The sequence below is a fragment of the Mariprofundus sp. NF genome (assembly GCF_013387455.1).
Lineage (GTDB): Bacteria > Pseudomonadota > Zetaproteobacteria > Mariprofundales > Mariprofundaceae > Mariprofundus.
Window position 1 is genome coordinate 172,302 of record NZ_VWNC01000003.1, and the last position, 57,671, is coordinate 229,972.

The 57,671-nt window shown below is 51.1% G+C and carries 53 protein-coding genes (2 of these 53 cut by a window edge); 22 read left to right on the plus strand and 31 right to left on the minus strand.

What is annotated here, in order from left to right; all coding sequences use genetic code 11:
* The 9 genes from F3F96_RS06110 to hrcA form a co-directional block, all read right to left on the minus strand.
* Nucleotides 1–488, minus strand: the 5' end (the start) of a protein-coding gene (locus F3F96_RS06110) for an efflux RND transporter periplasmic adaptor subunit (protein ID WP_370465509.1). Its footprint begins 697 nt before the window's first position; the window shows 488 of its 1,185 coding nt (coding positions 1–488); the start codon lies at nt 486–488; its stop codon lies off the left edge, out of view.
* Between the two features lie 168 nt (nt 489–656).
* On the minus strand, nt 657–962 hold the full coding sequence (locus F3F96_RS06115) for a hypothetical protein (protein WP_176962369.1): 306 nt from the start codon (nt 960–962) through the stop codon (nt 657–659).
* A 145-nt stretch (nt 963–1,107) separates the two neighbouring features.
* Nucleotides 1,108–1,653 (minus strand): response regulator transcription factor, encoded by a 546-nt coding sequence (locus tag F3F96_RS06120; RefSeq protein ID WP_176962370.1) that lies wholly within the window; start codon nt 1,651–1,653, stop codon nt 1,108–1,110.
* Nucleotides 1,654–1,655: 2 nt separating this feature from the next.
* Nucleotides 1,656–2,984, minus strand: a complete 1,329-nt coding sequence (locus tag F3F96_RS06125; protein WP_176962371.1) for an ATP-binding protein — start codon at nt 2,982–2,984, stop codon at nt 1,656–1,658.
* Nucleotides 2,985–3,396: 412 nt separating this feature from the next.
* Nucleotides 3,397–4,206 (minus strand): 4-hydroxy-tetrahydrodipicolinate reductase, encoded by an 810-nt coding sequence (dapB, locus tag F3F96_RS06130; protein ID WP_176962372.1) that lies wholly within the window; start codon nt 4,204–4,206, stop codon nt 3,397–3,399.
* Nucleotides 4,206–5,351 carry a molecular chaperone DnaJ gene (gene dnaJ, locus F3F96_RS06135; protein WP_176962373.1) on the minus strand — a complete coding sequence of 382 codons (1,146 nt, stop codon included), beginning with the start codon at nt 5,349–5,351 and terminating at the stop codon, nt 4,206–4,208. Before dnaJ ends, dapB begins: the two co-directional genes overlap by 1 nt.
* 137 nt (nt 5,352–5,488) lie before the next feature.
* The gene (gene dnaK / locus F3F96_RS06140) at nt 5,489–7,405 is read right to left on the minus strand and encodes a molecular chaperone DnaK (protein ID WP_176962374.1); all 1,917 of its coding nucleotides are present in this window, start codon (nt 7,403–7,405) and stop codon (nt 5,489–5,491) included.
* A 184-nt stretch (nt 7,406–7,589) separates the two neighbouring features.
* Nucleotides 7,590–8,141, minus strand: coding sequence for a nucleotide exchange factor GrpE (gene grpE, locus F3F96_RS06145; protein WP_186338912.1), 552 nt, complete (start codon nt 8,139–8,141; stop codon nt 7,590–7,592).
* A 36-nt stretch (nt 8,142–8,177) separates the two neighbouring features.
* Nucleotides 8,178–9,209, minus strand: a complete 1,032-nt coding sequence (gene hrcA / locus F3F96_RS06150) for a heat-inducible transcriptional repressor HrcA (RefSeq protein ID WP_176962375.1) — start codon at nt 9,207–9,209, stop codon at nt 8,178–8,180.
* Nucleotides 9,210–9,311: 102 nt separating this feature from the next.
* Here hrcA and F3F96_RS06155 point away from each other — a divergent pair, with 102 nt between their 5' ends.
* Entirely contained in the window at nt 9,312–9,776 is a 465-nt protein-coding gene (locus F3F96_RS06155; RefSeq protein WP_176962376.1) for a L,D-transpeptidase, read from the plus strand.
* A 273-nt stretch (nt 9,777–10,049) separates the two neighbouring features.
* A complete protein-coding gene (locus tag F3F96_RS06160) occupies nt 10,050–11,015 on the plus strand; it encodes a serine hydrolase (protein ID WP_176962377.1) in 966 nt (321 codons plus the stop codon).
* Here the strand turns inward: F3F96_RS06160 and F3F96_RS06165 are convergent.
* Together F3F96_RS06165 and F3F96_RS06170 are read right to left on the minus strand one after the other, a co-directional pair.
* The gene (locus F3F96_RS06165; RefSeq protein ID WP_176962378.1) at nt 10,909–12,171 is read right to left on the minus strand and encodes a serine hydrolase; all 1,263 of its coding nucleotides are present in this window, start codon (nt 12,169–12,171) and stop codon (nt 10,909–10,911) included. The genes F3F96_RS06160 and F3F96_RS06165 overlap by 107 nt on opposite strands.
* Nucleotides 12,168–15,098 carry a PEP/pyruvate-binding domain-containing protein gene (locus F3F96_RS06170; RefSeq protein ID WP_176962379.1) on the minus strand — a complete coding sequence of 977 codons (2,931 nt, stop codon included), beginning with the start codon at nt 15,096–15,098 and terminating at the stop codon, nt 12,168–12,170. Before F3F96_RS06170 ends, F3F96_RS06165 begins: the two co-directional genes overlap by 4 nt.
* A 244-nt stretch (nt 15,099–15,342) precedes the next feature.
* On the opposite strand from F3F96_RS06170, the gene F3F96_RS06175 reads away from it, so the two are divergent.
* Genes F3F96_RS06175 through F3F96_RS06190 form a run of 4 tightly spaced genes read left to right on the plus strand, consistent with a single transcriptional unit; the run spans nt 15,343 to nt 19,734 of the window.
* Nucleotides 15,343–15,912 (plus strand): hypothetical protein, encoded by a 570-nt coding sequence (locus F3F96_RS06175; protein WP_176962380.1) that lies wholly within the window; start codon nt 15,343–15,345, stop codon nt 15,910–15,912.
* 26 nt (nt 15,913–15,938) lie between these two features.
* Entirely contained in the window at nt 15,939–18,221 is a 2,283-nt protein-coding gene (locus F3F96_RS06180; RefSeq protein ID WP_176962381.1) for an OmpA family protein, read from the plus strand.
* Entirely contained in the window at nt 18,218–18,721 is a 504-nt protein-coding gene (locus tag F3F96_RS06185; protein WP_206675283.1) for a Rab family GTPase, read from the plus strand. Before F3F96_RS06180 ends, F3F96_RS06185 begins: the two co-directional genes overlap by 4 nt.
* The gene (locus F3F96_RS06190; RefSeq protein WP_176962382.1) at nt 18,718–19,734 is read left to right on the plus strand and encodes an adenylate/guanylate cyclase domain-containing protein; all 1,017 of its coding nucleotides are present in this window, start codon (nt 18,718–18,720) and stop codon (nt 19,732–19,734) included. Before F3F96_RS06185 ends, F3F96_RS06190 begins: the two co-directional genes overlap by 4 nt.
* A 51-nt stretch (nt 19,735–19,785) precedes the next feature.
* On the opposite strand, the gene F3F96_RS06195 is transcribed toward F3F96_RS06190, so the two are convergent.
* Genes F3F96_RS06195 through tatA form a run of 4 tightly spaced genes read right to left on the minus strand, consistent with a single transcriptional unit; the run spans nt 19,786 to nt 21,317 of the window.
* On the minus strand, nt 19,786–19,980 hold the full coding sequence (locus F3F96_RS06195) for a hypothetical protein (RefSeq protein WP_176962383.1): 195 nt from the start codon (nt 19,978–19,980) through the stop codon (nt 19,786–19,788).
* Nucleotides 19,973–20,746, minus strand: coding sequence for a twin-arginine translocase subunit TatC (gene tatC / locus F3F96_RS06200; RefSeq protein ID WP_206675284.1), 774 nt, complete (start codon nt 20,744–20,746; stop codon nt 19,973–19,975). The genes F3F96_RS06195 and tatC overlap by 8 nt, the downstream gene beginning before the upstream one ends.
* Nucleotides 20,743–21,096 carry a twin-arginine translocase TatA/TatE family subunit gene (locus tag F3F96_RS06205; protein WP_176962384.1) on the minus strand — a complete coding sequence of 118 codons (354 nt, stop codon included), beginning with the start codon at nt 21,094–21,096 and terminating at the stop codon, nt 20,743–20,745. The genes tatC and F3F96_RS06205 overlap by 4 nt, the downstream gene beginning before the upstream one ends.
* Before the next feature lie 35 nt (nt 21,097–21,131).
* Complete coding sequence (gene tatA / locus F3F96_RS06210; protein WP_176962385.1) at nt 21,132–21,317, minus strand: twin-arginine translocase TatA/TatE family subunit; 186 nt, start codon at nt 21,315–21,317, stop codon at nt 21,132–21,134.
* Between the two features lie 296 nt (nt 21,318–21,613).
* Between tatA and F3F96_RS06215 the strand changes: the two genes are divergently transcribed.
* The 6 genes from F3F96_RS06215 (at nt 21,614) to F3F96_RS06240 (ending at nt 29,661) form a co-directional block, all read left to right on the plus strand.
* Entirely contained in the window at nt 21,614–21,982 is a 369-nt protein-coding gene (locus tag F3F96_RS06215) for a response regulator (RefSeq protein WP_176962386.1), read from the plus strand.
* Entirely contained in the window at nt 21,979–25,023 is a 3,045-nt protein-coding gene (locus F3F96_RS06220; RefSeq protein ID WP_176962387.1) for a response regulator, read from the plus strand. The genes F3F96_RS06215 and F3F96_RS06220 overlap by 4 nt, the downstream gene beginning before the upstream one ends.
* A complete protein-coding gene (locus tag F3F96_RS06225) occupies nt 25,020–25,400 on the plus strand; it encodes a response regulator (RefSeq protein WP_176962388.1) in 381 nt (126 codons plus the stop codon). The genes F3F96_RS06220 and F3F96_RS06225 overlap by 4 nt, the downstream gene beginning before the upstream one ends.
* A 129-nt stretch (nt 25,401–25,529) precedes the next feature.
* Complete coding sequence (locus tag F3F96_RS06230; protein ID WP_176962389.1) at nt 25,530–27,479, plus strand: response regulator; 1,950 nt, start codon at nt 25,530–25,532, stop codon at nt 27,477–27,479.
* A gap of 86 nt (nt 27,480–27,565) precedes the next feature.
* Nucleotides 27,566–29,380 carry a flagellar hook-length control protein FliK gene (locus F3F96_RS06235; RefSeq protein ID WP_176962390.1) on the plus strand — a complete coding sequence of 605 codons (1,815 nt, stop codon included), beginning with the start codon at nt 27,566–27,568 and terminating at the stop codon, nt 29,378–29,380.
* The gene (locus F3F96_RS06240) at nt 29,377–29,661 is read left to right on the plus strand and encodes an EscU/YscU/HrcU family type III secretion system export apparatus switch protein (protein ID WP_176962391.1); all 285 of its coding nucleotides are present in this window, start codon (nt 29,377–29,379) and stop codon (nt 29,659–29,661) included. The genes F3F96_RS06235 and F3F96_RS06240 overlap by 4 nt, the downstream gene beginning before the upstream one ends.
* Nucleotides 29,662–29,669: 8 nt before the next feature.
* Here F3F96_RS06240 and F3F96_RS06245 read toward each other — a convergent pair whose 3' ends face one another.
* The 6 genes from F3F96_RS06245 to F3F96_RS06270 form a co-directional block, all read right to left on the minus strand.
* Nucleotides 29,670–29,888, minus strand: coding sequence for a hypothetical protein (locus F3F96_RS06245; protein WP_176962392.1), 219 nt, complete (start codon nt 29,886–29,888; stop codon nt 29,670–29,672).
* A gap of 11 nt (nt 29,889–29,899) precedes the next feature.
* The gene (locus F3F96_RS06250) at nt 29,900–30,667 is read right to left on the minus strand and encodes a hypothetical protein (RefSeq protein ID WP_176962393.1); all 768 of its coding nucleotides are present in this window, start codon (nt 30,665–30,667) and stop codon (nt 29,900–29,902) included.
* A gap of 1 nt (nt 30,668) precedes the next feature.
* Complete coding sequence (locus F3F96_RS06255) at nt 30,669–31,655, minus strand: tetratricopeptide repeat protein (RefSeq protein ID WP_176962394.1); 987 nt, start codon at nt 31,653–31,655, stop codon at nt 30,669–30,671.
* Nucleotides 31,656–31,878: 223 nt separating this feature from the next.
* Nucleotides 31,879–33,549, minus strand: a complete 1,671-nt coding sequence (gene ettA, locus F3F96_RS06260; protein ID WP_176962395.1) for an energy-dependent translational throttle protein EttA — start codon at nt 33,547–33,549, stop codon at nt 31,879–31,881.
* Between the two features lie 172 nt (nt 33,550–33,721).
* Complete coding sequence (locus F3F96_RS06265; protein WP_241697684.1) at nt 33,722–36,022, minus strand: diguanylate cyclase; 2,301 nt, start codon at nt 36,020–36,022, stop codon at nt 33,722–33,724.
* Between the two features lie 111 nt (nt 36,023–36,133).
* On the minus strand, nt 36,134–37,057 hold the full coding sequence (locus F3F96_RS06270) for an RluA family pseudouridine synthase (protein WP_241697685.1): 924 nt from the start codon (nt 37,055–37,057) through the stop codon (nt 36,134–36,136).
* Nucleotides 37,058–37,520: 463 nt separating this feature from the next.
* Here F3F96_RS06270 and F3F96_RS06275 point away from each other — a divergent pair, with 463 nt between their 5' ends.
* The 5 genes from F3F96_RS06275 to F3F96_RS06295 all read left to right on the plus strand — a co-directional run bounded on the left by F3F96_RS06275 (nt 37,521) and on the right by F3F96_RS06295 (nt 42,701).
* Nucleotides 37,521–39,788 carry a ribonuclease E/G gene (locus F3F96_RS06275; protein WP_370465510.1) on the plus strand — a complete coding sequence of 756 codons (2,268 nt, stop codon included), beginning with the start codon at nt 37,521–37,523 and terminating at the stop codon, nt 39,786–39,788.
* Entirely contained in the window at nt 39,785–40,759 is a 975-nt protein-coding gene (locus F3F96_RS06280; RefSeq protein ID WP_176962397.1) for an RluA family pseudouridine synthase, read from the plus strand. The genes F3F96_RS06275 and F3F96_RS06280 overlap by 4 nt, the downstream gene beginning before the upstream one ends.
* A complete protein-coding gene (gene pgeF, locus F3F96_RS06285) occupies nt 40,752–41,513 on the plus strand; it encodes a peptidoglycan editing factor PgeF (RefSeq protein WP_176962398.1) in 762 nt (253 codons plus the stop codon). The genes F3F96_RS06280 and pgeF overlap by 8 nt, the downstream gene beginning before the upstream one ends.
* A gap of 11 nt (nt 41,514–41,524) precedes the next feature.
* Complete coding sequence (locus tag F3F96_RS06290) at nt 41,525–42,262, plus strand: outer membrane protein assembly factor BamD (RefSeq protein ID WP_176962399.1); 738 nt, start codon at nt 41,525–41,527, stop codon at nt 42,260–42,262.
* Between the two features lie 61 nt (nt 42,263–42,323).
* Entirely contained in the window at nt 42,324–42,701 is a 378-nt protein-coding gene (locus F3F96_RS06295; protein ID WP_176962400.1) for a hypothetical protein, read from the plus strand.
* 21 nt (nt 42,702–42,722) lie between these two features.
* Here F3F96_RS06295 and F3F96_RS06300 read toward each other — a convergent pair whose 3' ends face one another.
* The 5 genes from F3F96_RS06300 to F3F96_RS06320 all read right to left on the minus strand — a co-directional run bounded on the left by F3F96_RS06300 (nt 42,723) and on the right by F3F96_RS06320 (nt 49,180).
* Nucleotides 42,723–45,146, minus strand: a complete 2,424-nt coding sequence (locus F3F96_RS06300) for an acyl-CoA dehydrogenase (RefSeq protein WP_176962401.1) — start codon at nt 45,144–45,146, stop codon at nt 42,723–42,725.
* 121 nt (nt 45,147–45,267) lie between these two features.
* Nucleotides 45,268–46,518, minus strand: a complete 1,251-nt coding sequence (locus tag F3F96_RS06305) for an OmpP1/FadL family transporter (protein WP_176962402.1) — start codon at nt 46,516–46,518, stop codon at nt 45,268–45,270.
* 85 nt (nt 46,519–46,603) lie between these two features.
* Nucleotides 46,604–48,025 (minus strand): NAD(P)/FAD-dependent oxidoreductase, encoded by a 1,422-nt coding sequence (locus F3F96_RS06310; protein WP_176962403.1) that lies wholly within the window; start codon nt 48,023–48,025, stop codon nt 46,604–46,606.
* Nucleotides 48,025–48,729 (minus strand): TVP38/TMEM64 family protein, encoded by a 705-nt coding sequence (locus tag F3F96_RS06315; protein ID WP_176962404.1) that lies wholly within the window; start codon nt 48,727–48,729, stop codon nt 48,025–48,027. The genes F3F96_RS06310 and F3F96_RS06315 overlap by 1 nt, the downstream gene beginning before the upstream one ends.
* A gap of 10 nt (nt 48,730–48,739) precedes the next feature.
* Complete coding sequence (locus F3F96_RS06320; RefSeq protein WP_176962405.1) at nt 48,740–49,180, minus strand: hypothetical protein; 441 nt, start codon at nt 49,178–49,180, stop codon at nt 48,740–48,742.
* A 104-nt stretch (nt 49,181–49,284) separates the two neighbouring features.
* Between F3F96_RS06320 and F3F96_RS06325 the strand changes: the two genes are divergently transcribed.
* The 3 genes from F3F96_RS06325 (at nt 49,285) to F3F96_RS06335 (ending at nt 52,054) form a co-directional block, all read left to right on the plus strand.
* Nucleotides 49,285–50,877 carry a peptide chain release factor 3 gene (locus F3F96_RS06325; RefSeq protein WP_176962406.1) on the plus strand — a complete coding sequence of 531 codons (1,593 nt, stop codon included), beginning with the start codon at nt 49,285–49,287 and terminating at the stop codon, nt 50,875–50,877.
* 197 nt (nt 50,878–51,074) lie between these two features.
* On the plus strand, nt 51,075–51,590 hold the full coding sequence (gene yjgA / locus F3F96_RS06330; protein ID WP_176962407.1) for a ribosome biogenesis factor YjgA: 516 nt from the start codon (nt 51,075–51,077) through the stop codon (nt 51,588–51,590).
* Between the two features lie 74 nt (nt 51,591–51,664).
* Nucleotides 51,665–52,054: a cytochrome c family protein gene (locus F3F96_RS06335; RefSeq protein WP_176962408.1), complete on the plus strand. Its 390-nt coding sequence runs from the start codon at nt 51,665–51,667 to the stop codon at nt 52,052–52,054.
* 7 nt (nt 52,055–52,061) lie between these two features.
* Here the strand turns inward: F3F96_RS06335 and F3F96_RS06340 are convergent, their stop codons facing one another.
* A complete protein-coding gene (locus F3F96_RS06340; protein ID WP_176962409.1) occupies nt 52,062–52,472 on the minus strand; it encodes a hypothetical protein in 411 nt (136 codons plus the stop codon).
* A 96-nt stretch (nt 52,473–52,568) separates the two neighbouring features.
* Here F3F96_RS06340 and F3F96_RS06345 point away from each other — a divergent pair, with 96 nt between their 5' ends.
* Both F3F96_RS06345 and F3F96_RS06350 read left to right on the plus strand, forming a co-directional pair.
* Nucleotides 52,569–53,165 carry an SCO family protein gene (locus F3F96_RS06345; protein WP_176962410.1) on the plus strand — a complete coding sequence of 199 codons (597 nt, stop codon included), beginning with the start codon at nt 52,569–52,571 and terminating at the stop codon, nt 53,163–53,165.
* A 62-nt stretch (nt 53,166–53,227) separates the two neighbouring features.
* The gene (locus F3F96_RS06350; protein ID WP_176962411.1) at nt 53,228–53,620 is read left to right on the plus strand and encodes a GNAT family N-acetyltransferase; all 393 of its coding nucleotides are present in this window, start codon (nt 53,228–53,230) and stop codon (nt 53,618–53,620) included.
* Between the two features lies 1 nt (nt 53,621).
* Here the strand turns inward: F3F96_RS06350 and F3F96_RS06355 are convergent, their stop codons facing one another.
* The 4 genes from F3F96_RS06355 to F3F96_RS06370 all read right to left on the minus strand — a co-directional run.
* On the minus strand, nt 53,622–54,980 hold the full coding sequence (locus tag F3F96_RS06355) for an MFS transporter (protein ID WP_206675285.1): 1,359 nt from the start codon (nt 54,978–54,980) through the stop codon (nt 53,622–53,624).
* 10 nt (nt 54,981–54,990) lie between these two features.
* Nucleotides 54,991–56,031 (minus strand): COX15/CtaA family protein, encoded by a 1,041-nt coding sequence (locus tag F3F96_RS06360; protein ID WP_176962412.1) that lies wholly within the window; start codon nt 56,029–56,031, stop codon nt 54,991–54,993.
* Between the two features lie 3 nt (nt 56,032–56,034).
* Nucleotides 56,035–57,399 carry a cbb3-type cytochrome c oxidase subunit I gene (locus tag F3F96_RS06365; protein ID WP_176962413.1) on the minus strand — a complete coding sequence of 455 codons (1,365 nt, stop codon included), beginning with the start codon at nt 57,397–57,399 and terminating at the stop codon, nt 56,035–56,037.
* A gap of 85 nt (nt 57,400–57,484) precedes the next feature.
* On the minus strand, nt 57,485–57,671 hold the 3' end of the coding sequence (locus tag F3F96_RS06370; RefSeq protein ID WP_176962414.1) for a hypothetical protein. It continues 1,085 nt past the right edge of the window; 187 of the gene's 1,272 nt are visible here — the last part of the coding sequence; its start codon lies off the right edge, out of view — the gene reads right to left on this strand; it ends in the stop codon at nt 57,485–57,487.

Consider the following 57,671-nt stretch of genomic DNA (forward strand, 5'->3'; position numbering starts at 1 on the left):
GCTGTTGCCTTACGTGTCAGAAGTGTTTTAAGTCGTTTCAGCTCACGCTGATGTTCATGCAGCTGCGCCTGACTGGCAATCAACTGTGCCTGTTCCGCTCTCTGATCCATGCGTGCGATCACGTCCCCTTTGTTGACCCGCTGACCATCTGAAAAAGCGATCTCATCAAGCCTGCCTGCAACTCTGGCGGTAATGGTAACCGATTCTTCAGCCTGTGCAGTGCCAAGCGCTTCGACCCTGTGACTCAACATTAGCGTATGCGCCTTTAGCACAACAACAGGGGCTGCGACGCTAGCTGGCAGCTTATTATCCTGATTGTCACACGCAACCAGCAATATACCGGCTAGCAGTATCATTGAGAGGCGATAAAAAGGAGATTGATTAAATCCAAGCATATGCGAACTGTATCTCCATTCATAGTGAACTGAATCGCGGCAAATGGTCGCAACCCGGAGTATGAACAATAGTCTGTTCCGACAATTTGGCATTGGCAAGTCAGCGCTAAAAAGGTGTAGCTATGATCGTCCTCAAAGTTAGCGGACCAACATAGCAAGCGCGAAAACTTCGGGGCTGGTCTACTTTTGTACCACTCCAGCCCCTTAGTTATTGAAGCGCCCATTCATCAGGTTTGAATGTTGAAACTTCCATTTTCCAACTTACAGAATGATTCCGGTCATGAATAAATCAGGCTCATCTGCGTCAAGCAACGCACCTGCTGCCGGTACACACCAGGCCACATCACCATAGAGATGAAAGTGGTCTCTGCCAAAGTTAAGCTTGAGACGAACCAACTCTCCCTGTGGCAAAAAACCATTCACCTTCAAGCCGATACCCGCGCAGGTAATATCGCGCACACCTTCCACTTTGAGGCTTCGCTTGGTTTCCAGAATACAGAGCTTGCCGATTGACAATTCCGGAGCAGCAAGACGCTCTTCTCTGCGTTGTTCCTGTTCTGTTTCCATGATCACCCCCATGACTCATGAAACAATATCTTAAAACCATTATAGACTGAAAACAGGAAACTGATAGATCGAACATAACTTCGGACAGAGGTCTGATTTTATGCGACTCCAGCCCTTCAACCACAAGGATGAAGATAAATTAAACTCAGGACTTTGACGGGCGTTTGGCCAGTTTTCGTTGCAAAGTTCGCCGGTGCATACTGAGTCTTCTGGCGGTTTCGGAAATATTGCCATCGCACTCCATCAGTACCTTCTGGATGTGTTCCCACTCCAGGCGTTTGGTGGACATCGGCTGACCGGAAACCTCAGCAGCGGCATCACCACTGTTTTTCTGCAGTGCGGCAACCACCTCATCAGCATCGGCGGGTTTAGCAAGATAGTGTGTTGCACCAAGCTTGATCGCCTCTACTGCTGTGGCAATGGAGGCGTAACCGGTTAATACAACGATACGGGTATGTTCATCCAGTTGATGCAGCTTCTCGACCAGCACCAGACCGGAATCACCCGGCATGCTCAAATCAACCACGGCATATTCAGGTGCGGCATCACCAATCAGTTCGATGGCATCAGCCACATTATGCGATACCTGCACGGCAAAACCGCGCTTCTCCAGCGCAGAGGAGAGAATGCGACAGAAGAGTTCATCATCATCAACCAGCAGCAGATTCGGCAGATCCCTGTTTGCTTCCATAGCTACTCCGTTTTCAACTTCTGCAGTGGCAGGCGAATATTAACAAGTGCCCCACCCTCTGCGTGATTGCTGATATTCATCTCACCGCCAATACGGCGCACCACCTCACTGGCCAGGTAGAAACCGAGGCCGTGGCCATCCTTCTTGGTGGTAAAAAACGGTTTACCCAGCGCTTCCAGCGCAGCAGGACTTAAACCGTCACCAAAATCGCGAATATCAAGATTCAGTTCAACAGCAGACCACTCTGCATTCAACTCAATGCTATTCGGAGAGGCATCAGCAGCATTATTCAGCACATTGATCACGGCCTGATTCAGGGTTTCATCAACAACAATGGTTGGAGCCGGTTCAAGTCCTTTCAGGGAGATCGCTATTGATGTTGCCGGATGCAGCTCCTGCCAGCGTGCTATGCAGTGGTTCAGGCAGCTCTTCACATCTTCGCTATGGCCACTCTCAGCCTTCATCTGTCCGGCACTGGCACTGATCTGCCCAAGTGTCGCCTTACAGCGATCCACCTGCGAACGCAGAATAACAATGTTTTCCAACAGTTCGGGTTGCTGCCGATACTCCTTTTCCATCTCTTTGGTCAGTACAGCCATCGTCGCCAGCGGTGTACCCAGCTCATGGGCGGCACCGGCAGCAAGTGTGCCGAGAGAGACCATATGCTCATCACGCAGATTTTTCTCACGTGCTTCGGCCAGTTTCTGATCACGCTGGCGCAAAGCTTCAGCCATGGAGACGACGAAAAATAGAATCAGACCCACGGCAAGCAGAAAACTGAACCACATACCCAGCACATGCAGACTGAAATCACCTGCAGGGGCAGCACCATGGCCGGCATGAGCACCGTGATTATGGCCTGTCATCTCCTGCGTCAGCGGCACATTGATCAACATCAATAGCGAGTAGCAACCCAGCGTCACCGCCGCCATGCCCCAGACATAACGCTTGGGCAGTGTTGCCGCCACAATCACCAGCGGCAGTAGAAACAGCGAAACAAACGGATTACTGGAGCCACCGGCAAAATAGAGCAGTGCGGCCAGTGCCAGCACATCCACAACCAGATGTAGGAAAAATTCATTGGCACTGGCCGATGGGCTTTTGCGCAGCCGCAACCAGACGTAAGCGTTAAACAGCGTATAGAGAGCAATCACTGAAAGCATATAGTGAAGAGGCAACACGACAGAGAGCCCGTAAACAGCCAGACCAACAGCCGCCAGCTCACTTGCGATCACTGCAGTTCTGAACACAAACAACCGTTTCAGGTTATAAGTACCCACCATCTCCTCAATGGAGCCTTGAATAAACATCGTTGCCTCTTCGATTCGCATGAGAACTTAAGCTACGGTCTGGCTAGCGATCAAACAAGCCGCGTCTCTGCGCCATTTCTGATCGCGAAAGTTATATGATTTGTAAACCGTCGGAGTGTGACAAATTGTCGCGCAACAAAAGCTCATTGACCATTAGCGGGAAATATCAACTTGTGCCAGCTGTTCAGCGTAACTCAAGGATAAAAAAACCAGCCACGAATACACACTGATTTTCACGAATTACAAGATGCTCATTAATTCACTTTCCTCGCTAATACGAGATGTGAAAAACATCCACCATTAGGTGGATACTTCTATGGCAGAGAGAGTGCCTTGAGGCAATAATGCAAATATTCACTGACTATTATTCGTGTTGATTCGTGTGTATTCGTGGTTGGCTTATCTATTATGTCGCAGCCATTTTTCTCTGCAGTTAATCGCGCAGATTGAGTACATCCTGCATGTCATACCAGCCGGTAGATTGCGATGCCAGCCAGCCAGCTGCACGAACTGCACCTTTGGCGAAGACCATGCGGTCAGCAGCGACATGATTGATCTCAATACGCTCCTCATCGGCAATAAACATCGCCTGATGCTCACCGACAATATTACCACCACGCACTACGGAGAAACCGATCGAACCCGGTTTACGGGCTCCGGTAATGCCTTCACGGGCGTAAACAGCGGTTTCATCCAGATCCACTTCACGACCTGCTGCCAAGGCTCGGCCCATAGCCAGCGCTGTACCGCTCGGCGCATCAACTTTGTGTTTGTGATGCGCCTCAAAAATCTCGGCATCATAATCATTCCCCAGCACAGCTGCTGCGCGCTCAATAAGATTGAGAGCCAGATTAACACCAACCGAATAGTTGGCAGCCATCACCACTGGAGAGGCGGCAAGCGTATGTTTCAATGCAGCCATCTGCTGGGCATCAAAACCGGTAGTTCCGATCACCATACCCATACCCTTACTGGCCGCAAAAGCTGCATGACTTAACGTCGCTACAGGTGCTGTGAAATCAATAATTACATCAGCTTCAGAGCAGGTGGAAATATCATCAACGATTCTCACGCCCAATGTCTCTACACCTGCAAGTTCACCGGCATCACGGCCGACAAACTCAGAACCGGATCGCTCAGTTGCGCCAGCCAGAACTACACCATCAGCCTGACTCACCGCACGCACAAGCATGCGGCCCATACGCCCTGAAGCACCTACAATCACGATCCTCATATCAGCCATTATTTGCCCTCCTGGGAGAGATCTTCCCAGAAATCCTTCACTTTGCCCAGAAATGAGGAGCGTTCAGGATAGACATCATCACCCGCCTCATCGGCAAATTCGCGCAGCAGCTGCTCCTGTCTTGCACTCATCTTCTTCGGCACAGCGATCTGTACACGCACATAAAGGTCACCCTTCTGGCTACCGTTACGCACATCAGGAACACCGTGACTGCGCAGTCGGAATACACGCCCAGCCTCAGTTCCAGCCGGAATCTTGATCTTGATCTTACCATCCAGCGTTGGTGCATCCACTTCAGAACCCAGTGTCGCCTGCGGGAATGTCACCGGCATCGTGCAGTAGAGGTCGGCACCATCGCGTTCAAAGATCTTGTGCGGTTTCAGCGAGATGACAATGTAGAGATCACCGGATGGCGTTCCATATTCACCAGCTTCACCTTCACCGGTAACACGTACCTGCGCACCTTCATAGACACCGGCAGGCACTTTCACCTTCAGCTTCTTATTGATCTTTTTACGCCCTGCTCCACCGCATTCAATACATGGTGAATCAATACGTGAGCCCTTACCATGACAGGTCGGGCATGTACGACGCACAGCAAAGAAACCCTGCTGCATCTGCACCTGACCATGACCGCCACAGGTGTTACATGGCACCGGATTAGAGCCGGGACGAGCGCCACTGCCTTTACAGTTGTTACAGCTCTCATGCCTTGGAATATCCAGTTCCACCTCTTTGCCACTGGCCGCCTCTTCAAGGCTTATAGAGAGGTTATAACGCAGATCAGCACCGCGCGTTGCATGGCCGCCACCACGACCACCGAACATATCGCCGAACACGTCGCCGAACATATCGCCAAAGTCGCGGAAGGCGTGTGAATCCTGCGCCCCACCACGGCCCCAGAAGTCCTGCATCTGCTCATCGACACCGGCATGACCATACTGATCAAAACGCGCACGTTTATTGCTATCGGTTAATACTTCGTAGGCTTCGGTTACTTCACGGAAATTTTCAGCCGCCTTCTCATCATCCGGATTACGATCCGGGTGATATTTCATCGCCAGCTTGCGGTAAGCCCGTTTGATGGTGTTTTCATCGGCATCTTTAGCCACACCCAGCACTTCATAATAGTCGCGTTTAGACACTCTCACTCCCTATAAAAAAAGGTAAGGCGTAAGGGGTAAAGAGAAAGGAGAACAGACTCCTCACACCTAACACCTTACGCCTCACCGTTAACACTTCACGCCTTACGTTTCACGCCTTGCACTTCACGCTTCACGCCTCACTTTTTATCGTTTTCATCCACAACTTCAGCATCAACAATATCAGCATCCTTGGCAGCATCAGATTCCGGTGCAGCTGAATCAGCGCCTTCTGCCTGAGCCTGCTCATTCTGCATATCCTTGTAGATCGCTTCACCCAGCTTCTGCGCCTTCTCAGCCAGATTGGTTTCAGCCGCAGTGATGGTCTCAGCATCGCCACCTTCAATCGCTTTCTTCAGCTCTTCCAGTGCAGCTTCAATCGCTGTGCGAGTCTCTTCATCCACTTTATCACCATGCTCTTTGAGTGACTTCTCGGTTGAATAGACCAGTGCATCAGCACGGTTCTTCGCTTCGATCTGCTCTTTCAGTTTCTTATCTTCATCAGCATTGGCTTCCGCATCTTTCTTCATGCGCTCGATCTCTTCCTCGGAGAGGCCGGAACCGGACTCAATACGAATGGAGGTCTCTTTACCGGTACCTTTATCCTTGGCATGCACATGCATAATACCGTTGGCATCGATGTCGAAGGTTACTTCAACCTGTGGCATGCCACGTGGTGCCGGTGCAATGCCTTCGAGATTAAACAGGCCGAGCTGTTTGTTGGCAGAGAAGAGCTCACGCTCACCCTGCGCCACTTTAATGGTCACAGCCGTCTGGTTATCAGCAGCCGTGGTATAGGTCTGGCTCTTCTTGGACGGGATGGTGGTGTTCTTCTCAATAATCTTATTGAACAGACCACCCTCTACCTCAATACCGAGCGAGAGAGGTGTAACATCCAGCAGCAGTACGTCGGTCACATCACCGGTCAGTACCGCACCCTGAATCGCAGCACCAATAGCCACCACTTCATCCGGGTTCACGCCCTTGTGCGGCTCGCGACCGAAGAACTCCTGCACCTTCTGCTGCACCAGCGGCATACGAGTCATACCACCCACCAGTACCACTTCGTGAACATCACCGGCTTTCACACCGGCATCCTTGAGCGCCTGCTTGCAAGGTTCGATCGACTGATCAACCAGATCACCAACCAGAGATTCAAACTTGGCACGTGAAAGCTTGATCAGCAGATGTTTAGGGCCGGATGCATCAGCCGTAATAAACGGCAGGTTCACTTCGGTCTGATTGCTTGATGAGAGCTCGATCTTCGCTTTCTCCGCAGCCTCTTTCAGACGCTGCAGGGCCAGCTTGTCGCTCATCAGATCAACGCCGTGCTCTTTCTTGAACTCAGCGGCCAGATATTTAATCAGCACCTGATCGAAATCTTCACCACCGAGGAAGGTATCACCATTGGTCGCTTTTACTTCGAATACGCCATCACCGATCTCAAGGATCGAGATATCGAAGGTACCACCACCGAGATCGTATACGGCAATCAGATGATTCTCTTCAGTTTTATCCAGACCATAAGCCAGTGCAGCAGCAGTTGGCTCATTCACAATACGCAGCACGTTCAGGCCGGCAATGGCACCGGCATCCTTGGTGGCCTGACGCTGGGAATCGTTAAAGTAAGCAGGTACGGTAATCACCGCATCTGTCACAGATTCACCGAGATAATCTTCCGCAGTCTTCTTCATCTTCTGCAGTGTGATCGCAGAGATCTCCTGCGGGCTCATCTTCTTACCATCAACTTCCAGCCATGCATCACCGTTATCGGCAGCTACCAGCGGGTAGGAGACCAGATCTTTATGATGTTTCGCCTCTTTCGAGTCGAACTTGCGACCGATCAAACGTTTTACCGCGTAGAATGTTTTATCCGGATTGGTCACCATCTGACGTTTGGCCGATGCACCAACCAGACGCTCATCGTTGGCAAATGCCACAACCGACGGGGTGGTATTATCACCTTCGCTGTTAGCAATTACCTTGGCTTTATCGCCTTCCATGACGGCTACGCACGAGTTGGTGGTACCGAGGTCAATTCCAATTACTTTTGCCATGTTTTCCTGCTCCTGATTATACGTTAAAAACTGTTATTCAAACTCTCTTGAACTGTTTATGGGGGGTGCCATTTCCACTTTCAACCCCTGAAGTTGATTTTTTTTACCACAGAGTACGCGAAGAGCACGAAGAGAAACCCATACTCTCTTATTCTTCGTGAACTTCGTGGCGAATGCCCTCGACTTAAGCAGCCGGACCGCTGGATACGAGCACTTTGGCCGGGCGAATCAATCGCCCGTGCAGGGTGTAACCCGCCACATGCTGAGCAATTACAGTGCCTTCAGGCTCCTCACTCGGCATCTGTGATAGCGCTTCATGGTGATGCGGATCAAACGCTTCACCCACTGCATCAATACGTTTCACTTCAAAACGGCTCATCATCTCGTGCCAGCTATTGAGGGTAAGCTTAACGCCCTCACGGAAGGCCTGCTCGTTACCCTCTTCCACGGCCAGTGCGCGCTCCAGATTATCCATCACATCCAGTAGTGAGGTGGCAAACTTTTCGACACCGAACTTATGCGCATCAGCCACTTCGCGCTGGGTACGTTTACGCAGATTATCCATCTCGGCATAGGTGCGCAGCAGCTTGTCTTTCAGTTCAGCGATCTCAGCCTGTGCGGCTTCCAAAGGATCAACCTCAGGCTCGGTGACTACCTCATCACCATTTTCATCCAGCTGAATATTCTCTTCCAGTTCAATCTCAGCTTCAACGTCCTTTTTCTTCTTTCCAATCAATGTAAGCTCCTTCTATCCAGCTATTTATGAATTCAACTATTTTGTCTGCAGGCCACCGGCAAGCATTCGGCTCACCCACTTGGCTGTACAATCCACTATCGGCACTACCCGTTCGTAATGCATGCGCCTTGGTCCGATCACACCGAGCGTACCAACAAGATTGGCCGGCCCCTCATAACGCGACAACACCACTGAAACCTGTTCCATGTTCACCAGTGCATGCTCGCTACCGATAAACACCTTCACGCCACTCTCTTCACTCTCCACCTGCTCAACCAGATGCAGGAGCTGCTCGCGCTCTTCAATGGCACACATCAGCGAGCGGATCGTGTCTACCACGGCAAACTCAGGCATCTCAAGCAGCTGGCGCTGGCCACTGACAAACATCTCTGTCTGCCCCTCTGTAGGGGCATCGGCCCAGCGTTTCAAGTCCTCAACCAGATGACGGACTTTCAGTCGATCTGTCTCCATCTCCCGCTGCAGTCTTAAGCGTGCCTCTTCAAGATTGCAGCCGGAGAGCAACTCATTGAGTCGCAGTGAAATCTCATGCAGCTGTGTATCACTGATATCCCGGGGGCGTGCTATCAGACGATTCTGTACTTCACCCGAATCGGTCACGATGACCGCCAGCAGCTTCTCGGAGGAGACCGGCACCAGCTCGATTTTACTGATACGATTAAAGCCCTGTTCATGCACCCATACCATGCCGGCAAAATGGGTCAGGCTCGCCAGCTCATCGGTTGCTCTTTTCAAGAGAATGTTTCGCTCAGGCGTGCTCGAAAGATGGCCTGCCACAGAGGCTGCAAGCTGCTGATTCACATCCGGATCAACCGCCATCAGCGAATCGACAAAATAGCGTAGTCCACTATCGGTAGGTACTCGTCCGGCGGATGTGTGTGGAGAGCTGAGCATGCCCTGCCGCTCCAGCTCAGCCATCACATTACGGATCGATGCCGGACTCAGGCTCAGCTCACCCTGTTCCGAGAGCGTGCGCGATCCGACAGGAGTGCCTGTATTCAGGTAGGCCCGTACCACTTCGCCGAGTATATGTTCGTGTCGATCTTTCATGCGTATGGGATATCGCTCCGTTTGAGGTCAAGCACTCTAGCGAAGAGAGTGCCGGAAACAATGGAACATGTACTCGCGAATCCGACAGGTTACACTGACGCCATGATCATCGTTTCCGTATCCGAGCAGATGTTATACCAGCGTCGCAAAACCGGCGTCTGGTACGCCTACCCTGTCTCCACTGCTAGCAGAGGCACCGGCAACCTCTCGGGTAGTTTCCAGACACCACTGGGCAGGCACCGCATTGCCGAGAAGATCGGACACGGCCTGCCACTGCGCACTGCATTCAGGGCACGCCAACCCTTCTGCATCTACGACCCCGAAACTGATGACCCGAAAAAAGATTGGATTCTTACCCGTATTCTCTGGCTATCGGGATGCGAAACCGGCAAAAACCGGCGTGGCAGAGTGGATACGCATAACCGCTATATCTACATCCACGGCACCCACGAAGAGGAGAAAATCGGTACTCCCGCCTCGCACGGCTGCATCCGTATGTGCTGTGAAGATATGCTGGAGCTGTTTGAGAACAGTTATGCCGGTGAGTCCGTTCGAATCGGCAAATAACTCCACTCTGGCGCTATACATCCCCTCATTATCACAGTGCAAAAACAGAGCTAACTATTTGAAAAGATAGAGCAATAGCACTCCCGTGTCACAATGGCACAGTTTTTGCAAAAGTAAGCCAACTCACATCAACAGTAGTCATCGGCTGCCAGCGTTGCGACCATGAATACCTCAAAGTGTGAAGCAAAAATGAGCAGTAGTAAGGCTTTAGGTTGTCCAAACAGCAACAGTATCGCTACACTGCGCCAAAGATTGGGGTATGGAGGTAGAGAAATGAAAACAAAACTTGCCTTAGCCCTCTCTTGCGCCGCTCTGCTGGCAACATCACAGATGGCCACTGCCGGAGACTCTTTTAACAAACCTCTGCGCCAGCAATCCAACCCCCAGATTCAGCAGCTTCTTGAGCAGAGTATTGCCGATCTCCACCTGACAAGAGCCACCCGCAACAAACAACTCTCTGTTGCTCTGGTTGATATCACCGATCCGAATACGCCTGCCATGGCTCAGATCAATGGCGATGAGATGATGTATGCTGCAAGCCTGCCCAAGATTGCCATTCTGCTGGCTGCATTCGAGAGCATCCGCGAAGGCAAACTCAAACTCACCGATGATATGCGTCAGACTATGACCAGCATGATTCGCCGCTCATCCAACCGGGCTGCAACCAAGATGATCAGGACTGTAGGTATCAACTACATTAATCAGGTTCTGAAATCAGACAAATACCGCCTCTACGATCCCAAACACAATGGTGGCCTCTGGGTCGGTAAAGAGTACGCCTCCGGCGTAGCAAAACATCGCGATCCTCTGCATAACCTATCCCATGGTGCTACCGCCCTGCAGACCGCCCGTTTCTACTACATGCTGGAGTCAGGCAAGCTGGTTTCACCTGAATATTCACGCCAGATGAAAACCATGCTCGGCAATCCCGGCATCAATCACAAGTTTGTTAAAGGTTTGAGCAAGAGCTCTCCTGATGCGCTGATCTTCCGCAAATCAGGCAGCTGGCGTGACTACCATGCCGACAGCGCCCTGATTGAACACAATGGCCGTCGTTATATTGCTGTGGCACTGGCCAATAACCCTAAGGGTGGCGAATGGATGACCCGTCTGATTCAGGCGATGAACGAGATCATTGTTGATCTGCATCCCGGTGTAGTTGCAGGATCAGTTCATGCAGACGCGTCGCAAGCTGCTGGTGTTGCAGGGCCGCGTTCTTCTTCAAAACATTTGATGTAATCGTCACCATATAGTGGAGATCTCTCTCAGGAGTCTCCACTATGGCTACTGAATTCATCACATTCAGTTTGTTACCGGCATATTTTCGACAGACAAAACCCTCTTCCGCTTCACACTTGTAGAATGAGCCTGACTTGAAATAGAGGGCTGAATCACTCAGCACTTCGGCAGAGGCGTAACGGATGCGGCGCTCGGTCATATAGAGTAGTCGTTTAAGCTGCAGGCTGGACCAGCTATCCACCAACTTCCCCTGCTCCATACGCAGCAAAAATCGCATCAGTTCACGTGTCGTACAGACACTGTCAGTGCCGGCCACACGCCTTTTACCTTCACGCGAAAAGAAGCCACCCTGGCGCAAGCGCTCAGGATCAAGGCCATTGCGTTGCACAGCCTGCTGTAGCAACCAGGTCAGGCTCCTGCCCAGATCCCGTCTCGAAGTCTGATTGAAATAGGCCTCTTCTCTCTCCTTGCTGACCGGATAATCGCGTCCGAAACGGTTTAACAGCATAATATGTTTGAGCACCATGCTGGCTGCAGCATTGGAGCTGGCCGAGAGCATCCAGTCCAGATAACTCCAGAAGTTAGCACTATCACCCTCAACAATCGGACGCTTGAGCAGACGCTTCTTCTCCGGCTGCCAGAATGGCACCCTGTGATGATCTGTTCGGATAAATGCATCAGCTGTTATGATGCTGTTACGCAACAACGCCTGCCGGGCCTCGACATCTTCAGGATAGATATCAGCAAGGGTCTGAAACAGAGCCAGTGCCAGCACCAGTTTCCCCAGGCTGCCCGGATTACGTATCCGGTCAGCATGCACCTCAGCGTAGTGTGGCCGCTGCACATCGGTGAGATCAAGCAGACTGACGCTGTAGTGAACAGCATCCTCACCCAATAGTTTGATGATCGACTCACTCAGCCGGGCATCGGGATGAAGCAGCGGGTCATCCCTGAATCCCTGCAGATGCAACCGCACCTGCTTCTGATCCAAAAGTGCACCACCGGGCAGTTTGTTACCCGCCACCGCACCCTGCTGAGCCAGTTGATAACCCTGCAGCCGGCTAATGCCGGTCTGCTCAGCACCATCAAGGGGATAGGCGTTGAGCAATCCCGGTAGTGAGAGTAACAACGGCATCAATAACATAAGCGGTTTCATGGCTGCCACGCCTCCTGCGGTTTCATTCTCAAATCAACACGTCTGTAGGCGAACCTCTCCAGCTCCTTGTCCATGGCAATCAGCAACTGGCTCTGCATGGCACGCCTGCTCTCAACAAAAGGACGCAGCTGGAACAGGGCAAGCTTGCCGTGGGCAAAACCGAACTCGATATCTGCCGCCATTTTTTTACCTGAAATATCCCGTGGCATTGGGAAACGTTTTTCGACATCGGCTGCAAGATGGCGCAACTGTTCGGTTTCATCACTGCTAAGCAGCCTCTCCCGCCCACTGGCCTGCACCCTCTCGATACCACCAGCCTCAATCAGTCGTACCTGAACCGGTGCCGAAGCCTGCGCCAGCAGACGCACCCGGCCTGAACTGCGCTCTACCCTGATCTCTTCAGCAGCCTGCCCCTCTACTGCACCGCCAACACCCTCGCTGACTGCGATGGAGAGCCAGCCCCGATCACCCCGGTCAACATCGGCTGTCACCATCACACCCGACTTCTCCGAAGCAAAACTCTGTAGCAGAAGCACGGCAGGATAGAGGTGCTGTGGCTCAGCCATATGCGCCTGCCGCCAGGCATAGGCGCGTTCACTAAAGGGAGAGGCCCACACCTGCTGCACTGCCGCCACAATCGCATCTATGCCCACCACATTGGCAACAGTCAGGTTCAGTCCGGCACCACTAAAACCGGGAAGATCCTCGACATTGGTATCACTACGCACAAAAACACCGCGGTCGCCTGACTTGCGGAATATGCGTACATAGGCAAAACGCAGCTGTTTTCGGAACTCATGACCGGGATCAGTGCTAACAATCCATCGACGCAGCTTGCTCAGAAAAACGCTGGTCTGCTTCGCCTTGCTCTTTTTATCATCAATCAACTTCAGCCGCGCATATTCTGACTGCATCCATGCAAAGACAGATGGCCCATCATCATACAGTGGTTTGTCGAGGTGGCGTCGGAAAACACCAAATGGGATCACCAGCCCGGGTGGCACAAGTTTTGGATAGTGATGGCGCAACTCGCCGAGATTGGCGGCCTTTGGTCCTGCAATCACACCTGAATCCCTGCCCCTCAGGCTGCCAAGCGAATGCATTCTGCGATCATCCAGATTCAACCTCTCCAGATCAGTTTTAATCAGGGCATGAGCAGTCATCGCCTGGCTGCCAAACAGCTTGTCCCACTTCGGGCTATCCCGCTCAATAGAGACCCTGCCGCGCCGACTCACAGCCAACACAACAGTTTCACCAACATGACCATCGATCGCTGCCAACAGCTTCTCATCGGCAACAAGATTGGGGATCCCCATATTACGTGCCAGCAGCTGCACATGCGAAAGAGAGCTACCTTCTCCACTGGTAATGATGCCTGCCACCGGCGTCAGTTCCTGCGTGGTTGAGGGTAGAATATAGATGCCATCTCTGCGCAGTGGCTCGCCATGGGCAGGAGCCCGCAGCAGAACCCCGCGTTTCAGGCCGGGATTAAGAGCGCGCAAGCGGCTATCAATTTGACGGCCAAAGAGGGTGTGTCTGATACCGGCCAACCGGTCGGCATCAGCCATAAGCTGATCGCTTATACGTGAGAAAGGCAGCAGCGGACTCTCCCGCAACCGATCCGGCACCAGCCGGCCAGTTAGCGGCGTGAGTGCATACCAGCGGTTCACTGCAGCAGAGAAGTGAAACGCCAGTAACTGTTGTGACCACTGCGGCACGCGCGCCAGATAACTGAGCCGATCATAATAGTCGGCTGCAGGGAGAGAGCTCTTCGATAACAACGCATCCAGCTCTCCATGAAAGGCCCGCCACTGTCGCTCAGACAGAAGTCCTGTGCCATAAAGTGCCGCCCCAAGCTGGCGCAACCAGCCTATGCGGGAGGCTCGGCTGGCATCAGGATAGGCCTGCAGCAGACGGTTGCCGCGAACAAAGGTCTCCCTCTCCACGATCAGTGAACCTTGCAGCAGGCGCAGACGATCATATTTGGAGTAGTCGTGATCTCCCTGCAACAGCTGCCGCCAGAACTGCAGTTTGGCTGCCAACTCCGCCACTGTGACGGCATCATCACGACCAGCATCGAGCAGATCTCTTGTCTCTTTTAATTGCTGAACAAGATCAGGATTTGAGGACTCTCTGGCCAGTTGTGCCAACTGTCTCAAACCTGTGCGCGGGGCATAAAAAACATCCAGAAGTTCAGCCAGCTGCGCATAGGAATCCAGCAGCTCCGGCAATCCCGCACGTTCGGCATAGGCTCGAACACGAGTCGCATCCTGATCATCGGGAAGCGAGTGAATTTTGACACGTAGATTCTGAAAACCCGGATCCTGATTGCCGAGATCAGTTGCTGCCTGTCGAATATTCGTGGCCAACCGCTGTGGACCCGGCAGTGGCAGTCTGCGTACCGACTCGCGCAACAGAAGAAAGCGTTCAGGTGTTCGCCATAACGGGTCAGCCAGCAGTGCCAGCAAGATTCTTGTCGCTGCCACCTGCTCATCCTCAATCTGTACAGCACCACGGTGAAAAAAGCGGGAACGGCGAAAAACCCAACCATCATCAACACGAATCAGGAACTGCTCCAACAGAATCTGACTAAGCTCATCAAGCTGCGCATCAGAACCTATAAACTGCGCTGGCGAGGCTGCTGCCAACACATTGGCAATCAGATAACCCCGGTTGCGCATCTCGACAGCGCGACTATTTAATAGACCGTACTGCCTGCCACCACCGCGCTTGCTGCATACATTTTCTCCGGGCGGCAACACCGAACCATCCTTGCAAAACCAGCGGATATGCGTGAATGGGCCGTAATTATCACTCTTGAATGAATCTACCCAGTTGCGGAATTTGCCGCTCTCAGCCTCCCCTGCATGGGCTGAACCGGCACCCATAAGGAGCAGAGAGATCACGACGCATATCCGTAGAGTCATAGAATGAGTATAGATTCAGAGCAGATCTCTTACCACGATGAATATTCCCCTATGGTCCATTCTTTTATAAAACCGGTAAAATCTGCAAATCAAGCAGCCTCACATTGACAGCAGATCTATATCTTTGTTACCTGACTACTCGACAGGGAGATGATGTAAATTCTACCTTATGGCTACAAACAATTGCTTTCTATCATCTTTTTTTCAATAATAGAGGTTCATCGTCAAGGCCTGAGGAGGGGAAATGACTGCACAATCGAAGGAAACCAAGAGCACACAAGAGAGCCCTGAACTCGCTTCAGCCGGCAACGTCGACCAGATCAGAGATATTATTTTCGGATCACAGATGCGTGATTATGAAAGTCGCTTTCAGCGTCTGGAAGAGCGACTGCTAAGTGAACTCGCCACGGTTCGCAAAGAGGTTAACAACAGGGTTGAAGCACTGGAAACCTATATGCGCGGTGAAGTTGATGCACTTAATGAGCGTCTCATCTCCGAGCGCGATGAACGAGAAACCGAGACAAAGAATATTGAGGATGAGATCAAGAACCTATCCAAAGAGCTGCTGCGTAAGATCAGCCAGTTGGATGAGTCGATGGCCAAACATAATCGCGATCTGCGTCAGCAACTGCTGGATCAATCTAAAAACCTGAGCAGTGACATTGATGCAACCAGAGAGCAGCTGAGTGCTGCGCTAACACGCTCCAGTAATGAACTGCGAGAGAGTAAAACCGATCGCGTGGCTCTGGCTGAACTCTTTTCAGAGGTATCCCTGCGCCTGAAAGACGAATTCCCCATTCCTGCGGGTAAATAATCCTGTCCGGGACTGCGTAAGCAGAGATGAAAGAGACAGAAAATATCGAGTCAAATCAGGATGAGAGCAAAGATAGTGATCTGAAGCGCTTAAAAGCACTTCTTCTGGCTGATGAATCCGAACAACTGGCTGAAATTCAGGAGCACCTGCATAACCCTGAGCTGCAAGCAGCTGATGTAGGGCGTGTCCTGCACCGTGCTGTAACCATCAATCAGCAGCATGCACCTGATGCCTTGAGAGATGCTTTGACGCCGACCGTTGAATCAGCGCTCTACAGTTCGGTGCGTAGCAACCCTGATCGACTGGGAGAGGCGCTCTTCCCTGTCATGGCGCCCGCCATAAGAAAATCGATTGTATCGATCATGAACAGCATGGTGCAGTCACTCAATCAGATGCTGGAGCACTCCTTCACCCTTAAAGGGCTGAAGTGGCGACTGGAAGCACTGCAGAGCGGCCGCTCCTTCGCAGAGATTGTCATGCTGCATACGCTGGCCTACCGTGTTGAACAGCTCTTCCTTATTCACAAAGAGAGTGGCCTGCTGCTGCAACATATCAGTTTTGATGAGGCGGCCAACAAGGATGCCGACCTGGTCTCCAGTATGCTGACCGCAATTCAGGATTTTGTGCGCGACTCCTTTCAGGTGGGCGAAAATGACGCCATCGACAAGTTGCGCATCGGCAGCATGGAAGTGTTTATTGAGGCGGGTTCGAAAGCTGTTATCGCCGCAGTAGTGCGAGGTAATGCCCCAGCTGACTTCCCTGATACCCTGCAACAGAGCAGTGAAGCCATTCACAAGAAAATGGCAGAGAGTCTGAATACGTTCGATGGTGATGCAGCCCCATTCAGTGCTGTCCGTCCTGAACTGGATGGATGTCTGCTATCAAAATCAGCCACGACCGGCTCAGGCTCGAACACGAAGGCGATTCTGGCTCTCTCAACGGCAGCAATAGCGTTGATTGGCTGGTTATCCTGGGGAGCATATCAATCGCACCGACAAACAGTTCTTGTCGAAGCTCTGGATGCAGTACCCGGCATGGTTGTCATCCGCTCCGCCGATCATGATGGTGCCCTGCAGATTTCCGGCCTGCGTGATCCACTGGCTGATGCACCGGAGCCTCTGCTGCATGAGCACCAGTTTTCCGATGAAGATGTGCAGATGTTGTGGAGTCCCTATCAATCACTGGAGCCTGCACTGATCATCAAACGGGCCAACCAACTACTGGCACCGACAGATGAAACCGAACTTCTATTAGATGGCAGTGAGCTTGTGATTTCAGGCATTGCCACACAAGCCTGGCTTGAGCGAGCCATTCAGATGATTCCAGCCATGGCTGGCATCACCGGCTTGCGCAGCGATCAACTGATCCTCACTGACTCACCGGACTACCTCCTGCAGCTTGCCCGCAAAAGGCTCGCCCCACCGGCAACGGTTCAGCTGAATATGCAGGGGCACTCACTGCTGGCTAAGGGCAGTGCACACCATGAGTGGATTGTCACTGCTGCATCCGCCGTCAAGAAGATTCCCGGCATCAGCGCTTATGATGACTCTGCAGTGATTGATCTGGACTCTGACAGCTACCTTCTGGCTGAAGCCAGGAGGATTTTGGCACCACCATCATCAGTACGACTGAAGGTAAAACATGCTGAACTATTTGCCAGCGGCAGAGCCACCTCGAAATGGATTAGCAATGCCAAACAACAGGCTCATGCAATCAGTGGCATCAAGGGCTTTGACACCAGCAAACTGAAAACCCTCGCTACAGACCCGAGTGACAGACAGCTTCTACAGCAGGCCAAACGTACCCTTCTGCCACCGGATAGCGTCACCTTAAGTGTAGAGAGGCGCATCCTGAGTGTAACGGGCATCGCCTCTTCAGTCTGGGTCAAACAGGCCATCGAACGCGCCAAGAGTATCAAAGGATTATTGGGTTATGATCAACAAACTTTGGTGGTGGCAGAAACAGCCCTGACAGCACTGAAGAAGAAGCTAAACCGTGTACAACTAAAATTCAGAGCTGGCAGCAGCCAGCTGGAGAGTGGCGAAGAGCAGATGATTTCGCAGCTGGCACGGGCGCTGAAAAAGCAGCGCGCTCTCATGCAGATGGCGCAGGCACATATCGAGATCACAGGCTATTCAGGACTACTGACCAATAGGGCTCATGCTCTGGCGCTGAGCCGTGCAAAACACGTTACAACCCTGCTGACAGCGCAAGGTGTTCCTTCGGCATGGATTCGCACCCACGGACAGAAAGAGCGCTCATCTGAATGGGCGGTAGATCTTGACCTGAAGTGGCAGCCACTGCCTTGAGCCTGACGCTGCAGAAAAAGGTATGCCTGCTGGGCGCTTTTGCGGTGGGTAAAACCAGTCTGGTCAGCCGTTTTGTCAAAGGCATCTTCTCCGAAAAGTATCTCTCCACTATGGGTGTGAAAATCGACAGGAAAAACCTGCAGATCGGTGATGTCACCATCAATATGATGCTGTGGGATATTCATGGTGAAGAGAGCAATAAAAAGGTGCCTGCAGCATACATGCGTGGCACTGCCGCCTATCTGCTTGTAGTCGATGGCACGCGTAAGAGCACCATCGCTGCAGCCTGCGAGTTGCATGAGCGCATACGCACAGAAGCAGGTGATATCCCCTTTGTTGTTCTACTGAATAAATGCGATCTACAGGATGAGTGGCAACTCGCCGAGAGTGATATGGAGGCCATGCAGGAGAAGGGTTGGGAATGTTTTTTGACCAGTGCCTGCTCCGGCCAGAATGTTGATGCCGCATTCAGCAGACTGGCTGAGAAACTGCTGCCATGACATCGCCGGAGATGCCGGATGTTCTCTTCTCTTATTTAGCTGATCTCTATATCAATCACGCTTCGCCGGCATGGATAAAATTGGATTCTGATTGCCGCGCCGTGGCCGATTCGGGCGGCGACTGGCCGCGTTATCTCGCCGAACCCGTACTCAAGCCCGGTAGTGAACTGGAGGAGCGTTTCCTCGTTCTTTGCGGGCAATCCTTTGATCAACCGTTTGTTCTGCCACAAATAGAGCTACAAGATGGGCAGTACACAGATATCCACCATCTGCTTATCGATGGCGTCTCATGGCTACTCTTTCTTGATGTCAGCGAGCAGGTTAATACGCAACAGCTGCAGCAACAGAATGCCAATGAACTCAGTCTGCTTAAAGACCGGCAGAAGCAGACCCTGGATCGTTATATGGGTTCCACCATTGCCGAGTTGAGTGTCGGAGGGAGATTAACATTTAATGCCTCTGGCGAACGCCGCAACATCACAACCATGTTTATCGATCTGCGCAGCTTTACCATTTTCAATGAGGCTTATGATCCCCAGCATGTAATGGATGTACTCAATCAGTACATGACGAAGATGATCCCCCCTATTCTGGATGAGCATGGCCTGATCGATAAGATAACCGGTGATGGTGCAATGACTGTGTTTGGTGTCCAGCATAGAGAGGCGCCTGCTGAGAGTGCGCTTCGGGCTGCTTATAAAATTCAACGTGATGTCGCCGCCTTAAATCGGTCGCGCCGTGAGCAGGGGAAATACGTGATGGAGGTAGGTATTGGCATTGCCAGCGGTGAAGCGGTACTGGGCATTATTGGTGCCCATGATCGACGCGCATTTACAGCTATCGGACCGCATGTGAATCTGGCAGCAAGGCTTGAGAGCGTCGCCAAAGGCGGAGAGATTCTGGTCGACAGCCTCACCTTTAAGGCCACTTCGCATCTGATCAGCAGTCATCAGAAAATGGAGATCGAACTTAAAGGCATTGGCCTCACACCGGTTTACAACCTGCAATTTTGATAGCCCAAAACAACTGGACGCTCAGCCATACAGTCAGGTTTTTATAGCAGTTTAGCTATTGCTGTCTGCTGACCTGCTTCTAATCACAAGCATCAGAACGATTGCAGCCGGAACAATCCAGCCGATATGATCGAATTCGAGTAGCCAGTGCCAGATGGATGCAGTATCGACATGACCGTGACCGCTATGGGCCAGTGCCAGTGATGGTGTGATCAGTGCAAACAGAGCGACAGTCAATTTAGACATTTTCAGTTTCCTCTTTTTCTTTCTTCATTTTTGCCAGAAACAGACCAACCTCATAGAGCAGCATCATCGGAACACCGAGCAGTACCTGTGAGATGATATCCGGCGGAGTAAGGATGGCTGCAAAGATGAAAGCCCAGACTACCACATAACGGCGTTTATCGGCCAGTGACTCAGCATCCACAATATTCAGACGCACCAGCAGCATGATGACTATCGGAATCTGGAAACTGACGCCGAAGGCAAACAACAATTTCAGCACCAGCGAGAGATACTCTTTTACCGCAGGCATGGCCTGAATGTTCTCCGTGGAGAAACCGAGGAAAAACTCAAAGATCAGCGGAAATACAATATAAAAGGCAAAAGCACCACCGGCCAGAAGCAGGCCGAGTGAGCCGAAAAAGTAGGAGACAAATGCCTGCCGCTCATGGGCATAGAGGCCCGGCGCAACAAAGGCCCAGAACTGGTAGAGCGTGACCGGAGCAGTGGCAAACAGGCTTAAGACCAGTGCGATCTTCAGGTAGGTGAAAAAGACATCCGGTGCATTCAGGAATACCAGCGGTGTATTCGGTGGCAATGCATCACGCATCGGCATGGAGATGTAATCAAACACCGGCTCGGAGAAGTTCATCAGCAGCATCACACCGATGATGTAAACAACAATGGCTATACTAAAACGACGGCGCAGCTCACCGAGATGGGCGAGAATAGAGGCCGGTTCGCTCTTGCTCTCCTCATCATCCAGCGGCGTCATCTCACCCTTGCTCACTTGGGAGCCTCATCCGCTTTCACTTCAGGCTCTTCAGTCGCCACCTTTTCGGCAGCCTCAGCAGAACCCTTGGCAATGGCAGGATCAATCACCTGGCCACTCTTTTTCATCAGCTCTTCGTTAAAGCTGATGATATCACTCTCTGAGAGTGCATCTTTGATTTCGGTAACGGGAGAACTCAGTGGTGCGGTCTCTGCATCGATCTGACGTTTCACATCCGAGATCCAGCCGCGCCCTTTGCGAACAACACGGCCAACCTGGGAGAAGAGCTCCGGCATGCGCTCAGGCCCCAAAACCAGAAAGGCGATCACACCGACAAGCAGCAGCTCCAGCAGTCCAATATCAGGCATAAGCTTCTATTCCCGGTCTGTTCCCTTGAGGCTGGTTACTTTTTATCGACAGATTCTTCGTCAGTGGGTTCTTTTTTCTTATCGTCATCAGCAATATTGGTGCGGAAACTCTTGATGCCCTTGGCAAGGCCTGCGCCCACCAGCGGCAGCCGCTTGGCGCCAAACAGCACCACGACAATGATCAGAATCAAAATAAGTTCCGTAGTTCCAAGTCCAAACATTGCAATTACCCCTCAAAAAACAGCTTTACAGGCAGCCAAAGCTACCACCAACATCGATTACGGACATTACGCAATTTCACACTATCGGCAAGCAGAGCAAAGCTTGAAGAATCTACCCCGCACCTGCTTGACATGTTGAGAATATGACATTTTTTCCACAATAATCCGGATGAAAAATTCAAACTAACCTTTTTTCGCCAAATTAATGACACGCATGATGGAAATTAAGAGCTTGTCATTGCAAAAACAAGCCGTTAGACGTTGCGTCAAAATTTCTTCTCTCAAAGGGTGAATGGATGATACTGATTGTTGACGATAATGATGCGATTCGAGAGATGCAGGTTGCTGTGCTTGAATCAGCCAATTATTCGGTACGTGAAGCGGCCAATGGCACCCATGCACTGAGCCTTGCTGAAGAGAGCAGACCTCAACTGGTATTGATGGATATCACCATGCCCGGCATGACCGGTTATCAGGTGCTCGACCGTCTGCGCGAGAAATATGGCAATGATCTGCCTGTTGTCATGGTCAGCGCCCTGCCTGAAGATGAAGAGCGAGATATTGCACTGGCCAGAGGGGCAACCGACTACATCAGCAAACCCTTTGATATCCCTTCAGTATTGAACTGTGTAAAACACTTTCTTCCTGACGCAAAAGCTGCATGAGCCCCCACTCCTTTAGACTGGCGATCATCGGTGCAGGTCGCGGCGGCCTGGCGTTGCTCAATGTGCTGCAGGATGACAGCAATATCGAAGTCGTTGCCATCTCAGATGCTCGCCCTGATGCACCGGCCCTGACGCTGGCAACATCACTCGCCATCCCGATCTGCCAAAGCATCGAAAAGATTCCCGATTGCGACATGGTGATCAATGTGACCGGCTCCGCTGAAGTCTCAGAGATGCTGCGTCAGCACTTCTCTTCTGATGTGGAGATCATGGAGGGCAAGGCTGCACACTTCTTCTATGATCAGGTTGGCAAACGTAAAAAAGAGAAGGAGCAGGTGGAGCGCATGCTCACCGAGTTTGAAAAGCTCAATCGTCTTGGCCGGCGGCTTAATACCACCAACAGCCTGACCCAGATGCTTAAGCTGGTATTACGGGAGGCACTTTTAGTCACCAACTCACCTGCCGGAACAATCTCTCTGTATAACAAATCAACCAGGGAGCTATCGCTTCACACCTCATCAGGTTTTAGCGAAGGTTTTGAGAAACAGGAGCCCTGGCTTGTCAGAACAGGCGGCTTGACTGAGCGCATTCTCAACGAGCGCAAACCGTTCGTGGTTCCCAATGTGTCCGAATCCGATGAATTTGCGCTCAACATCATTTTAGCCAATGAGGGTGTCGAGGCGCTGGTGGCGCTGCCATTGGCACTCGGTGACGAGATCGTGGGCATACTCTATGTGAACGATTTCTCGCCGCGCAACTACGATGATAATCAGGTTACCATTCTTGATCTACTGGGAAATCAGGCGTCACATGCGATTCAGAAGGCGCGCCTGTTCCAGAGTATTGAAGATGAAAAACGTGAACTTAAGTCACTGAACGAACATCTGGAAACCCGCATCATGGAGCGCACCGGTGATCTGACTAAAACAAACGAGGAGCTGATTCGTGCTAACCAGGCGAAATCACAGTTTCTCAGCAACATGTCACACGAACTGCGCACCCCGCTCACCAGCATCAACGGCTTCTCGGAGTTTCTGCTCGATGGTTTTGTCGGGGAACTCAATGAGGCACAGTCCAAGTATCTCAAGAATATTAACCTCTCAGGCAAACATCTTCTTGAGTTGATCAACGGCATCCTCGACCTCTCCAAAATCGAGGCTGGAAAAATGAGCCTTAAACTTGAAAAGATCAATGTGACAACACTGCTGGATGAGATCATCCTCGTACTTGAGGGCTACGCGACAAAAGAAAATGTATCTCTGAAACTACAATGTGACAGCAATATCCCCGGCATCTTCCTTGATCGCACCAAGTTCAAGCAGATTCTCTACAATATCTGCTCCAATGCGATCAAGTTCAGCCCTGAAGGAAGTGAAGTATCCATTGTAGTCCACTACGACAAAACCTCCTATATCAGCGGCCAGGAGGAGGAGGAGTACACCACCCTTTATGTCTCCGTAACCGACCAGGGCATTGGTATCTCCCCGGAAGATCAGAAGATTATTTTCAATCCGTTTGAACAGGCCGATGGCTCTCACTCGCGCAATTTTGAAGGAACCGGATTGGGCTTAACACTCACCAAGCAGCTGGTTGAAATGCATGGCGGCGCTATCGATGTTGAGAGCACTCCCGGCAAAGGAAGCTGCTTCACCTTCACGCTACCTGCCCAGACAGAGGCCTCCAGTGCATTTGATATCTCCAAACTCTCTGAAGCCACCGGTGAATATATCGCACAATTTCAGCAGCAACCTCACACTGTTGCTGTCGATGCGCCGTTGATTCTGGTGGTTGATGATGATGCGCACTCTCTGGAGATCAGCACCCTCTATCTCTCCGATGCCGGTTACAGGGTCTGCCACGCTATGAATGGAGAGGACGCACTTGATGTGGCCCGTAGAAAACGCCCCTTCCTGATCCTGCTGGATGTGATGATGCCGGGTAAAGATGGCTGGGAGGTACTGCAGGAGCTGAAGCTCGATGCTGAGACCTCTGCTATTCCGGTGATTATGTGTACGGTCTCCGAAAATGAGGAGCTGGGTGTTGCACTTGGCGCCACCGACTATCTCTCCAAACCGATTGATCGGGAGCAGCTTGCCAACAAACTCAAGACACTGGGCAAAGGGCTACATAGTCGTCATAACTCACTACATATACTGGCCATTGACGATGATCAGAGCACCCGTGAACTCTATGCTGCCACCCTCTCGGCTCAGGGTTATAAGGTACATACAGCTGCCAGTGGTCAGGAGGGCTTAAATCTGGCCGAAAGCATGGCGCCGGATATTATCCTGCTGGATCTGATGATGCCCGGCATGGATGGCTTTGAGGTAGCGGAAAAGCTGAAGATACACCCGCACACACAGGATATCCCGATCATTGTGGTGACAGCCAAAGAGTTAACGGTTGCTGAGCGCATGCGCCTGGTGGGCCATATCGAAGACTGTGTTAGCAAAGAGAGCTTTTCCAAAGAGCATCTGCTGCAGGAGATTCAGCAGTTTGAGACCCTCTACCCGCATCAGGCGGGGCTCAAAGACCCGATCTCCGGCCTGCTTAACCATCGCTATTTCCAGATTCGACTTGGCCAGGAGCTCTCTCGCTCAGCTCGCAATGGTCAGAACCTCGCCTGCGTACTCATTGATCTGGATGGTTTTATCCGCTTCAGCAAACATGCCAGCGAAGCATATGTGCATGCCGCCCTGCGCAAGGTGGGTAATTTTTTCATGAACAACCTCAGAGGCTCGGACATCGCCACCCGTCACCGTGTTGATGAGTTTGCCATGATCCTGACGCAAACCGAACTTGAAGGGGCGCTGCTTGTGGTTAAACGATTGAAAAATCTAATTGAGGCCTACCCGTTTCCCGGTGAAGAGGTGCTGGGAGAGAAAGGCATAACCGCCTGTGCCGCAATTTCCATGTTTCCCGATGATGGTGAAGCCGCTGAAACACAGCTGCAGCATTGCCATGAGATGATTCAGTTGGGCAAATCAGAGGGCGGCAACAAACTATGCTATCGCCAATATGGCAAAGTGGTCATGTTATGATTGAACTAACAGGAAAAAAAATAGCTGTTGTAGATGATACTGACAGCATACTCATGCTTTTCACTGCCCTGCTGGAAGCACACAAGGGCACAGCCATCACATTCAACAGCGGCCGAACATTCCTTCAGCAGGTGCAGGAGATATCACCGGATCTGATTCTTCTCGATATTCAAATGCCGGACCTGGATGGTTATAAGGTGCTTGCGCAGCTCAAAAACCTGCCAGCTACCGCCTCTACCCCTGTCGTAGCACTGACTGCCCATGCCATGAGTGGTGATAAAGAGCATATCCTTGAGCAGGGATTTTCAGGGTATATCGCCAAACCGGTTGATACACGCGCTTTTCCTAATCAGATCGCCTCCTTTCTGGCAGGTTAAAAACAGGCTGCTCGACAGATCCCAAGCCTTCCTGGAATTGCGGGCAACCTCATCTGGCGCTATCTTACCTGTGGGGATTCGATTCAGTTCAAACCTGTGCACATACATAAGCAGACTAGTGAGGAGTGATTGCAGTTAAGCCACAACACGCTTAAAGAGAAGCTGACCACAACTATTATTTTCTGGGGCATCGCCTTCCTGGCTTCGCTTGTGGCACTCTTCTTTCTCTTCTCCGGCACCATTACGGGTTATATCCTTGATGTTGTAGATCAAACTGATCTGCCGGTTGAAACAGCGATTGCAACCACTATGGGCTGGATTGCAGTCTTTCTACTGGTCCTGCTGCTGATTGCCGTAAAGGGTCTGCACTACAGCCTGAAAAAGCAGCTGGTTGAACCGGTAGAAGCGCTGCAGATCGCAGTCGAAAACAGAACCACAACTCAGGATGAGATTGAATCGCTGTTAACCGATCTCCCCTATGAAGCCTCAAGGGTGCTTAAGCTCTATGATCAAGTGAAACACTCCCACGATGACCTTCGCAGTCGCGTTGTTGATATGATGGAGGCACTTCCCGCCTGTTTCTGGTGGTCACTGGATGGCAACAGGTATGAGGGTATCTCATCCAAGTCGATCTCCCTGCTCAAGCGGTCAAGCGATGAGATTATTGATCAACCGCTCTGGTCCTGGCTCAACTCCCGTGCGCAGAGCTCTGGCAACGCTGCGATTCTGATGCAGGCGATCAAACGCAGGGAGGATCGCGTCGATTTTGCCTATCAGGCGGAGATCGATGGCCAGACACGCTGGTTCGGTGAATCGGTGACCCTCTGTTACAACAGAGATGGCACGCTGGATATCATGTACGGTATTATCAATGATATCAGCACCCGTAAAAACAAGCAGCAGGCTGAAGCCGAGCAGCTGGAGCTCTCACAGCGCATGGAGGCCACGGCGACACTGGTCGGCGGCATCGCCCACGAATTCAACAATGCACTGGCGGGCATGAACGGTAATATCTTCCTGATTAAACAGTCGACTAAAGATGCAGCTACCCGGCAGCGCATTGGTCGGGTTGAGGCGCTGATTCAGCACTCTGCCACAATGATTGAGCAGATGCTGGCTTTTGCCCGTAAAAGCTCCATGCGCCCGAAACCAGTGAATATCGTAGAGTTCCTGAAACACTTCCAACTGGCACTGCAACCGAAACTGGCCAGCAACATCCACTTCGATCTGCAGTTGAATAGTCTCGATGCAGCAGCTGAAACTGCAACTGTTCAGGCTGATCCGGCCAAGCTGCAGGAGGCGCTGATGCAGCTGATCAACAATGCCTGTGCAGCCACCGAAGAGATCAGTTTCCCGCAGATTACTATTGATGCAGACAACCTGGATGTTGATGAGAGTTTCCTGCGCAGATATCCACATGTCTCATCAAGCCATCTGGTGCATATTCAGGTTCGCGATAACGGCTCTGGCATTAGCAAGGAGATCCACAGCAAAATATTTGAGCCCTTCTTCACCACACGTGAAATCGGCAAAGGTACCGGCCTTGGGCTACCGATGGTGTATGGATATATGCGCCAGCTTGGTGGCTGCCTTGAAGTGGATAGCCAGCCCGATTGCGGTGCCACCTTCCATATCTATCTGCCCAGAGTGATTGCCGCACCCAAAGCAAACCAACATGCCGACTCCCTGCTCAAAGGTAATGGCGAGACAATCCTGGTCATTGATGATGAACACATCTTTCGCGAATCGACCTGTGAGGTACTGCACCGCATGGGTTACAAAACTTTGGATGCCGATAACGGCAAAAATGGCATTCATATTTTTGAGCAGTACAGGCATGAGATTCAACTGGTGTTCATGGATATCCTGATGCCCGGCATGACCGGCATTGAAGCCTCAAGAAAAATAAGAGCGATCAGCCCGACGATACCTATCATATTCCTGACCGGTTATGACCGCACCCAACCACTGGAAACCGAGGTCTACGAAGAGCACTCTGAACTGATCAATAAACCATTCCGCATCTCGGTTTTGAGTCAGGCGATTCAAAAAGCCCTGAAACAGAGCAGCCAGCATTAAGGATCCCCTTGCTCATCCGATCATATCAGCCACATCTTCGGCCGGTCTCTCTTCAGCTGAGCCGGTTTTTTCCGACATATAGATAGATGCGCACCGATGCACCCCAATGGGCTTCCACACTTCTGCAAAAAAGCGGCAGCCTGCCTCTACAGATTCTCTCCGGTCAAAGCTCCAAACTCACCTCAGGTGAGGTGATGAAGTCACCGGTTCAAAATACAGGTGAAAATAGCAACACCTTCAAGGTGATACTTAAAGGCGAATCATTTATCGTCAAAGGGTTGCCTGCCGCACTGGATGGAAAAGAGGTCGCTTTTGTGGCCAAAAAAGTAGCCACTGCAACGGGCTCACGCACTGAACTAAGCTGGTTGAGTGCGGCCAAAGCAGAGGCTGGAAAAGGCAGCAAAACCACTGCTCAGCAGCCTGAAAAGGGTTTGCTCAATGCCGCTAAAATGGCAACCGGAAAAACCGCGCAAACAGCTATATCTCAGATGGGACACAAAGCTCTGCAGCAGGCACACCTACTCTCTAAAGCACCTGCAACCATCCAGACGGGCAAAGCCTTTTTTGCCCGTGTCGATCATATCGAAAATGGCCGCATGACCCTCACCGTTCAGCCACAGCAGGGAGGCCAGGCAAAAGCCGAGCAGGCCCAGACACAACAGAGCACGATACAACCGGCCAAGGTGCAACTGATCGCCACGCAAATATCCGATGCCAAAGTAGGCCAATCGATCAAAGCCACGTTGACACAAGCCGGCAGTGACAAACCACTACTGACGATCCAACCCCAGCAGCAGGTCGCAGGCAAAACTGTTTCGATAGCGAAACCGCAACAACCTGTCATCTTCAATATGAAACCCGGTGAGCAGACGATGGCCGTGGTTCAAAAACGGCTGGACAGTGGCAATGTGCAGCTGAAAATTCAGGGCCAAATTGTTGAGGCCCCTGCCCCGGCTCATGTCAAAGCCGGTGATGCGCTGGAGATCAGGATGATCAAAGCACCTGGCGAATTTCAGGTGTTGCAGCTGCACAAAAACATCCCGCAAAAAGCGATGACAGTGGTACGGGGAAACCTCGCATCAAGTGCAACACCGGTTGCCCAGAACCTGACCACCATCAAGAACCTTCTGCCTGCCATGCCAGCTAATGAGATGGCCAGCATCAAAGGGTTGCCGCAGCTGCTGAACTGGATGCAAGCCAGTGAGAGCAGTCGCGATTATCCGATTAATGGGGAACGACTTGGGCAACTGATTCGTGACTCCGGGGGACAACTGGAACCAAAACTACAGGCGATGATTGCAAAAGGTGCACAGGCTCAGCCTCTGACTACAGACCTGAAAGCGATTCTGACACAAGTGGCCGGTGATCAAGCTGCCTCAGGCAAGATTCAGAACAGTGAAGTACTGCGCCTGATCACCGAAGCCAGCCAGCAGAGTCTCTCCCGCATTGAGACCGGTCAGGCACTGAATGTACTGGCCAACCTGCAAGGTGAGCCTGTTCGTGTCGAATTCCCGATGCTGGTCGGGCAGCATATGATTAATGTGCAGATGGCTGTGCAGCAGCAGGGCGCGAACTCAGAGCAGCAAGATTCATCCGATGGCTCTGATCAATCCTACTCGGTGCTCTTCGCGCTGGAGTTAAGCGGACTGGGCAATCTTCGTGTCGATGCCAATGTCTCTGATAAAGCTGTGCATGCCCGCATCTACAACGAAGATGCCGGCGTTCGCCATTTCATTCAGGAGAATATTCACCGCCTGGAGGAGCGCCTGCAGAGCCTCGGTTTTAAAGAGGTTTACCTGCTGGCATCGCCAGCCAAACCTGATGCTGAGAAACAGGCCCGCTTTGATGAGCTAACCACCATGCGCCCTGCCTCATTCAGTCTGCTGGATGTGCTGGTATGAAAAAACAGCAGGCCGTCGCTCTCAGGTGGGACCCCTACCTTGATCAGGCGCCGAAGCTGGCAGCCAAAGGCAGCGGATTACTCGCCGATGAAATTATCAGGGTAGCTCAGGAGAATGGTATTCCGATTCGTGAAGATCACGATCTGGTACAGATCTTCTCACTACTGGATATTGGCGAATCGATTCCACCGGAAGTACACACAGCTATTGCTGAAATATTGGCTTTCATCTACTGGAGCAATCAGCAGTACACTGAAATTTTTGATGATCCTAAACGCTGAACAGCGTTTTATTTACCACTCTGCTCGTTGCGAACAGCAAACAGCATATTTGAGATAATCAGACCCGGACAGATGCCGGTCAGCGATGCAAAGATAAAGAACAGCGCCGGGATATAGAGCAGCCAGTGCACCGTAGCAAAACCGGTGAGCCAGATGCCAGCCCAGAGGATGGAGCCGGCAATCAGAAAGAAGAAACGCATCGGTTTGCCGATCAGATACTTTTTCATAGCCCCTCCTGTCATGCCTGAGCTTTTTTAACCCTGCGCAGGGTCGGAACTTCCAGACTGGCCTGATCTGCTATAGCCAGTGCCCGTTCAAGCCTTGCCGGTGCCGAGCGTCCCATACAGCCATGTTCAGGGTCACCATCAAAGGCTTTGAGCATCCCCTCTATCAGAGCCATACGATTGAGCTCCTCGCCTGTCAGATACTCCTGAATATCGAGCACATCTCCGGCCACCGAGCAGGCCAGATCATTGTGGTTCAGCCACAGCTCACGCACGTTGCCTCCAGCCTCAAGACCGGCGATATTGGTGGTCAGGATGTAGAGGTTTTTCAGCACCAGCTCGAACAGCAGCGCCGCCTCATCCTTCACTACGGCAACAGGGATATCGAGAGTGCCCAGCGCCTCTTTGAGCAATCCGGCAAACTGGCCACAAGCAGGTGATGCAATCACCACCTTGGAGTCCATACCCTTCTTCTTCTCAAACCAGACAGAGATCACGGTCGGGTTATTCAGTTCATGCTGCAACCAATCACGCGGCAAAAGCTCATTCTGCAGCAGCACTACCCTGCTGCGCCAAACATCCGGCAGGTTCTGCAGGGTTGCATGCAGATCCTTCTCGGCCACAGCCACAACAACCAGCTCAGGCTCAGCCACATCAGCCGCTACAAGCGCCATATCCATCTCACGCGTCACCGGCACCACCGGATAACCAAGCTTCATAAATCCACGCGCAAATACCGATCCGATCTCACCAATACCAATAACAACTACAGCTTTGTCCATCTCACTCTCTCCAGGCCTGTTTCTGTTGATACGCGTGCAGCCGGGCTTCACTCTCGCTGATCAACGTCGGCTCTACTTTTATCTGCTGCTGCAGGGCAATCACCTTCTCCTGCGCCATGACAGCATCCACAAAACGCCCCATCTCGGCATAGGCGGCGGCAAAGGTATCTAATACCATCGCCCTGTTCAGATCATCCAGCTCTGCCAGATCAATACCTTCGATCACCTTCAGGGCAGCTTTACCATTGCGCACACCACTGCCTTTAGCGGTTGCCAGCAGCCATGCCAGATTATTGCTGGCGAGCCAGTAGCCCTGCTCAGATGCACGGCGATACCACATCTCCGCCTTGCCCAAATCCTGTTCAACACCGATGCCGTGGTTATACATCCGCCCCATCTCATGCTGACCGAGTTCATTGCCCAGTTTGGCTGAGAGCCGATACCATTTAACAGCACTATTCAGATCAACCGGATGCCCGTCAAAACCGGATTGATTAAGGTTACCCAGTGCCCATTGCGACCATGAATCTGCCCGATCAGCACCCTTCTGGTACCAGCTATAAGCGGTGTTTAAGTTTTTCTCCACACCTTCACCCTGCTGGTACATCTGCCCGATAAAATAGGCGGCCATATTATCGGAAGCATCATAAGCAGCCTCTAACCAGCGCAGCGCCAGTTTGGGATCCTGAACTGCAGCCTGGCCGTTGTTATACATCAGACCTGCCAGTCGCATCGCTTCGGGATTATACTGCTCTGCACTTTTGAGAAACCAGACCAGGGCCTGATCACCATCTTTCTCAATGCCTGCACCATGGTAATAGCGTCTGCCCAGTTCAAGCTGTGCTTTGGCATCACCCTGCTCTGCCCGCTCTTTGCTGGCTTGAAATGAAGAGCTGACCAGCAGTGCATCAAAAAAACCGATTTTCACCGCTGCCACGACAGCAAGCGCCATCACAGCCAACACGATAAACAGCGGTTTTCTTCTCATATCAACTCCCTCATTAACATCTTCACCACAAAGGCCTCTCCTGCGCATCCGTGCGCTCACGGCATTTGTACATCCTGTACGACAGCCAAAGAGACAAAGAAAATCGGGGAAAAGCAGACAACCTTCTATTCAGCATTCCCCTACAGCTACTATTTCGCGCTCTTCTTATTGCCAATCCCTGGATTTACTTTGCGTTCCTTTGCGTACTCTGCGGTGCAAGCCTTTACACCAGCTTCTTGTATTTCATACGGTGTGGCTGCGTGGCATCTTCACCAAGGCGCTTCTTCTTATCTGCCTCATACTCTTCGAAGTTACCCTCAAACCACTCCACATGCCCCTCATCTTCAAAGGCGAGCATATGGGTAGCGATACGGTCCAGAAACCAGCGGTCATGTGAGATGACAATCGCACAGCCTGCGAAATCGAGCAGCGCCTCTTCCAGCGCACGCAGCGTTTCAACATCGAGATCATTGGTCGGCTCATCGAGCATCAATACATTGCCACCCTCTTTAAGCATCTTGGCCAGATGCACACGGTTACGCTCACCACCGGAGAGCAGGCCGATCTTCTTCTGCTGATCACCACCCTTAAAGTTAAAACGACCACAATAAGCACGGCTCGGCACCTCTACCTTGCCCAGATACATCGAATCAGTTCCGCCAGAGATCTCTTCCCATACGGTTTTGTCGTCATCCAGTGCATCACGCGACTGATCCACATAAGAGGCTTTAACCGTTTCTCCGACAATCAGTTCACCGGAGTCAGGTTTCTCCTGACCAGTGAGCATGCGAAACAGGGTTGTTTTACCGGCACCATTGGCACCGATAATGCCGACGATTCCACCGCGTGGCAGATCAAAGTTCAGATTCTCAACCAGCAACCGGTCACCGAATCCTTTACTGACATTTTTAGCCTGGAATACGATATCACCCAGACGCTCACCGGATGGAATAAAGATCTGTTTGGTGGCGTTGCGCTCCTGTGTCTCGCGACTGGAGAGATCATCAAAGGCTTTCAGACGCGCTTTGGATTTGGCATGACGCCCTTTGGTGCCGGCACGTACCCACTCCAGCTCCTGTTTCATCGCTTTCTGACGTGATGACTCCTGCTTCTCCTCTACCGCCAGACGTTTCTCTTTCTGCTCCAGCCAGCCTGAGTAGTTACCCTCAAACGGAATGCCGCGACCACGATCAAGCTCGAGAATCCAGCCCGCCACATTATCAAGGAAGTATCGGTCATGGGTTACCGCTACAACGGTACCCGGATAGTCGTGCAGGAATCGCTCCAGCCAGGCCACCGACTCAGCATCGAGATGGTTGGTCGGCTCATCGAGCAGCAGCATATCGGGGTTGGAGAGCAGCAGTTTACACAGGGCAACGCGGCGACGCTCACCACCGGAGAGTTTGGTTACATCCGCATCCCACTCAGGCAGACGCAGCGCATCTGCAGCGACATCAAGTTTACGATCAAGGTTATGGCCGTCACCTGATTCAATAAAGGCCTCAAGTTTGGCCTGCTTGGCAGCAATAGCATCAAAATCAGCATCGGGATCGGCATAAGCCGCATAGACTGCATCAAGCTCGGCCAGTGCATCCTTCATCGGCTGCACCGCCTCCTCAACATTACCACGCACATCTTTAGTCTCATCAAGCTCAGGTTCCTGCGAGAGGTAACCGATACGAATACCCGGAGCCGGACGCGCTTCACCGAGAATCTCGGTATCGAGCCCCGCCATAATCTTCAGCAGTGTCGATTTACCGGAACCGTTAAGACCCAATACGCCGATCTTGGCACCGGGCAGAAAAGAGAGGTAGATGTCTTTAAGAATCTCCTTCTTATTGGCAACAACCTTGCCAACGCCCTGCATGGAATAGATATACTGATAATCAGCCATTATTAAATCTCCGGATAAAAATGTGTCTGCGCAGGATATGACTAAAGCCAAACGATTCAAGCTGGCGTATCAAATTGAGAAAAAATGCAAATACCCAAGGCAGTATAATTGCCTATAGCTCGCAATCGATTTTAATTAATACACTGCCCCCGATTTGCGGAGAAACAGATATTCATTCTACGGATTGAAGTTGATCTCGACCGTTTTCCTTCGAGTTATAAAGCGATTTATCAACATTTCTTAATGTGCTCTGCAAGGATTCCTCTTTAGAAAAAGCCCCTACACCTGCGCTAAGGGTGATCTTTCCAACAATAGGAAACGAATGGTTTCTAACTTTTTGGAGCACTTTATCAGCAAGACTTTTAGCAGCGGTGATACCTGTATTTGGACAAACAATCAGGAACTCCTCCCCTCCCCATCTTCCTACACAATCGGTAATTCTGACGTTTTGTTTAATAACATGGGCCAGTTCGACCAACACCGAATCACCCACCATATGTCCATAGGTATCATTGATGGTTTTAAACAGATCTATATCCATAAGAATAATGGACGATTCAACGCCATAGCGATCCAGACTCGCCTTATTCAGCAGTAACATTTCATCCGTTTTCACTCGATTATAGAGACCTGTCAATTTATCCGTCACAGATAAAGTCTCAAGCTCTGAATTTAACATTCTTAATTTTGAGTAGTGATAAAAGAAGGCAACGGTCAAAACAAACAACACCGCCAAGATCTTCCAAAGAAGACTATAATCAAAAGCTACTTCTTGCTTAATAGATACCCATTTATTGAAGATGGCTTGCAACTCCACCTCACTGATATTACTCACCAAAACCTCAAAAACATCTCGAAGCTGCGGCTGATCACTGCGGGTTCCGATAGCCAGCTTCACGCCTTCATCAAGGCGTGAAGAGACCTTAAGAACACCGGTAAAATCTTTCTGTATTGAATTGGCTATAACCATTAAATTATCGATATATCCAAACAGCTCACCACTTTCAACGCGCCTCAGGCCATCTGAAATCGAATCAACATCAATAATGTTAATGCTATCAAATTTAGCCCTAAGTGTTTCAGCGATCGCATAACCTTTAACAATTCCAAGTTTCTTATCCTTCACTTCATCGATATTACTGATAAAAAATGTATCTGTTTTTGTGGCCATGACGATGGGAAGGTCAATATATGCCGATGTGAAATCCATGAATTTTTCACGCTCGGGTGTCGATGAGGCCAGAGAAAAAATATCACATTCACGTTTTTCTGCTTTGGCGATCGATTCTTGCCAGCTCTGCGTTTCAACCAAACGGACAGGAACAGGAAGATGTTTCTCAAAAGTGGCAAAGACATCCGCAGCAATTCCAATATGCTTTCCGTCGTGGATACTCTCAAATGGCATCCAATCAGGATCAACACACATGGTGATCTCCTTCTTTTCTTGCAGGTATAGCTTCTGCTTGTCCGTGAACTTTACACCAAGGCCAAATTTACGAAGAGCTTCCTCAAACATAAAATCACCCAGCTCCTGATCCTGTTGTAACAATCCACTATACTGGAGTTGATCCACCGCCCGTAAGCTCAAATCTTTATTGGTTGCTCCAATTTCAAAAAAATCCAGAAGCATCATCTCTCTGGTAACTTTGGCTTCAAATTGCAGAGCCTCTAAACTTTTTCGTTTTGAGTATTTATCGAAAATAACTGAAATAGTTTCATCGGGATGGGAAAGGGCATAATTCCAACCTCGGTTGGAAGCATCAATAAATTTCTGCGTTCTATCCGGGTGATTTAATGCTTCAGAGTATGAGGTGAACACATTGACTGCACTCATCACGAAACCATAGTCAGCAGGGTCAATGATGTTGTACTCGATATGTTGCCGATTCAGTTCATAAAGTTGATTTGTCCTGAATACAGTCACTGCATCGACCTTATGCTGAATGAAATCATTCATATCAAAGGTATGATCTTTGAATACCGTGTTTTTTCTATTTACAAAAAAATGATTCAGCATCAAAGCCAATGAGCTATATTTTAATTCATTGCTGGTACCCATGATTGTCTTGCCGATAAGATCATTGGGAGAATCAATCTCTTTGGATGCAACAATAACAAGGGGTGACTGCTGAAAATATGTCGCCAACAGGATAATGGGTTCAAGTTTTCCATTATTGATGACAACACTAGAATTATGAATGCCATAATTGGCTTTTTGTGAAAGCACATTCTCAACCGGATCATCACCTGTCTCGTATTCGCGCAGTTCCACATCAAGACCAACATCACTATAGAACCCTTTTTCTCTGGCCATAATAAAACCGGCATATTCGAACTGATACTTCCACTCAAGCTGTAATGAAACTTTTTCCAGAGGCAGTGCTGACCCAATCATCGGAGAGAAAAAAATAAACATGATCAGTAAGCATGTCGCGCAAACGATATTCTTTTGGATGCGTAGAAAATTCATCATGAAACCGCCGCCCTATTTTCTGTTTACTGAAATCATCATACTTCTATCGGTAGAGGGTTCACTGAATGAAGTCTTACAATGACGAAAGAAGTCTTCTGATAACAGTATAGTTTATTTTTGGATGAGTTGCTTCCAATTCTCCGGCCAGTCAGCTTTGAACTCAAGAGACTTACCTGTAATCGGATGATCAAAACGCAGGCGCCAGGCGTGCAGCATGAGGCCACGGCCGCCGAGGGATTTGTAGGCGGTGAGTTCATCCTTTTCGGCATATTTGCCATCACCAAGAATGGCGTGCCCCTCATTCTGTAGCTGCACACGTAGCTGATGGGTGCGGCCACTATGGGGGTTGAGTGCTACCATAGCGTAGTCCAATCCACCGCGATGAAAGTGCTTCATCACCTGATAATCGGTGACCGACTCTTTGCCCTCTTCTGAATCAATCACCATGCGCTCACCACCGCGCACGATGCCTTTGGCGAGTTTTGAACTCATGCGCCCGGCATGGGCGAAAGGGAAACCGGCAATCAGGGCAAAGTAGGTTTTCTGCATATCGCGTTCGCGAAATGACTCGGTGAGTTTGCGCAGTGCCTCCAGATTCTTGGCCATCAGCAAGACACCGGAGGTGTCACGATCAAGACGGTGGGCAAGCCTGAGATCAACCAGTCCTCGCTGTTCTTTGAGCGCTTCGATCAGCCCTGCATCGTGACCGGAACCGCCGTGCACCACTAAACCTGCCGGTTTGTTCACGACCAGCAGCCACTCATCCTCGAAAAGGATCGGCAACTGCTCCACTTTTCTGAGCAACGATGTCGGTATTTGCGTCTCATCCTGAGGTTCGGGTTCGCGCAGACTGACCGGCAAAAAGATGAGATCACCACAACTTACGCGGGATTCGGGTTTCACCCTTTTTTTGTTTACACGCACATTGCCCTTGCGAATCAATCGCAAAATCAGTGAGCGCTGGCCCGGTCCGAGGTGGCGAATGAGTACCCGATCAAGGCGACTTCCATCTTCATTCTGGTCTATTGTTAACATGCCGTTTTCGTGCATTTTTGTTGCCAAACCGCCTTTGGGCTATAGAGTCGCATCGGTATGCAGCGAGCTCCGTGTTATCCTGCATCACACGATAATCACCAACGCACAGGCAATAGTAGTGATTTGTACTCGGGAATCCCAGCCTCCGACATAAGTAGATGGCAGGGTTACTTTTTTTTCCGGTATTGTTCTGAGCGTATCGATGTCATGTGATCGTTTGCCAACGTTGAGCCTGCATAAATAAAAGAAAGTGTTTGAAAGACTTTAAGCTTACCAACCCGAATTAGCGCGGCTGGAAGCGAACATAGATGTGACTGAATAGTCCATAATTATCAATAACTGTATGGGATTTTTCTATCTTAGGCAGTGTGACTATTCGGCCTTTTGGCAGAGCTGTTCTATGCAACCGGTCTGCCACCGATCTGTAATTCAGAGGTCTCTCAAACGCCAAAAGGATGATGGCGTGACTGCACCAAAAAAACTCATGCTCATCAATGCAAACCACGACGAAGAGAGTCGTGTTGCCATTGTTGAGGACGGCTACCTGCACGAACTGGATATCGAATGTGCCAGCAAAGCCCTGACCAAAAGTAATATCTACAAGGGTAAAATCACCAAAGTCGAGGCGAGCCTGCAGGCTGCCTTTGTCGAATACGGCTCCAATCGACAGGGTTTCCTCTCTCTTAATGAGATTCACCCCGACTACTGGAAAGATGGTGTCGATAAATCGGCCAACCCTCGCAACCTCTCGATTCAGGATATCCTGCAACCGAAACAGGAGATTCTGGTTCAGGTTGTAAAAGAGGAGCGTGGCAATAAAGGCGCCGCACTGACTACCCAGATCTCTCTGGCCGGTCGCTATCTGGTTTTAAGCCCCAACACCACACGTGGCGGTATTTCACGCAAGCTCTCAGATGAAGAGCGTCGCTCGATGAAAGAGATTCTCTCGCAACTGGAAGTGCCGGATAACATGGGACTGATCATCCGCACTGCCGGTAAAGATCAGAACCTTGAAGCGCTACAGCGTGACTACAGCTACCTGCGCCGCCTCTGGGATGAGATTCGCATCAAGAGTGAAACCACCCCATCCCCTGCCCTGATCTACCTTGAGGGTGATCTGGCAACGCGCGCAATTCGTGACCACTTCTCCGATGATGTACAGGAGATCTGGGTTGATAATCATGAGGTCTACACCCACACCAAGGCGTTTGTACACGCTGTGCTACCGGGTAAAGAGAAGCTGGTTAAACTCTATCGCGGCAAAGTACCACTGTTCCGCAACTACAGCATCGAATCGCAATGTGAAGAGATTCATGAGCGTGAAATCCGTCTGCCATCCGGCGGCTCGATTGTACTTGATCCGACCGAAGCGTTGACCTCAATCGATATCAACTCCTCACGTGCCACCAAAGGCAAACATATCGATGATACCGCTCTGGCCATCAATCTGGAGGCGGCTGAAGAGATCGCCCGCCAGCTGCGTATCCGTGATATCGGCGGCCTGATCGTGATCGACTTTATCGATATGGCCAGTCGCAAACATGGCCAACAGGTTGAAGAGCTACTGCGCAAGGCGTGTAAAACCGATAAAGCACGCATCCAGTTTGCCCGCATCTCCCGTTTCGGTCTCCTTGAGATGAGTCGTCAGCGTTTGCATCCATCGGTACGCGAATCCACCACAGAACCCTGCCCTCGCTGTCAGGGTCGCGGTTCTATCCGCACGGTTGAATCGATGGCGCTGCAGATGCTCACACGTATGGAAGATTGGGCAGAGGCAGGTAAGAAACCGACCCTGATCGTGCAGGTACCATCGGATACCGGCGAGTACCTGATGAACAACAAACGCGCCAACATCGCCCGCATCGAAGAGGTCAATGAAGTTCAGATCACCCTGCAGATCAGGCCTGATCTCGATATCCCTCACTACCGCATTGAGCGCCAGTGGAGCGAAAATAATCAGCAGCGTGTTGAAGTGCTTGAAGACACCAGCAAAAAGATCAAACCGCCACGCTCAGGTCGCAAGCTTAAACCTGTGAAACCGGTTGTAGGCATTCCAACGCCTCCGCCGCCTGAACCTGAAGTGAAGAAAGATGGTCCTCTGAAAACGTTGATCAACATGCTCACCGGTGCCAGTCGTAAAGAGAGGCTGCAGAAAGAGGCAGCAGAAGAAGAGCTTCGCCTGAAGAAGGAGGCGGCTGCCAACAGTCGCAAACGCCGTAGCAGTGGCAGTGGCAACAGAAGTCGCCGTCGCCCTGCCGGCAACAGTGCGGCAAAAGCAGCTGAAGATAGCGCTGCAGTTCACAGCGATCAGCCACGCAGTGAAACGCAGAGGCCTAAACGCAAACGTAAGCCCAAGCCTAAGGTGGAGAAATCTGAAACTGCCCAAACTGAAACTGTTCAGGCTGAGGCTGGTGACAATGGTGAAACCTCTGAGGCTAAACCACGCAGGCGCAGACGCCGTCGCCGTCGCCCTTCCGGCAACAGAGATGGCGCTCCAGTGCAGAGCCAGGAGAACAACCAGAATGGTGGTGGTGAGAGTAGTGCAGCACCTGCCACTCAGAATGATGACCAGAAACCGGCCCGAACAAGGAGATCGGCTAAGGTGAAGAGCCCTGACACTGCTGCCCCTCAGGAGAGCCAGCCACAAGCTTCTGCTCCTCAGGAAAGCCAGTCGCAAGCTGCAGTTCAGCAGGAGAAGAAGCCTGAAGCTGCTGCGTCTCAGGGCGAGTGAGCAACACCGGCTCACCCGAACCACTGATTATCACGGTAGAACGTGATCAGGATGGTAAACGTGTCGATGCGATTCTGGCTTCAGGTAGTGAACTGAGCCGGAATCACATCCAGCAACTGCTTAAGGATGGATGCATCATCGATGCATCCGGAACAGCAATCACCCAACCTTCACGACGTGTTCTGGAGGGTGACTGCTTCACCATCAATCTGCCGCCTGTGCAGCCGCTGGAACTGAGTGCGGAAGATATTCCTCTGGATATCCTCTTTGAGGATGAACATCTGCTGGTGATCAATAAAGCGGCGGGCATGGTTGTGCACCCCTCTCACGGCCATGATCATGGTACGCTTGTGCATGCCCTGCTGCACCACTGCTCCGATCTGCCCGGCATCAATGGTAAAGAGCGGCCCGGCATCGTGCACAGACTGGATAAGGATACCTCCGGCAGCCTGCTGGTGGCTAAAACAGAAATCGCGCACCGCCGACTCACCGAGATGTTTGCCGCCCACGATCTGGACCGCCAATACGTAGCATGGTGTCGCGGAACAACGAACTGGCGCGTTAAACGCATTGAGCTGCCACTGGGCAGACATCCTCAGCAGCGCCAGAAGATGGCTGTAGTCCTGGCTGGCCGCGAGGCGATCACCGATGCCACTGTGGAACATCTCTACGGCCCCTTTTCTCAGATGCGTCTGCAGCTGCATACCGGCAGAACCCATCAGATTCGTGTGCATCTTACCCACGAAAAACTACCCATTCTCGGAGATCCTGTTTACGGGCGCAGCTTCAATCCCGGCTCAAATATACCTGAACCGACACGTAGCCTGATCCGTGCACTGACCAGACAGGCACTGCATGCCGAGTTACTCGCTTTCACTCACCCTATCACCGGCGAGCCGATGCATATCACAGCACCACTTCCCGATGATCTTCGTAAACTTGATAAGGCGATGCGCCAGAACTATGGCTGAGCAGCTGCTTCGCTCTGAACTGTTCAATCAGTTTGGTATCACCGCAGTTTTTACACAACGCACGGGTGGTTTCAGTCCACCTCCATTTGGCAGCTTTAATTTCGGCAGCGGCCTTGGCGATGCTGAAGCTAATATTGACAGCAATCTGAACCATCTCGTTAAAATCGCGGGACTCAATAGCCTGCCACATCAGGTGATACAGGTTCATGGTAGTGAGAGTTACCGCTGCAGTGGCCCCGGTCAGATGCACCGGCATGAAGCCGATATCCTGATCAGCCAGCAGCCGGGCACAGCCCTTGCTGTACGCACGGCAGATTGCCTGCCAATTCTCTTAGCAGATCCGCAAAATGGCATCATCGCTGCGGTGCATGCCGGCTGGCGTGGCACTGCTGCGAGAGTGGTTTGCCGTGCTGTGGATGAGATGATCAAACTTGGTGTAACAGCAGAAAATATCATCGCATCACTTGGCCCATGTATAGGCCCATGCTGCTTTAAGATTGGCAGAGATACCGCCGATCTGCTTGCCAGCAGCAGCGCAGGCGCTGAAAGCTGTATCAGTGATGGCATTGAACCAAATGCGGACATTCAGGCCATCAATCGTCTGCAGCTACTGCAGCGCGGTTTAAACGAGCAAAGAATTGAGACTTTTTCTGCCTGCACGGCATGTGATTCTGAGCACTACTACTCCTACCGCAGGGATGGCAAAAGCAGCGGCCGTCATCTGGGCGTTGTCGCGCTGCCATCTACACCGTAAACTCCGCAGCTATGAATATCCGCCTCTTTAGCCATCTATCGATCATCTCTATGCTGCTCATCTTATCAGGCTGTGCCTCCGACGAAGCATATGATAAAGCCGGTGCGGAAAAACAGTACGATGCCGCCAAGCAGAAGATTAACCTGGGGCAGTACAATGCCGCAGCCTTTGATCTTGAAAAGTTCAGTGCAACCTTCCCCTACAGTAGCTATGCAACCAAAGGTGAACTGCTGCGCATCTTCTCCTCCTATCGCGGTGGCGAGTACATTCTCACTGAAACCTTAAGCAACAGCTTTATTGAACGCCATCCCAAACATAAACATGTCGATTATGCCAAGTATATGCTGGCAATGAGCTTTTACATGCAGCGAACCACCAAAGAGCATGATCAGACACACAATAAAAATGCGATTAATAACTTTGATCGACTGATCAAAGAGCACCCGGCCAGCAAATATGCCAAGGATGTAAAACCCCGCATTCAGAAGTTATACAACACGATTGGCGAACATGAACTGGAAGTCGGAAAATACTATTTTGACCGTGATCGTTATGTCGCTGCGGCCAACCGTTTTCAGAAGGTTGTTAAAGAGTACCAGACCACCTCGGCTATTGAAGAGTCACTCTACTACCTTGCCGCCTCCTACGCTGAGATGGGGCTGGCAAAAGATGCCCGCCAGATGGCAACACTGCTCAGACATAACTATCCCAACAGCAGTTGGAGCAGCAAAGCCGAAGATTTCCTCTGAGTTGATCAGAGCGATATAAGTGCTGCGCTTCCTGAAACAGCGACCACTCCAGACTATAGCAGTGATGATGACACTGCTGCTCAGCGCCTGTGGTGGCGACAAACAGGATATTCATCAACTACTCGATGCACGTGATCAAGCGGTCAGCAGCCGCAACATCAGCAGCTACAGTGCCCTGCTGTATCATGATTACAACCACAATGGTCAAACCACCTCGGATCTACTGGCAAGGGTTGAAGCGCTGTTTTTTCAATTTGATGAGATGGAGATGAGTTCCAGCGATCGCACCATCTATTTTATCGATGATAGCCACGCCCAGTGTGAACAGACTTATATACTCAGGGTCAAAGCTGATGATGAATGGAGGGCGATTGGCCAGCGCGAACGCCTTGATCTGACCAAATCAGCAGATGGCTGGAGAATTAGCGGCGGTCTTTAAGGCTCTTCTCTTTCAAACCCGTCACTTCGACCACAAATCACCGGGAAAATCGTCAACCATAATCGCTTTTCTCACAGCCTCTTTTGCAGCCAGTAGCAGATTACCCTCCTCTCTGCTGATCTTCTCAGCCGTCACAACAGTTTCGATCCACTCTGCATAAGCGATATCCGGTGCATAGATAAAACCGGCAGCGCGAAGTTTCTTCTCAATCGGTTCGACTTGTATGGTTAGTTGCATGGCGTGATGCAGGCGGCCTGTCAGGTCATCTTTATCCTCTGAGCTATAGATACCATCAACGAGCCGGTCACGCGCAGCTGAGGGTTCGGTAAGCATGCTGGCCACTTGATGGGTCAGATGATCAGCTGGTGGTTTGCGGTGTGCTCCAAGGGGAAAAGCCCAGGCGCGCATCTTCCATGCCACAGGGCGCAGAGGAAAGTTACGAATGATACCATCCAGGGCCTGCTGCACCTGGTAGAGGGCAAACTGGCATGACCAGTGCACCAGCGGCAGATCTGCTCTGCATCGCCCCTCATCCTCAAATCGTTTGAGCACGGCTGAAGCCAGATAGAGATATGCCATGGCATCAGCAAAGCGGCCTGATATCGACTCCTTGCGTTTCAGAGCACCTCCCAGTGTTAACAGTGCCAGATCTGCCATGGCGGCCATGGCGGCACTGTAGCGAGCTATCTGACGATAGTAGGTGGCAGTTGGCCCTGCTACCGGAGAAGGGGCAAACAGGCCTCCTGAAAGACCATAGAGCACTGCCCTGGCTGCATTGCTAATGGTGTAACCAATATGTGACATCAGAGCACTGTCAAAGCGGATAAGTGCCTCATCCCTGTCTTCTAACGAAGCAGCTTCTATCTCCTGCTGCAGATAAGGGTGACAACGCATCGCCCCCTGCCCGAACACCATCATACTGCGGGTCAGGATATTGGCTCCCTCCACGGTAATGGCGACCGGAATCGACTGATAGGTACGACCAAGATAGTTGGATGGCCCCAAACAGATACCGCGTCCACCATGTACATCCATCGCATCATTGATCACCACACGCATGCTCTCGGTCAGGTAACGTTTGGCGATTGCTGTCAGCACAGCCGGTTTCTCCCCCTGATCAAGGGCTGAGGTGGTTAGTCTCACTGTGGCATCCATCATATAGGTCAGGCCGCCAATACGTGCCAGCGCCTCCTCCACCCCCTCAAAATTGCCGATAGATGTTCTGAACTGCTTACGCAGGCGGGCATAGGCCCCGGTTGTATCACAGGCCATTTTACCGGCTGCGGCACTGAGTGAAGGTAGTGAAATGCCACGGCCAATGGAGAGCCGCTCCACCAGCATACGCCACCCTTTACCGATCATCTTCTCTCCACCAATCACCCAATCCAGAGGAATAAAGACATCCACGCCACTATTCGGGCCATTTAAAAATGCGATATTCAACGGATCATGGCGGGCACCAATCTCGATACCGGGAACATCGGTTGGCACCAGCGCGCAGGTAATGCCCAGATCCTCCTGATCCCCCAACAGATGATCAGGGTCATAGGCATGAAATGCCAGTCCCAGCACTGTAGCAATCGGGCCGAGGGTGATATAACGCTTCTCCCAGTTCAGCCTTAATCCCAATCGCTGCTCTCCTTCAAACTCGATATTGCAGACAATGCCTGTATCGGGAATTGAACCGGCGTCGGAGCCGGCATCCGGGCCTGTCAGTGCGAAACAGGGAACCTCAACACCGGCGGCCAGACGCGGCAGATAGTGATCCTTCTGCGCATCGGTTCCATAGGCCATAAGCAGTTCGGCCGGACCCAGTGAATTGGGCACCATCACCGTAACCGCAGCTGCACCACTGCGGCTGGCGATCTTCTGAATCACACAGGCATGACCATAGGCTGAAAACTCAAGGCCGCCATAGGATTTCGGGATAATCATGGCGAAGAAACCGTTAGCCCGGATATAGCTCCACACCTCAGGAGGCAGGTCTCGCAACTCATGGTTGATCTGCCAGTCATCGAGCATGGCGCAGAGCTCATTCACCGGCCCATCAAGAAATGCCTGCTCCTCACTGCTTAACTCTGCTTTGGGGGTTTTCAGCAGTATATCCCAATCAGGATTACCCTGAAAAAGCTCTGCGTCCCACCAGACGGTTCCCGCCTCCACCGCATCACGTTCGGTCTGTGACATCGGCGGCAATACTTTACGGATATATTCCAGCACCGGGCCGCTGACCCGGTTTTTACGAATCTCATCAAAACCTAACAGGAGAAAAGCCAGCGCGATCAAAATAAAGAATATGATACCGATTGTCATATACATACCTGCTCCGAGGAGCAGAAAATCAGAAATGGTTAACAAGGCAAGCCAGATATGCAGAGATAGTTTCGTGTTCGCCAATAGGAACAGAACTCCGAGAAACAGGGCCAGAATCAGAATCCACAACATGGCAACCTCCTGAGGTTTGGTGAGAGGAATCAAAGCATTTGTCTATAGTATAGCTGTGAATCTTTCATTCACCCAATAAAAAGGGGGCCAACAGGCCCCCTTAGATCATTTATCCGTTAAATTAATAGCGGTAACTAAGTGATGCCATGATGATATGGGCATCTCCTGTATAAATACCATTTTTTACCGTATTAGGTGACCCGGGATAGGAGCCGACAGTTGATGCAGTCTGGTTTCTTGTCTTGATATAAACGTAGGCATAAGCCAGATCAATTGTTGTATCCGGATTCACATCATAACCGTGGCCGATCGAGACGATATGCCGATCATTACCCGGTACAGATGGTGAGAAATCGGCATCCCTGATAGGTGTAGGCGAAAAAACATAACCGATACGGGCTCTCAGGTGAGGAAGATATTTCCACTCTGCACCCGCTCTAAGGTCAACGGTTGCCTTCCAGTTCTGTGGCAGATCAGTCTGCCCGGTAACAGGGCCCCCTAAGACACCCTGGAGCGCGGATAGCTGAGCACGGTAGAGGGCACTGTTATAGCGAATATTGATTGCATCATAGGTTTTCCAGTTCACCCAGTCGGCATCCAGACTAATTGACAACTGATCATTCGGCATGAAAGCAAAACCAACATTTACCTGATCCGGCAATGTTACAGAGGTAGTGGCCGATGAACTGGTTGCACCCGTCAACGCTGCAAAAGCGCCCTGGGCCCGCGCAGTCCCCTTAAGATCCACTTTGATTTTGCTGCGATAGGTGACACCGAAGTTAAAACCATCACCCTTATAGAATATAGAGGCATTTCCACCCCAACCATCACCGCTACCGCTCAAATTCTGGGCTGTGTTGTTTAGATCCACTTGATTCATATAAGCGTAATCCACGCCGACGGCAAAGGAGAGTCGATCAGAAGCCTGAAAAACAACACTCGGATTAACCATCACCATATTGATGCGGGAAAAGGTGTTTTTTCCGGCAAAGGGCGTTGTTGTCGGCCAATCCGTCTCAAGACCAAACGGAGCGTTAATGCTTAAAGCCGCACCAAGTTTTGAACCCTCATCCCAGTATGTGAAATAGGCATGGGGAACGAAAAAGGTTCCATCATTCGCTTTAATGGTTGTAGCACGCTCATATTGGTTGGTTGTAAGGATCACATCGCCACCAACCATAATCGCTCCACCCTTAGTAAACGCCACACCAGCAGGATTATGCCATGCCGCAGAAGCATCATCCGCTACCGCAGTAAAGGCGCTACCCATACCGCTCGAACGGGTTGCCATCTCACCAACCATAAAACCGCCAGCCTGAGCGCTCTGCAATCCACAAAATGTCAGAACTATAAACCAGATAAACCGTTTCATAACACTCCCTCCTCCAAAAAATTAGTGCAACAAAAGTAGCATAGACAGTAATCTCCCTACTTGCAAACGGGTTTTAAGTGAAGCGTCATATTTTTAATAGTAGTCTGACCACCCTTCGGGTCGCAGAGGAGAAGAGTTTTTCGGTGTAAAAGCTGCCGGCGATGCGTTTGTTGGCTTCGGCAAGTGTCGGGTAGGGTGCAATCATTGAGGCCATAGCGCCGATCTTCATTTTTTGAGTGATCGCCAGAATCCATGGCTGGATCAATTCGCCTGCATGCAGGCCAACGATGCTTGCGCCAAGGATTAATCCTTTCGGGGTGGTAATCACCTTGATCAGACCTTCGGTTCGTTTCTCCGCCTGGGCACGGTCATTTTCTGCAAAGCTCCAGCGCAGCACACGCACCTCTTTTTCCGCCTTAAGTGCATCAGCTTCAGAGAGACCAACATGGGCAAGTTCAGGATCAGTGTAGGTGACCCAGGGAACTGCACTGTAGTCTACTTTTGCCGGTAACTTGAAGAGCATGTTACGAATCACAATACCTGCCTGATAGGCTGCCATATGGGTAAACTGGTAGGGTCCTGCCACATCACCAATGGCAAACACCTTCCTGTTACTGGTGCGCAAACGGGCATCAACATCAACACCGTGCGGTGAATATGTTATGCCTGCAGCTTCAAGATTCAGACCGTTCACATTGGCACGTCGTCCTGTGGCAATCAGCAGATGAGAACCGGTAGCGCACTGCGCTCCGGCATCGGTGTTGCAATATGCTGCGATTTTCCCGTCACCGGTTTTCTCCAGCCGGAGGTCCCTGCCTCCCTCATGAAATTCAAGCCCCTCCTGCTGCAGCCTTTGAATAACGATCTTCGTCAGTTCCGGGTCATCTTTCATCAGCAGGCGAGCCATCTCCATCACAGTCACCTTGGCACCGAGTCGCCTGTGTGCCTGAGCCATCTCAATACCGATAGGGCCACCGCCAATAACAATCAGATGTTGTACCGGCTCGCTATTAGAGAAAATATTCTCATTGGTAAAATATGGCACCCGGTCCAAGCCTTCAATCGGCGGCACAAAGGGTGATGAACCGGTAGCCAGCACAAAATATTTCGCCCGGATCAACTGATCACCCGCTATGACGGTATCTCTATCCCTGAAACTTGCAGCGGCACGAATCACGGTTACACCTAAACCCTCAAAGCGCTCCTGAGAATCATTGGGTGCAATCGACGCAATCACCTGATGCACATGCCTGTTCACTGCTGACCAGTCGACCAGCGGTTCTGCGCTCTGGATACCAAACTGCCCCGATTCACGGCATGTGTGTGCGACATGCGCCGCTGCAAGCAGCGCCTTGGAAGGCACGCAGCCTGTATTCAGGCAGTCGCCACCCATCTCGGATTTTTCTATGAGCGCTACCCTGGCTCCCATCTGAGATGCTCCAGCGGCCACACTCAAGCCGCCTGAACCAGCTCCGATAACGCAAATATCAACATGAATTGTCTCCATTACTCTACCTCTCCATCTGCCGGTTTACGTAAACGCTTATAAATCACCGGGATCAGGCTCAATAGCGCCAATCCAAACAGAGCTCCAATAATCTCCGGTGTCATCACCCCCTGCATCGTAATTCCCTCACCACGTTCCAGAACGCTGCCGAGTCCGGAACCTGCCAGTGAAAAGACAAAGGTTGCCGGCATAATGCCGAAAAAGGTGGCAATCAGATAAACCCTGAGCGGCACGCCAAGAAAGGCAGGCACAAGATTGACCAGGAAAAAGGGAAAGATGGGAACCAGTCGCAAAACAAACATATAACTCAACGCATTATCAGCAAAACCTGCCTGCATCTTTTTCACACCATCACCCGCTTTGGAGAGCAGGTAATCGCCGACAGATGTCTTGGCGAGAAGAAACAGCAACACAGCCCCAACCGTTGCTCCTATCACTGTATACAGGCCTCCGGCTATCGCACCGAAGAGAAATCCGCCTGTCACCGTCATCACCAGACCTCCGGGCAGTGAAAAGGCCACAACAGTGATATAGACAACGATATAAGTCAGCGGTGTTACAACAGGATATGCAGATACCCAATGCAACAACTGGGAGCGATGCTCGGCTAAAGCTTCAAAACTGAGGTGACGACCCAGATCAAAGAGGAAAAACAGAACCAGAACAGAGGCCAGCAACAGCAGCGGGATAAGACGTTTAATCATTTTCACTCCATCAATCTACAAACAGCACATAATCAGGTGTTGGGTTCAGAGGGCAAGAGTAGCGATATTCACCCGCTTCAAGTCTCACTCTATAATCCTTTGTATCTCCTGTATGCAAACCGCCCCCGGATACCGAAGGCAGTGTATATCTGGAGAGGCCGACACCACGCAGCCAGAAACCCAAGGCGTAGGGAACATCTTTGTTGCTTACCCGGAATATATAATCACCGGCTTTCAGACGCAGTGCAGTTGCCTTCTGCAGTCGCAACTCGCCGGTTTTCTCATTCACTGCTTCACACGCATCGGCTCTGTCTGCCTTATAGTGCTGCATATCTGCTTCTGCCTCAATGATCTGGCAGGCTGTCTGAGTCAGGGTAACCACCTCGGCTGCCTGCGCATGGGTAACCTGCAACAGCAGGAAAAGGGTAATCGTACTCAATATCTGTTTCATTTTGATCTCCATGCGCCTTGAGTCGTTTCATCTCGGTATTTATTACACAGTCCACAATCATCCTTTGCTTATGTACACTGCGCGCCTTTGCAGGAGAGAAGCACATGAGTTTGCAGTCTGAAATCGAGAAACGTCGCACCTTTGGTATTATTTCGCATCCGGATGCGGGTAAAACCACGCTGACTGAGAAGCTGCTGATGTTCGGTGGTGCGATTCAGATGGCCGGTGCGGTAAAAGCGCGCAAAGCCAGCAGGCACGCCACATCGGACTGGATGAAGATCGAGCAGGAGCGCGGTATCTCGGTCGCCTCATCGGTGATGAAGTTCAATTATAAGATCGATAAACGTGACTTTGAGATTAACCTGCTTGATACACCGGGCCATCAGGACTTCTCCGAAGATACCTATCGCGTTCTCACCGCTGTCGATTCTGCCATGATGGTGATCGATTCTGGTAAAGGTGTAGAGCCACAAACCGAGAAGCTGATGGAGGTGTGCCGCATGCGTAACACCCCTATCGTCACCTTTATCAACAAACTTGACCGCGAAGGACTGGAACCACTTGATCTGCTCACCGACATTGAGGAGAAGCTGCAGATCGAGTGTGCCCCGATGACCTGGCCCATTGGTATGGGTAAATCATTCAAGGGCGTTTACAATCTCTATAAGAAGGAGCTCAACCTCTTCAAAGCTGGCTCTGAAACCGCTGATATCAAGAGAGTTCATATCGAAGACCTGAACGATCCCAAGCTGGATGAACTGCTCGGCCATCAAGCCGATGAGTTGCGCGAAAGCATTGAACTGCTTGAAGGGGCCGCCGACCCGTTTGATCTCGAACACTTCCTTACCGGTAGCCAGTCTCCGGTCTTCTTCGGCTCCGCCGTCAACAACTTCGGCGTTAAAGAGCTGCTGGATGCCTTTTGCGAATTCGCGCCCCACCCTAGTCCTCGTGACGCGATACAACGCACCGTAAACCCTGAAGAGGAGGCCTTCTCCGGCTTCTGTTTCAAGATTCAGGCAAATATGGATCCGGCCCATCGCGACCGCATCGCATTTTTCCGTATCTGCTCCGGCAAGTTCAAAAAAGGCATGAGCGTACGTCATCACCGTATTGGTAAAGATGTGAAGATCCCTAATGCCACCATCTTTATGGCTCAGGATCGCGCCCACGTCGAAGAGGCCTATGCCGGTGACATCATCGGCATCCACAATCACGGCACAATTAAGATCGGCGACACCTTCACCACCAAGGAGGAGCTGAAATTCACCGGCATTCCGAACTTCGCCCCTGAAATGTTCCGTCGCGTGCGATTGATCGACCCGATGAAACGTAAGCAGCTGCATAAAGGGCTGATTCAGCTCTCCGAAGAGGGTGCGGTACAGGTTTTCAAAACCCATCTTGGCGGTGATTACATCCTTGGCGCTGTTGGTGTACTGCAGTTCGATGTAACCGTGGCTCGACTGAATGCGGAATATAAGGTTGATGCTGATTATGTGGGCACCGATTTTCAGATTGCCCGCTGGGTCACCTGCGAAGATGAGAAGAAACTGGCTGAATTCACTCGCCTGTTTGACTCAGCCCTGGCAGAGGATGCCGATGGTTTTCTTGCCTATCTGGCACCAAGCGCCTGGAAGCTCAGCTACACCGAAGAGCAGTGGCCTGATATCACCTTCCACAAAACCCGTGAACATATATAAATAAACTAGACACTGATGAACGCAGATATTCGCAGATAGAACAACTTTGAAAACAGTAGGTATCATTCACTGATCTTTATCTGTGTCCACAAGGTGAATTGCGCTTGCGCAAGAGAGAGTGCCCTGGGGCATCTGCGTAAATCAGTGTCTAAAAAATCGCATAAGACAGCTTGGGGAAGGCTCGCTACACTTGCCGCATGTATGATACAGAGAGTGAAGAATTTCAGGGCGTTGAACGCGTCAACAGAACCCAGCAGAAGCGGGAGATCTCAGAACTGCACGATCTGGCCAGAAGCCTCGCCAGACTTGAGCCAGCAGCACTGGAGAAGATGGACCTGCCTAAAGAGCTGTTCAATGCTCTGATCAGTGTGCAGAAGATGAAACATGGCGCTGAAAAACGGCAGTTCAAGTTTATCGTGAAGTTGCTGCGTCAGAGCCAGGATGACACAGACTCCTTTATTGAGACCATTTCAGAACTGGATGCTAAGAAGGAAGAGCAGGATAAAAACTTCCACCGCACCGAACGCTGGCGTGATCGCCTGATCGCCGATGGGCAGGATGCAGTAACTGAGTTTATGGCTACCTATCCTCAGGCTGATGTCAGCCAGATCAGACAGCTGGTTCGCAATGCCAACAAAGAGCTGTTGCAGAACAAACCCCCGAAATCATCACGCGCCCTGTTCAAACTGCTGCGCGATGTGATCTGCCACTAACCACTTATCCATCTTCATTTTTTTGTGCGGATTGTGGTAGTATAAATCCCACCCCAAGTTCTGAGAGGTTCATCATGAAACGCGTTGTTATTTCGGCACTATCGATTTTTCTTGCAGCAGGTCTGAGCGCCTGTGGTGATGGCGGCAACAGTAATGACATCGTTGGAAAAACCATGCAGAACCTCGCCAATGCATCCCTTCCCGGTGCTGATATCACACGCAGGGAGTGCGGCTCCTGCCACTATCTGGATAAAAACGTACGTAAGGTTGGCCCTTCACTGCAGGGCATCTATGGACAGGCTCCGAAAACCAGAGGTATACCTGTTGAGGTATGGAATGAGGTGTCACTGGATGCATGGATTGAGAGTCCGACAGGCGTACATCCTGAAACTCGCATGAAGATTCCCGGCATCAAAGATGCGGAGAAACGCGCTCAGATCATTGAGTACATGAAAACGCTATAGGGCCTGCTCATAATCCTGTCGCTGCCGAAAGGCCTTCGATCATAATAAACAGCATCATCCTGAATTTAACATAAAGCACCGTAATCAGTACGCCACTGATGGCTGTGATGGCGATGGGGTTCATCTCTGAATCTCTCATCACCAGCCTTGGCATCAGTATCGCACCACCCATCACACCTGAGCCGATTGATTGTAGTATCAACAGGAAAACCTTGATCACCGGCATCGATGGTACTGCATCCAAACTGCCGAAGATCACCAGCGTCAGTGCAATAAAACCAACCCACGGCAGGTAGATAAACAGGTATTCGATAAAGTGAAAACGCACATCTTTGCGATGGCCGAGCATGATAATAGTGATGGCAATGATATTGGCCGGCACCAGATAGAAGATCAGAGAGAGGAGATAATCGTTCATATAGTCATCTTACCTCCTGTATTACCTCTGTGCAGATGGTATGCTTCGTCTTCAGCAGAGGCTACTTCTACACCTTTTCACGGAGAAACCCATCATATGAACAGCAAAATCGGTATGTTCCCAATTATTGTTCTGGTTCTGGCTATCGGCATGATTGGCTTTGGCGTCTATAATCTGAACAAGATGCCGGAAACCAAATACCCGCAGTTCAAAGCTGCATTCACACTGCATAATGCTGAAGGCAGCGTCTCCTTCTCCGATCTGGCCGGCAAAGTCAGTATCATCTTTTTCGGTTATACCCACTGCCCGGATATCTGCCCTGCCACCCTGATTAATTTCGGCAAAGCCCTGAAGATGCTGGATGAAGATGAACAGAAACTGGTGCGTGCTGTGTTTATCTCTCTCGATCATGATCGCGATACGCCCGAAATGGTGAGTAAATACAGCAAATATTTTCATCCCGATATCATAGGCCTGACCGGTAACGAAGCAGAGATCACCGCTGCTGCCAAAGCCTTTATGGTTCCCAAAGAGAAGAACAAACCCAATGCCAAGGGCAACTACACCATGAACCACGGCACCTATCTCTACGTGATGCGCCCGGATGGCAAACTGGGAGAACTGGCCAGCCATCAGGACCCACCGGAGAAGATTGTTGCCTCCCTGCGCGCCTGGATCAAGTGGGCCGAGTAGACAATCAAACATGGCATATAAGAAAAGCTGAAGCGCGAGATGCAGCTCCGCTTCAGCGCTGCATGGAACTGGCATACGCCACTTATCAGGAGCGCATGGGAGGCCAGCGACTGCCTCCTATGGATGTGGATTACGCGAACGAAATAAGCGAATTCCCGGTTTGGATTGCTGAGTCCGACAATAAAGTAGTCGGTGGTCTTATTATGGTATTTGAAAACGAAACCGCATCGATAGCTAATATTGCGGTTCACCCTTCATTTCAGGGCCAGGGTGTTGGCGGCGGACTTATGACGTTTGCTGAAAGGCAGGCGAAAGAGAAGAACTGCTCCAATTTACATCTGGCGACACATGTTCTGTTAACTGAAAACGTCGCTCTCTACCGCCATCTTGGATGGAATGAGATCGAACGGGATGATATGCGAGTCTATATGAAAAAAGAGATCCAGCAGCACTGATTCAGCACATCTCTGCGAGCAACTCTGAAACTTTCTTCTGATCAAACGTCTTTTTATCAACTTTAAGATAAGCCACGCCATCTTCCATGATCACCTTTACTTCGTGAACGCCAGCAAGCTGTTTGATCATCTCGGCAAGCTGTTCTGCGGCTGCTTGATCGCGCACTTCGACGTGAACCATGAAGGATGAGAGATAAGCAGGCACTTTCATACCCAGTGCTAGCAATAGCCAGCCGAGTGCTGCAATGGCACAGGCGTAAAAGACAGCCTGCATGCCGAACTCACCGGAGAGCCAGCCGCCCCCTGCCCCACCGATAAAGGCGCCGAGGAACTGGGAAGTTGAATAGACACCCATGGCGGTACCCTTGCTCTCTACAGGCGCCATACGTGAGATCAGCGAAGGCAGGCTCGCCTCCAGCACATTAAATGCCGTGAAGAAGAGCAGCAGACCGAAACCCACAGCAATCAGTGAACGCTGATCGGTTCCCAGCATCACCTCGGCAACCACCATCAGCAGAATTGAACCAAGAAATACCTGTTTCATCTTCTGCCGCTTCTCAGCAAGCATCACCAGCGGTGCCATGCCGAGCACCGAAATCATCAACACAGGCAGGTAGAACCAGGCGTGTTCATCTGTCGGCAGACCCAGTTTATCCCTGAGCACAAAGGGAAGTGCGGTAAACATCGCCATCATAATACCGTGTTGAATCAAAATACCGACATCCAGCCTGAACAGCTGCGCATCGAAAAATATCTGTTTGAGCTGGGCGGGAACAGTCTCCACCTCACGGTGAAAATTGAGATGTTCGGGTTCCGGAACCAGCAGATAGAGAATAGCGATACCGGCTGCTGCCAACACCGCAGTCATCCAGAAGATACCATCAACACCGATGGCACTGTTGAGTAGCGGGCCAACCATCAATGCCAGTGTGAACGACATGCCGATAGAGACACCCATAATCGCCATCGCTTTGGTGCGCTCCTCCTCCCGGGTCAGATCAGCCATCAGTGCCATCATGGCGGCGGCAATCGCGCCTGAGCCCTGAATAGCACGCCCGATAATCACGCCCCAGATCGAGTCGGACATCGCGGCGACCACACTACCGATGGCAAACAGCAGCAGGCCAAGGGTGATGATCGGCTTGCGGCCGAATCGATCCGATAACATACCGAAAGGGATCTGGAAGATCGCCATGGTCAAGCCGTACACACCGAGTGCCAGACCGATCAGCATCGGGGTTACCCCTCCTAAACCTTCGGCATAGAGCGAGAAGACCGGCAGAATCATGAACAGGCCCAGCATACGCAGGCCATAGATGCCCGCCAGCGAGAAGACGCTGCGCCGCTCGAATGGGTTCAAACGTTAATTCCTATTTTTCAGTGGATTGAAGCATGCGCAGGGTAAACAGCGAGAAGGCAAAGAGCACCATCGCACCACCCTGATGTGCAACGCCAAGATGCAGGTTTACTACCGAGAGAAGCGTGGCAACACCAAGGCAGAACTGGATCACAACCATGCCCAGCATCAGATGCATGCCCATTTTGGCCGCACCAACCAGCTCAAACCTTCTCGAGTAGAGGAACAGACCAATCACCAGCAGCAGTACCGTTTCAGCCAGAAGACGATGATTAAACTGAACCGCTGCAATATTCTCGAACCAGTTCAGGTAATACGGCTGCAACATGCCATAACCCTCTGGAATAAAGTTGCCACCCATCAACGGGAAGGTGTTGTAGGCAAAACCAGCCTTCAGACCCGCTACAAAGCCGCCTGCAGCGATAGTAACGGCAATCAGCAGTGTGACTATGGCTACAGCCTTAAACAGCGGTTTAACGTCATAGAGCGAAGGTTCACGCTTGGGAAAGAGAAGACCCGCCGCTACCCAGAGAATATAGGCAAAGATCGCGAAGGCCGCCATCAGATGGGCAGTCAGTCGATACTGGCTGACATGGGCCTGATCAAAACCACTGCTTACCATGTACCAGCCCAGCACACCCTGCATGCCACCGAGTGCGAACATAATCACCAGCTGCGGACGCAAAGGTTTGCTGATCTTGCCGGCAATCAGGAAATAGAGGAACGGCAGCAGGAAGAAGATACCGATCAGGCGGCCCCATACACGATGGATATACTCAAGCATAAAGATGCCTTTATACCCTTCCAAATCCATATTCGGGTTCAGCTCATAGAATTCAGGAATCTGCTTGTAGTGTTTGAATGACTCCAGCCATGCCGCTTCACTCAAAGGTGGAATCCAGCCCATCAGCGGATCCCATGTCATCATCGAAAGCCCTGAGTGGGTCAAACGTGTTGCTCCGCCAATCACCAGCATAATAAAAATGGCAGCGCAGACGAAAAGTAACCAGTAGGCGATCTGCCTGTCGTATTGAACCTGATCGGTATGACTCATCACTTAGACTCCGTTAACCAGTTTATTGCGACCTTTCAGCATCACAGGCAACACCACAAAGGCAAACAGCAGGCCGGAGAGTACGGCAATCACACCGCCAAGACCAACCAGATCCTGTGGTGTGATCATACTCTGCAAACCGATATCCTGTGTAGTACCAACCACCTTACGTTTCATACCATGACCACCGCCCCAGGCGAGACCGACGATATGCATAATCTGACCCACAGCATAGGTGTAGACCTGAATACGCGCCCACTTCAGATTTGGCGTGGCAAAACCGAATTGCGGCAACCAGTAGTAGGTCATCGCCATAAAGGCCATGGTTACAGCTACAATCGAACCGTGGTAATGGGCTGTGATTAAGGTACTGCTCTCACCGATAAACAGACCAAGTACACCACCCATGGCAAACAGAGTGATCGAAAAGATCAGTGCAGTATAGAGATGACGTGAAGCCTTATCCGCAGCAGGCTGGGTTAGTAGGGCCCAGACCACTGGCAGACCAATCAGCAGTGGCGCAACACCGTTACCATCACGCATCAACCAGACATACCAACCCATAAATTCAGGGCCACCAACATCATAGGCAAGGAAAGGCCATGGCATCATCAATACCGGAGCAACACCAATGGCAAAGGCTGCCATCAGATAGAGCGGTTTGGCTTTCACCTCAAGGCCGGAGGCCTGAGCAATCCAGAGCCATGCAACACAGATCAGTGCGGTATGGGCAAACTGCAGAATATGGCCACCGGCCCAGTAGAGGCTCTCATAGTAGGAGCGACCACTGGCAACAGGTGTATCGATAAAGGTCCAGATCAGTGCGATCATCGCGATCAATGTGGCAAGCGCCGCTGTCAGCGTGCCAAAGCGAATCGCCCCCTCACCACTATTCTCGCGTGACTCCTGACACTTCAGTGCCCACATCGAGCGCAGCACGAGTAGCAACACACCCCCACCAAAGACAATCAACCCTTTGATAAACATGCGATTTTCAAGCATAGGAACATAGTTGTTGGTCAGTGGATTGGCATCACCGGTTAATGGAGAGATCCCAATCACAACGCCACCGAAGACCACCAGAAACAGCGATAGCCAGCCTGTCATCACCTGCCTGCCACCGGTATTGAGCGTCCAGAAGACACCGGCAATGGCAATCAGCCACCACAACACAGTGAAATCAACATGCAGTACCAGAGCGGTGTAGAAGAAATCTTTCCAGGGCATCTCATAGGTGGTCCTGGCCAGTGCCAGCAGCAGTGGATAGATGCCTGATGCCAGTAAAAATCCAACTGCAACATAGAGCCAGCCTACAGCCAGCTTGCTCTGTGGTGATTCGGTAATGGGAAGAGAGAACTTTGTCGTCATGGATAATCCTGTGGTTTTCGTTGGGCCGGCAGTTTAGCACTGCCTCCCATTTGGCGCAGCAGATTTATAGCTAGACGATAACCCTCTAATTCACCTCATCCATATTTGCCGCTACAGCACGCGCAAAATATTTAGCCAGAGCTTCGCTGGGAGATGAGTTTTTGTCTTTTAAACCTTCCAAAGAAATTATCACATCAAATCCGTGTCTATAAAACCTGATTCGAACTTTGTGGGCTCGATCATTTTCCTCTTTCTTGATTATCGCCCGCTTT

Excerpts from the sequence above, each read along its gene's own strand:
- F3F96_RS06115 (WP_176962369.1), bottom strand. The coding sequence starts at position 962 with ATGGAAACAGAACAGGAACAACGCAGAGAAGAGCGTCTTGCTGCTCCG.
- F3F96_RS06120 (WP_176962370.1), bottom strand. The coding sequence starts at position 1,653 with ATGGAAGCAAACAGGGATCTGCCGAATCTGCTGCTGGTTGATGATGAT.
- F3F96_RS06125 (WP_176962371.1), bottom strand. The coding sequence starts at position 2,984 with ATGCGAATCGAAGAGGCAACGATGTTTATTCAAGGCTCCATTGAGGAG.
- dapB (WP_176962372.1), bottom strand. The coding sequence starts at position 4,206 with ATGGCTGATATGAGGATCGTGATTGTAGGTGCTTCAGGGCGTATGGGC.
- dnaK (WP_176962374.1), bottom strand. The coding sequence starts at position 7,405 with ATGGCAAAAGTAATTGGAATTGACCTCGGTACCACCAACTCGTGCGTA.
- hrcA (WP_176962375.1), bottom strand. The coding sequence starts at position 9,209 with ATGAAAGATCGACACGAACATATACTCGGCGAAGTGGTACGGGCCTAC.
- F3F96_RS06155 (WP_176962376.1), top strand. The coding sequence starts at position 9,312 with ATGATCATCGTTTCCGTATCCGAGCAGATGTTATACCAGCGTCGCAAA.
- F3F96_RS06160 (WP_176962377.1), top strand. The coding sequence starts at position 10,050 with ATGAAAACAAAACTTGCCTTAGCCCTCTCTTGCGCCGCTCTGCTGGCA.
- F3F96_RS06165 (WP_176962378.1), bottom strand. The coding sequence starts at position 12,171 with ATGAAACCGCTTATGTTATTGATGCCGTTGTTACTCTCACTACCGGGA.
- F3F96_RS06170 (WP_176962379.1), bottom strand. The coding sequence starts at position 15,098 with ATGACTCTACGGATATGCGTCGTGATCTCTCTGCTCCTTATGGGTGCC.
- F3F96_RS06175 (WP_176962380.1), top strand. The coding sequence starts at position 15,343 with ATGACTGCACAATCGAAGGAAACCAAGAGCACACAAGAGAGCCCTGAA.
- F3F96_RS06180 (WP_176962381.1), top strand. The coding sequence starts at position 15,939 with ATGAAAGAGACAGAAAATATCGAGTCAAATCAGGATGAGAGCAAAGAT.
- F3F96_RS06190 (WP_176962382.1), top strand. The coding sequence starts at position 18,718 with ATGACATCGCCGGAGATGCCGGATGTTCTCTTCTCTTATTTAGCTGAT.
- F3F96_RS06195 (WP_176962383.1), bottom strand. The coding sequence starts at position 19,980 with ATGTCTAAATTGACTGTCGCTCTGTTTGCACTGATCACACCATCACTG.
- F3F96_RS06205 (WP_176962384.1), bottom strand. The coding sequence starts at position 21,096 with ATGCCTGATATTGGACTGCTGGAGCTGCTGCTTGTCGGTGTGATCGCC.
- tatA (WP_176962385.1), bottom strand. The coding sequence starts at position 21,317 with ATGTTTGGACTTGGAACTACGGAACTTATTTTGATTCTGATCATTGTC.
- F3F96_RS06215 (WP_176962386.1), top strand. The coding sequence starts at position 21,614 with ATGATACTGATTGTTGACGATAATGATGCGATTCGAGAGATGCAGGTT.
- F3F96_RS06220 (WP_176962387.1), top strand. The coding sequence starts at position 21,979 with ATGAGCCCCCACTCCTTTAGACTGGCGATCATCGGTGCAGGTCGCGGC.
- F3F96_RS06225 (WP_176962388.1), top strand. The coding sequence starts at position 25,020 with ATGATTGAACTAACAGGAAAAAAAATAGCTGTTGTAGATGATACTGAC.
- F3F96_RS06235 (WP_176962390.1), top strand. The coding sequence starts at position 27,566 with ATGCGCACCGATGCACCCCAATGGGCTTCCACACTTCTGCAAAAAAGC.
- F3F96_RS06240 (WP_176962391.1), top strand. The coding sequence starts at position 29,377 with ATGAAAAAACAGCAGGCCGTCGCTCTCAGGTGGGACCCCTACCTTGAT.
- F3F96_RS06245 (WP_176962392.1), bottom strand. The coding sequence starts at position 29,888 with ATGAAAAAGTATCTGATCGGCAAACCGATGCGTTTCTTCTTTCTGATT.
- F3F96_RS06250 (WP_176962393.1), bottom strand. The coding sequence starts at position 30,667 with ATGGACAAAGCTGTAGTTGTTATTGGTATTGGTGAGATCGGATCGGTA.
- F3F96_RS06255 (WP_176962394.1), bottom strand. The coding sequence starts at position 31,655 with ATGAGAAGAAAACCGCTGTTTATCGTGTTGGCTGTGATGGCGCTTGCT.
- ettA (WP_176962395.1), bottom strand. The coding sequence starts at position 33,549 with ATGGCTGATTATCAGTATATCTATTCCATGCAGGGCGTTGGCAAGGTT.
- F3F96_RS06265 (WP_241697684.1), bottom strand. The coding sequence starts at position 36,022 with ATGATGAATTTTCTACGCATCCAAAAGAATATCGTTTGCGCGACATGC.
- F3F96_RS06270 (WP_241697685.1), bottom strand. The coding sequence starts at position 37,057 with ATGTTAACAATAGACCAGAATGAAGATGGAAGTCGCCTTGATCGGGTA.
- pgeF (WP_176962398.1), top strand. The coding sequence starts at position 40,752 with ATGGCTGAGCAGCTGCTTCGCTCTGAACTGTTCAATCAGTTTGGTATC.
- F3F96_RS06290 (WP_176962399.1), top strand. The coding sequence starts at position 41,525 with ATGAATATCCGCCTCTTTAGCCATCTATCGATCATCTCTATGCTGCTC.
- F3F96_RS06300 (WP_176962401.1), bottom strand. The coding sequence starts at position 45,146 with ATGTTGTGGATTCTGATTCTGGCCCTGTTTCTCGGAGTTCTGTTCCTA.
- F3F96_RS06305 (WP_176962402.1), bottom strand. The coding sequence starts at position 46,518 with ATGAAACGGTTTATCTGGTTTATAGTTCTGACATTTTGTGGATTGCAG.
- F3F96_RS06310 (WP_176962403.1), bottom strand. The coding sequence starts at position 48,025 with ATGGAGACAATTCATGTTGATATTTGCGTTATCGGAGCTGGTTCAGGC.
- F3F96_RS06315 (WP_176962404.1), bottom strand. The coding sequence starts at position 48,729 with ATGATTAAACGTCTTATCCCGCTGCTGTTGCTGGCCTCTGTTCTGGTT.
- F3F96_RS06320 (WP_176962405.1), bottom strand. The coding sequence starts at position 49,180 with ATGAAACAGATATTGAGTACGATTACCCTTTTCCTGCTGTTGCAGGTT.
- F3F96_RS06325 (WP_176962406.1), top strand. The coding sequence starts at position 49,285 with ATGAGTTTGCAGTCTGAAATCGAGAAACGTCGCACCTTTGGTATTATT.
- yjgA (WP_176962407.1), top strand. The coding sequence starts at position 51,075 with ATGTATGATACAGAGAGTGAAGAATTTCAGGGCGTTGAACGCGTCAAC.
- F3F96_RS06335 (WP_176962408.1), top strand. The coding sequence starts at position 51,665 with ATGAAACGCGTTGTTATTTCGGCACTATCGATTTTTCTTGCAGCAGGT.
- F3F96_RS06340 (WP_176962409.1), bottom strand. The coding sequence starts at position 52,472 with ATGAACGATTATCTCCTCTCTCTGATCTTCTATCTGGTGCCGGCCAAT.
- F3F96_RS06345 (WP_176962410.1), top strand. The coding sequence starts at position 52,569 with ATGAACAGCAAAATCGGTATGTTCCCAATTATTGTTCTGGTTCTGGCT.
- F3F96_RS06350 (WP_176962411.1), top strand. The coding sequence starts at position 53,228 with ATGGAACTGGCATACGCCACTTATCAGGAGCGCATGGGAGGCCAGCGA.
- F3F96_RS06360 (WP_176962412.1), bottom strand. The coding sequence starts at position 56,031 with ATGAGTCATACCGATCAGGTTCAATACGACAGGCAGATCGCCTACTGG.
- F3F96_RS06365 (WP_176962413.1), bottom strand. The coding sequence starts at position 57,399 with ATGACGACAAAGTTCTCTCTTCCCATTACCGAATCACCACAGAGCAAG.